At 30.2% G+C, this 57,671-nt stretch carries 61 protein-coding genes (2 of these 61 cut by a window edge); all 61 read right to left on the bottom strand.

The features are described from left to right. Positions 1 to 626, bottom strand: the 5' portion of a protein-coding gene (locus N4A55_RS13255; protein ID WP_293757183.1) for a GTP pyrophosphokinase. The gene continues 181 nt to the left of window position 1, outside the view; only the first 626 of its 807 coding nucleotides appear in the window; its start codon is at positions 624 to 626; its stop codon lies off the left edge, out of view. A 91-nt stretch (positions 627 to 717) separates the two neighbouring features. Then, the gene (locus tag N4A55_RS13250) at positions 718 to 1,563 is read right to left on the bottom strand and encodes a M23 family metallopeptidase (RefSeq protein WP_293757182.1); all 846 of its coding nucleotides are present in this window, start codon (positions 1,561 to 1,563) and stop codon (positions 718 to 720) included. 134 nt (positions 1,564 to 1,697) lie between these two features. Further along, a complete protein-coding gene (gene rnhA / locus N4A55_RS13245) occupies positions 1,698 to 2,174 on the bottom strand; it encodes a ribonuclease HI (RefSeq protein WP_293757180.1) in 477 nt (158 codons plus the stop codon). A 187-nt stretch (positions 2,175 to 2,361) separates the two neighbouring features. After that, on the bottom strand, positions 2,362 to 2,469 hold the full coding sequence (locus N4A55_RS17070; RefSeq protein WP_113675175.1) for a MetS family NSS transporter small subunit: 108 nt from the start codon (positions 2,467 to 2,469) through the stop codon (positions 2,362 to 2,364). After that, a complete protein-coding gene (locus tag N4A55_RS13240; protein ID WP_293757178.1) occupies positions 2,469 to 3,971 on the bottom strand; it encodes a sodium-dependent transporter in 1,503 nt (500 codons plus the stop codon). Before N4A55_RS13240 ends, N4A55_RS17070 begins: the two co-directional genes overlap by 1 nt. 81 nt (positions 3,972 to 4,052) lie before the next feature. Then, positions 4,053 to 8,387, bottom strand: coding sequence for a PolC-type DNA polymerase III (locus tag N4A55_RS13235; protein WP_293757176.1), 4,335 nt, complete (start codon positions 8,385 to 8,387; stop codon positions 4,053 to 4,055). Between the two features lie 21 nt (positions 8,388 to 8,408). Then, positions 8,409 to 9,467, bottom strand: coding sequence for a flavodoxin-dependent (E)-4-hydroxy-3-methylbut-2-enyl-diphosphate synthase (gene ispG, locus N4A55_RS13230; protein ID WP_293757174.1), 1,059 nt, complete (start codon positions 9,465 to 9,467; stop codon positions 8,409 to 8,411). A 102-nt stretch (positions 9,468 to 9,569) separates the two neighbouring features. Continuing rightward, complete coding sequence (rseP, locus tag N4A55_RS13225) at positions 9,570 to 10,595, bottom strand: RIP metalloprotease RseP (RefSeq protein WP_293757172.1); 1,026 nt, start codon at positions 10,593 to 10,595, stop codon at positions 9,570 to 9,572. A gap of 32 nt (positions 10,596 to 10,627) precedes the next feature. Continuing rightward, positions 10,628 to 11,770, bottom strand: coding sequence for a 1-deoxy-D-xylulose-5-phosphate reductoisomerase (locus N4A55_RS13220; protein WP_293757170.1), 1,143 nt, complete (start codon positions 11,768 to 11,770; stop codon positions 10,628 to 10,630). A gap of 122 nt (positions 11,771 to 11,892) precedes the next feature. Continuing rightward, on the bottom strand, positions 11,893 to 12,699 hold the full coding sequence (locus tag N4A55_RS13215) for a phosphatidate cytidylyltransferase (protein ID WP_293757168.1): 807 nt from the start codon (positions 12,697 to 12,699) through the stop codon (positions 11,893 to 11,895). 24 nt (positions 12,700 to 12,723) lie between these two features. Beyond that, on the bottom strand, positions 12,724 to 13,446 hold the full coding sequence (locus tag N4A55_RS13210; protein WP_293757166.1) for an isoprenyl transferase: 723 nt from the start codon (positions 13,444 to 13,446) through the stop codon (positions 12,724 to 12,726). Positions 13,447 to 13,562: 116 nt separating this feature from the next. Further along, the gene (frr, locus tag N4A55_RS13205; protein ID WP_293757164.1) at positions 13,563 to 14,117 is read right to left on the bottom strand and encodes a ribosome recycling factor; all 555 of its coding nucleotides are present in this window, start codon (positions 14,115 to 14,117) and stop codon (positions 13,563 to 13,565) included. 72 nt (positions 14,118 to 14,189) lie between these two features. After that, entirely contained in the window at positions 14,190 to 14,894 is a 705-nt protein-coding gene (pyrH, locus tag N4A55_RS13200; RefSeq protein WP_293757162.1) for a UMP kinase, read from the bottom strand. A 127-nt stretch (positions 14,895 to 15,021) separates the two neighbouring features. Next, complete coding sequence (gene tsf / locus N4A55_RS13195) at positions 15,022 to 15,942, bottom strand: translation elongation factor Ts (RefSeq protein ID WP_293757160.1); 921 nt, start codon at positions 15,940 to 15,942, stop codon at positions 15,022 to 15,024. 196 nt (positions 15,943 to 16,138) lie between these two features. Next, entirely contained in the window at positions 16,139 to 16,873 is a 735-nt protein-coding gene (gene rpsB / locus N4A55_RS13190) for a 30S ribosomal protein S2 (RefSeq protein ID WP_293757158.1), read from the bottom strand. A 136-nt stretch (positions 16,874 to 17,009) separates the two neighbouring features. Then, entirely contained in the window at positions 17,010 to 17,555 is a 546-nt protein-coding gene (locus N4A55_RS13185; protein WP_293757156.1) for a hypothetical protein, read from the bottom strand. A 19-nt stretch (positions 17,556 to 17,574) separates the two neighbouring features. Continuing rightward, complete coding sequence (locus tag N4A55_RS13180; RefSeq protein WP_293757154.1) at positions 17,575 to 18,114, bottom strand: DUF6115 domain-containing protein; 540 nt, start codon at positions 18,112 to 18,114, stop codon at positions 17,575 to 17,577. A gap of 46 nt (positions 18,115 to 18,160) precedes the next feature. Then, positions 18,161 to 18,478, bottom strand: a complete 318-nt coding sequence (locus N4A55_RS13175; RefSeq protein WP_293757152.1) for a hypothetical protein — start codon at positions 18,476 to 18,478, stop codon at positions 18,161 to 18,163. A gap of 29 nt (positions 18,479 to 18,507) precedes the next feature. Further along, positions 18,508 to 20,112 (bottom strand): DUF342 domain-containing protein, encoded by a 1,605-nt coding sequence (locus N4A55_RS13170; protein WP_293757150.1) that lies wholly within the window; start codon positions 20,110 to 20,112, stop codon positions 18,508 to 18,510. A 12-nt stretch (positions 20,113 to 20,124) separates the two neighbouring features. Continuing rightward, a complete protein-coding gene (locus tag N4A55_RS13165) occupies positions 20,125 to 20,892 on the bottom strand; it encodes a FliA/WhiG family RNA polymerase sigma factor (RefSeq protein WP_293757148.1) in 768 nt (255 codons plus the stop codon). Between the two features lie 20 nt (positions 20,893 to 20,912). Further along, entirely contained in the window at positions 20,913 to 21,221 is a 309-nt protein-coding gene (locus tag N4A55_RS13160) for a hypothetical protein (RefSeq protein ID WP_293757146.1), read from the bottom strand. A gap of 14 nt (positions 21,222 to 21,235) precedes the next feature. Next, entirely contained in the window at positions 21,236 to 21,721 is a 486-nt protein-coding gene (locus tag N4A55_RS13155) for a chemotaxis protein CheD (RefSeq protein WP_293757144.1), read from the bottom strand. A 3-nt stretch (positions 21,722 to 21,724) separates the two neighbouring features. Beyond that, entirely contained in the window at positions 21,725 to 22,348 is a 624-nt protein-coding gene (locus tag N4A55_RS13150) for a chemotaxis protein CheC (protein ID WP_293757142.1), read from the bottom strand. Between the two features lie 74 nt (positions 22,349 to 22,422). Further along, positions 22,423 to 22,869 (bottom strand): chemotaxis protein CheW, encoded by a 447-nt coding sequence (locus tag N4A55_RS13145; RefSeq protein WP_293757140.1) that lies wholly within the window; start codon positions 22,867 to 22,869, stop codon positions 22,423 to 22,425. 14 nt (positions 22,870 to 22,883) lie between these two features. Then, positions 22,884 to 24,938 carry a chemotaxis protein CheA gene (locus tag N4A55_RS13140; protein ID WP_293757138.1) on the bottom strand — a complete coding sequence of 685 codons (2,055 nt, stop codon included), beginning with the start codon at positions 24,936 to 24,938 and terminating at the stop codon, positions 22,884 to 22,886. A gap of 1 nt (position 24,939) precedes the next feature. After that, complete coding sequence (locus tag N4A55_RS13135) at positions 24,940 to 26,013, bottom strand: protein-glutamate methylesterase/protein-glutamine glutaminase (RefSeq protein ID WP_293757136.1); 1,074 nt, start codon at positions 26,011 to 26,013, stop codon at positions 24,940 to 24,942. Between the two features lie 14 nt (positions 26,014 to 26,027). Further along, positions 26,028 to 26,696 (bottom strand): flagellar brake protein, encoded by a 669-nt coding sequence (locus tag N4A55_RS13130; protein ID WP_293757134.1) that lies wholly within the window; start codon positions 26,694 to 26,696, stop codon positions 26,028 to 26,030. 10 nt (positions 26,697 to 26,706) lie between these two features. Next, positions 26,707 to 27,594, bottom strand: a complete 888-nt coding sequence (locus N4A55_RS13125; RefSeq protein WP_293757132.1) for a MinD/ParA family protein — start codon at positions 27,592 to 27,594, stop codon at positions 26,707 to 26,709. 2 nt (positions 27,595 to 27,596) lie between these two features. Then, positions 27,597 to 28,748: a flagellar biosynthesis protein FlhF gene (gene flhF, locus N4A55_RS13120; protein ID WP_293757130.1), complete on the bottom strand. Its 1,152-nt coding sequence runs from the start codon at positions 28,746 to 28,748 to the stop codon at positions 27,597 to 27,599. Next, positions 28,745 to 30,787, bottom strand: a complete 2,043-nt coding sequence (flhA, locus tag N4A55_RS13115; RefSeq protein WP_293757129.1) for a flagellar biosynthesis protein FlhA — start codon at positions 30,785 to 30,787, stop codon at positions 28,745 to 28,747. The genes flhF and flhA overlap by 4 nt, the downstream gene beginning before the upstream one ends. A 5-nt stretch (positions 30,788 to 30,792) precedes the next feature. Then, positions 30,793 to 31,923 carry a flagellar biosynthesis protein FlhB gene (gene flhB / locus N4A55_RS13110; protein WP_293757127.1) on the bottom strand — a complete coding sequence of 377 codons (1,131 nt, stop codon included), beginning with the start codon at positions 31,921 to 31,923 and terminating at the stop codon, positions 30,793 to 30,795. A gap of 4 nt (positions 31,924 to 31,927) precedes the next feature. Further along, positions 31,928 to 32,710, bottom strand: a complete 783-nt coding sequence (fliR, locus tag N4A55_RS13105) for a flagellar biosynthetic protein FliR (RefSeq protein ID WP_293757125.1) — start codon at positions 32,708 to 32,710, stop codon at positions 31,928 to 31,930. 11 nt (positions 32,711 to 32,721) lie between these two features. Further along, positions 32,722 to 32,994: a flagellar biosynthesis protein FliQ gene (gene fliQ / locus N4A55_RS13100; RefSeq protein ID WP_113675203.1), complete on the bottom strand. Its 273-nt coding sequence runs from the start codon at positions 32,992 to 32,994 to the stop codon at positions 32,722 to 32,724. A 39-nt stretch (positions 32,995 to 33,033) separates the two neighbouring features. Next, positions 33,034 to 33,828, bottom strand: coding sequence for a flagellar type III secretion system pore protein FliP (fliP, locus tag N4A55_RS13095; protein WP_293757122.1), 795 nt, complete (start codon positions 33,826 to 33,828; stop codon positions 33,034 to 33,036). Positions 33,829 to 33,852: 24 nt separating this feature from the next. Continuing rightward, the gene (fliO, locus tag N4A55_RS13090; RefSeq protein WP_293757120.1) at positions 33,853 to 34,218 is read right to left on the bottom strand and encodes a flagellar biosynthetic protein FliO; all 366 of its coding nucleotides are present in this window, start codon (positions 34,216 to 34,218) and stop codon (positions 33,853 to 33,855) included. Between the two features lie 4 nt (positions 34,219 to 34,222). After that, a complete protein-coding gene (locus N4A55_RS13085; RefSeq protein ID WP_293757118.1) occupies positions 34,223 to 34,585 on the bottom strand; it encodes a response regulator in 363 nt (120 codons plus the stop codon). A 23-nt stretch (positions 34,586 to 34,608) separates the two neighbouring features. Continuing rightward, positions 34,609 to 35,790 carry a flagellar motor switch phosphatase FliY gene (fliY, locus tag N4A55_RS13080; RefSeq protein ID WP_293757116.1) on the bottom strand — a complete coding sequence of 394 codons (1,182 nt, stop codon included), beginning with the start codon at positions 35,788 to 35,790 and terminating at the stop codon, positions 34,609 to 34,611. Positions 35,791 to 35,793: 3 nt separating this feature from the next. Continuing rightward, positions 35,794 to 36,777 (bottom strand): flagellar motor switch protein FliM, encoded by a 984-nt coding sequence (fliM, locus tag N4A55_RS13075; protein WP_293757114.1) that lies wholly within the window; start codon positions 36,775 to 36,777, stop codon positions 35,794 to 35,796. A gap of 30 nt (positions 36,778 to 36,807) precedes the next feature. After that, positions 36,808 to 37,314, bottom strand: coding sequence for a flagellar basal body-associated FliL family protein (locus N4A55_RS13070; RefSeq protein ID WP_293757112.1), 507 nt, complete (start codon positions 37,312 to 37,314; stop codon positions 36,808 to 36,810). 10 nt (positions 37,315 to 37,324) lie between these two features. Next, the gene (locus N4A55_RS13065; protein WP_293757110.1) at positions 37,325 to 38,140 is read right to left on the bottom strand and encodes a flagellar motor protein MotB; all 816 of its coding nucleotides are present in this window, start codon (positions 38,138 to 38,140) and stop codon (positions 37,325 to 37,327) included. After that, positions 38,133 to 38,939, bottom strand: coding sequence for a motility protein A (locus tag N4A55_RS13060; protein ID WP_443083835.1), 807 nt, complete (start codon positions 38,937 to 38,939; stop codon positions 38,133 to 38,135). The genes N4A55_RS13065 and N4A55_RS13060 overlap by 8 nt, the downstream gene beginning before the upstream one ends. Positions 38,940 to 39,091: 152 nt before the next feature. After that, positions 39,092 to 39,283, bottom strand: a complete 192-nt coding sequence (locus tag N4A55_RS13055) for a flagellar FlbD family protein (RefSeq protein WP_293757106.1) — start codon at positions 39,281 to 39,283, stop codon at positions 39,092 to 39,094. 76 nt (positions 39,284 to 39,359) lie between these two features. After that, on the bottom strand, positions 39,360 to 40,676 hold the full coding sequence (locus N4A55_RS13050) for a flagellar hook protein FlgE (protein ID WP_293757104.1): 1,317 nt from the start codon (positions 40,674 to 40,676) through the stop codon (positions 39,360 to 39,362). An 81-nt stretch (positions 40,677 to 40,757) separates the two neighbouring features. After that, entirely contained in the window at positions 40,758 to 41,150 is a 393-nt protein-coding gene (locus tag N4A55_RS13045; RefSeq protein WP_293757102.1) for a TIGR02530 family flagellar biosynthesis protein, read from the bottom strand. 19 nt (positions 41,151 to 41,169) lie between these two features. Next, positions 41,170 to 41,718 (bottom strand): flagellar hook capping FlgD N-terminal domain-containing protein, encoded by a 549-nt coding sequence (locus N4A55_RS13040; protein ID WP_293757100.1) that lies wholly within the window; start codon positions 41,716 to 41,718, stop codon positions 41,170 to 41,172. A 17-nt stretch (positions 41,719 to 41,735) separates the two neighbouring features. After that, on the bottom strand, positions 41,736 to 43,064 hold the full coding sequence (locus tag N4A55_RS13035; protein WP_293757098.1) for a flagellar hook-length control protein FliK: 1,329 nt from the start codon (positions 43,062 to 43,064) through the stop codon (positions 41,736 to 41,738). A gap of 50 nt (positions 43,065 to 43,114) precedes the next feature. Beyond that, complete coding sequence (locus N4A55_RS13030) at positions 43,115 to 43,873, bottom strand: hypothetical protein (RefSeq protein ID WP_293757096.1); 759 nt, start codon at positions 43,871 to 43,873, stop codon at positions 43,115 to 43,117. Positions 43,874 to 43,967: 94 nt separating this feature from the next. Further along, positions 43,968 to 44,405 carry a flagellar export protein FliJ gene (fliJ, locus tag N4A55_RS13025; protein WP_293757094.1) on the bottom strand — a complete coding sequence of 146 codons (438 nt, stop codon included), beginning with the start codon at positions 44,403 to 44,405 and terminating at the stop codon, positions 43,968 to 43,970. After that, entirely contained in the window at positions 44,405 to 45,730 is a 1,326-nt protein-coding gene (gene fliI / locus N4A55_RS13020; RefSeq protein WP_293757092.1) for a flagellar protein export ATPase FliI, read from the bottom strand. The genes fliJ and fliI overlap by 1 nt, the downstream gene beginning before the upstream one ends. A gap of 13 nt (positions 45,731 to 45,743) precedes the next feature. Beyond that, entirely contained in the window at positions 45,744 to 46,496 is a 753-nt protein-coding gene (locus N4A55_RS13015; protein WP_293757090.1) for a FliH/SctL family protein, read from the bottom strand. After that, the gene (fliG, locus tag N4A55_RS13010; protein ID WP_293757088.1) at positions 46,489 to 47,496 is read right to left on the bottom strand and encodes a flagellar motor switch protein FliG; all 1,008 of its coding nucleotides are present in this window, start codon (positions 47,494 to 47,496) and stop codon (positions 46,489 to 46,491) included. Before fliG ends, N4A55_RS13015 begins: the two co-directional genes overlap by 8 nt. A gap of 7 nt (positions 47,497 to 47,503) precedes the next feature. Next, positions 47,504 to 49,099, bottom strand: a complete 1,596-nt coding sequence (locus tag N4A55_RS13005) for a flagellar M-ring protein FliF C-terminal domain-containing protein (RefSeq protein ID WP_293757086.1) — start codon at positions 49,097 to 49,099, stop codon at positions 47,504 to 47,506. A 71-nt stretch (positions 49,100 to 49,170) separates the two neighbouring features. After that, on the bottom strand, positions 49,171 to 49,476 hold the full coding sequence (gene fliE / locus N4A55_RS13000; RefSeq protein WP_293757084.1) for a flagellar hook-basal body complex protein FliE: 306 nt from the start codon (positions 49,474 to 49,476) through the stop codon (positions 49,171 to 49,173). A 37-nt stretch (positions 49,477 to 49,513) separates the two neighbouring features. After that, on the bottom strand, positions 49,514 to 49,951 hold the full coding sequence (gene flgC / locus N4A55_RS12995) for a flagellar basal body rod protein FlgC (protein WP_293757082.1): 438 nt from the start codon (positions 49,949 to 49,951) through the stop codon (positions 49,514 to 49,516). A gap of 59 nt (positions 49,952 to 50,010) precedes the next feature. Next, a complete protein-coding gene (flgB, locus tag N4A55_RS12990; RefSeq protein ID WP_293757080.1) occupies positions 50,011 to 50,385 on the bottom strand; it encodes a flagellar basal body rod protein FlgB in 375 nt (124 codons plus the stop codon). A gap of 318 nt (positions 50,386 to 50,703) precedes the next feature. After that, the gene (gene codY, locus N4A55_RS12985) at positions 50,704 to 51,471 is read right to left on the bottom strand and encodes a GTP-sensing pleiotropic transcriptional regulator CodY (RefSeq protein ID WP_293757078.1); all 768 of its coding nucleotides are present in this window, start codon (positions 51,469 to 51,471) and stop codon (positions 50,704 to 50,706) included. Positions 51,472 to 51,671: 200 nt separating this feature from the next. Continuing rightward, positions 51,672 to 53,747 (bottom strand): type I DNA topoisomerase, encoded by a 2,076-nt coding sequence (gene topA, locus N4A55_RS12980; RefSeq protein ID WP_293757076.1) that lies wholly within the window; start codon positions 53,745 to 53,747, stop codon positions 51,672 to 51,674. A gap of 12 nt (positions 53,748 to 53,759) precedes the next feature. Further along, the gene (gene dprA, locus N4A55_RS12975) at positions 53,760 to 54,857 is read right to left on the bottom strand and encodes a DNA-processing protein DprA (protein ID WP_293757074.1); all 1,098 of its coding nucleotides are present in this window, start codon (positions 54,855 to 54,857) and stop codon (positions 53,760 to 53,762) included. 16 nt (positions 54,858 to 54,873) lie between these two features. Beyond that, positions 54,874 to 56,103: a lipid II:glycine glycyltransferase FemX gene (locus N4A55_RS12970; protein WP_293757072.1), complete on the bottom strand. Its 1,230-nt coding sequence runs from the start codon at positions 56,101 to 56,103 to the stop codon at positions 54,874 to 54,876. Continuing rightward, positions 56,103 to 57,206 (bottom strand): alanine racemase, encoded by a 1,104-nt coding sequence (alr, locus tag N4A55_RS12965; RefSeq protein WP_293757070.1) that lies wholly within the window; start codon positions 57,204 to 57,206, stop codon positions 56,103 to 56,105. The genes N4A55_RS12970 and alr overlap by 1 nt, the downstream gene beginning before the upstream one ends. Positions 57,207 to 57,449: 243 nt before the next feature. Beyond that, positions 57,450 to 57,671: the end of a YifB family Mg chelatase-like AAA ATPase gene (locus N4A55_RS12960; protein ID WP_293757068.1), read on the bottom strand. It continues 1,317 nt past the right edge of the window; only the last 222 of its 1,539 coding nucleotides appear in the window; its start codon lies beyond the right edge, outside the window; its stop codon occupies positions 57,450 to 57,452.

Here is a 57,671-nt window from a genome sequence, read left to right as displayed (position 1 = left end):
ATAACACTAGACTTAAGCTGGAACAGATTCTGTGCTTTTATTATCTCATTTCTAATTATAGACATTTCTTGGTCTAATTTAAACGCTGCTTCAGCAGCATTAGTTAATCTCTTTTGAATCTCCTCTGGAATGTTATGCTCATATTTGTACTGTAATGAATGCTCAATGGTAGCCCAGAAATTCATTGATAAGGTTCTTATCTGAATCTCCGCCTTTATCCTCTTAGCACCAAGTGCTGTATGAACATCATAATAGACTATAATATGATAGCTTCTATAACCACTTTTTTTGGTATTTGATATATAATCTATTTCGTCTTTGATTTCCATGTCTTTTCTGCTTCTTATTATGGCAACTACCTTATCAATATCTTCAACGAATTGACATAAGATTCTAATACCTGCTATATCTTCAATCTTTGCCTCTATCTCATTGATGGGTATGTTTTTTTTCTTAGCTTTTTCTAATATATTTGATATCTTCTTAACTCTACCAGTAACATATTCTATAGGTGAATATTGTCCTAATCTTCTATTTTCATGTACTATACTAGCAAATTTAACTTTTAATTCCTCTACTGCTTGCTGATATGGAATTAATATCTGCCTCCATAATTGAATTTCCAAGATACACCACTCCTTGTAAATATTTAAATTCACTCCATAAAAACCAGTACCAGTAATATTATAACATACTCAAATAAAAAAATAGACTTTATTAAAAAGTTTTCTTTATTTTATTATCTTCCATATATCTTAGTATCCAATAAGGGTTTATCCAAAATTCATCAGAAATATCTTTTATAGGTAAAGATATCCCTAAGTGAAGATGCACTTGAAATTTTCCACATGTACCTTTCACGCCATAACCACTATTACCCATATATCCAATAATATCACCTGCTTTTACTTTACTACCCTCATTTATACCTTTTTCATATTTATCAAGATGCGCATAATAAAAATATCCTCCATTGGGGGCTCTGATTCCTACTCGCCAACCTCCTAATTCCAGCCAACCGATTTTTTCTACATCTCCATCAGTCATACTGACAATGGGAAAATATCCTCTTTCATCTTTACTATCAATTATATCTGTACCATAATGCTTTCTTTCCCCACCATATGACCTATCTGCTTTCCATGAATTACAATACCAATAACTTCTTGAATCCTCTCTCTTATTTTCTGGTATAGGAAAATATTTTATATCAGATAAAACCATACTGTATAATTTTTCTACTGCTCTTATATCACCTACTTTTTCATAATATTTTTCATCATAATCATAAGTGACACTATCTACTTCATAATTATTATATTTCATGTAAGAAGAGAAAAATTCAATGAAATCTATGTTGTTATCTACACAGTAAGTCTTAATTTCTTTAATGGATTCGTCAGTTATATTGAATTCAGCTATCTTATCTGCTTCATCCAATGATTCAATTTCAATATGTTCTATTTTCTTATTATCTCTATTATATAATCTTTCTAATAACATTGAATTGAAAAAAGCAATAATAAAAATAAAAATCAAAAGTTTATATATAGTATTTTTCATATTCAAATCCTAGTTTTTATATAATATATGATTTGGCAAAGTTAAAATATAACTGATATGTTAAATAAGCTGTTTTATAATAACGTACTAATGTATTATAAAACAGCCCTATATACGAGTAACTACATTCTCTATTATCTTTCATCTTCAATTAGATTTGTTCCATCTGCTGCACTTGTGGCCAAACTATCACATCTTTCATTTTGGGGGTGTGAAGCATGTCCTTTAACCCAGTTAAATGTAACATCGTGATTATTTTTTGCCGATAATATTTTTTTCCATAAATCTACATTCTTGACATCTTCTTTCTTTTTTCCTCTCTTCCAATTATTCTTTATCCAATTATTTAACCAACCTTCATTAAACGCTTTTACAATATATTGAGAATCTGTATATAAATTAACCTTACATGGCTTTTTAAGTGCCTCTAATCCTCTTAGAACACCCATTAGTTCCATTCTATTATTTGTTGTTTTTTTATAACCACATGATAATTCTTTAACGTGTTTGTTGCCTTGTGAATCGAAATATTCTAAAAGAACTCCATAACCTCCAGGTCCATCTGGATTCCCTCTACAAGCACCATCAGTATAAATATTAACTTCTAACATAATTATCCTCCAAAATAGTATTCTATGTAATACTATCTAATTTTTATAACCTCATTTTAACATAATTTACTAAAAGTGTATATGAATTTATAATCTTATTAGAAAAAGTCTCCTATTATTCAAAAAACCCTCTAACAATAAGAGGGTTTTAAGGCATTATATCATTAATAGTTTAATCTGGTAAATTTTAACTGTCAAATTTATTATTCTTCAAAGCAATTCTTAGACAAAATCCAAAACCACCCCATAAGAACAATATACTGAATATGCAAAAAATAATTGAATCAACACCCATTACTTTTCACTCCTTTTCTTTAAAGATGATTCAAAGCTATTAGAGCCTCTAAATGAAAATATTATTAAACCAACGACAACTGTCATTATAATAACTCCAACTCCATATGTCATAAGAGCAGCAATAGAATAACCTGCATATGGTTTCTTAATATCTTCAATAATCTTGAATACTGTCATAATACCAAGAAGGAGTGGTGTAATAACCTTAATACTGACTTGCCACCAATTACCAACAGTAAAATCTGATATTGGATTAACGTATTCTCTAATACTCTTAAGATTAAAGAACCAACCTACTAATATAGTTTCTATCAAACCTGCTACAGCTACACCATAATTATTCAAGAAATGGTCTGCTATATCAAGAACATATAATCCAGCACCTGTGGCAAAGATAGTTGAAATCATGAAACCAAAACCACAAATGATTGCTAGTGATTTAATTCTTTTTATATCAAATTTATCTGAAACAGCAGATATTGTTGTTTCAATAATTGATATACTTGATGATACTCCTGCAAAGAATAATGAAACAAAAAATAATACACCAAATATTTGATTAAAATTAGGTAACCCGTTTATAGCAGCTGGGAAAACCACAAATGCAAGTCCAACGCCACCATCTGCAACATCTGCAACTGCTTGACCATTATTAAACGCCATATTTCCAAGAATACTAAATACTGCTATTCCTGATAAAAGACTGAAAGAACAGTTTCCAAATGCTGTAATGAATGCATTGTTGACAATATCTGATTTCTTAGGTAAATAACTGGAATATGCTAACATTATACCGAAACATATACTTAATGAATAAAATATCTGTCCATAAGCAGCTACCCATACACGTCCATCCAATATTTTACTAAAATCAGGCTTGAAGAAATAATTAAGTCCTTCAAAAGCACCTGGTAATGTAAGTCCTCTTATAGTAATGATAACAATTGAAATAAATAAAATTGGCATAAATACTTTATTAGCTTTTTCTATACCTTTTTTAACTCCTAGTGCCAATACAATGAAGTTAACAGCCCATATAGCTAATAATGGTACTAATAAGTCAATATGTAATCCTCCAAAATCAAATGGTAAATCAGATAAATGTAGAAAACTATAAAAGAATGATTTAGTATCTTCACCCCATGATAGATTGAATGAAAATAATACATATCTTAAAGTCCATGCAATAATAGCCATATAATAAACTGCTATGGCAAATGCAATCATAGTCTGCCACCAACCTAATTTTTGCCATTTAGCATTTAATCTTCCAAATACACCTGGAGCAGATGTTCTAAGCTTATGTCCTAAACCAAATTCTAGAATAAGTAGTGGTATACCTGCTGTAATTAATGCTATGAAATAAGGTATAAGAAATGCTCCTCCTCCATTTTCTGCAACTGTATAAGGAAATCTCCATATATTCCCTAATCCTATTGCTGAACCTATAGCAGCTAATATAAACCCTACCCTAGATCCCCATTCTTCTCTTTTTGCCATGTCATAATCTCCTTTTCTGTATATAACTAGTATCTTTATTGTATATTTATATTATGATAATATAAATAATTACTTTGATGATTAAAACAATCTTAATTGATTGGATTGTGGCATACCATCCAATATATGATTTTGTTTCATAATCTCAATAACTGTTTTACTAAGCTTAGTTCTTTGTCTAAGCTCATCAATAGATAGGAAAATACCATCTTTCCTAGCATTAACAATATTATCAGCCGCTTTTTCTCCAAGACCCTGAATAGCACTTAGTGATGGCATAATGCCTTCATCCAGTACCTGAAATAATTTTGACTTAACCTTATATAAATCTATTGGTACGAAATTAATCTTTCTTGCATACATCTCTTGGACAATTTTCATATCCTTTAATGTATCTTTTTCTTTTTTGGATAATTCGTTAAATCTTGATTTATAATCTTTTATGTATATATCTACTTTCTCTTTTCCATGACACATTAATTCATAATCAAAATCTGATGCTCTGATACTGAAATATGTTGCATAATAAGCCTCAGGATAATATACTTTGAAATAAGCAATTCTATATGCCATCATAACGTATGCAACAGCATGGGCTTTCGGGAACATGTATTTAATTTGTTTACATGACCATATATACCAATCTGGTACACCACTTGATGTCATAATTTCTTCCCATTCAGGCTTTAATCCTTTACCTTTTCTTACACTTTCCATTATAGTAAAAGATAATTCCTTATCTAATCCCATATTTATAAGATATACCATAATATCATCTCGAGATGATATTACTTCACCAATAGTAGCTTTTCCATCTCTGATTAATTCTTGGGCATTATTCAACCATACATCGGTTCCATGAGATAGAACGGATATTTTACATAGTTCTGAAAAAGTTGTAGGTTTTGTATCTAGCAACATCTGAATAACAAAGTCAGTTCCAAACTCTGGTATTCCAAGAGAACCAAGCGGACAACCATCTATATCTTCTGGTTTTATACCAAGAGCTTCAGTACTTGTAAATAGTGAAGCAACCTTAGGTTCATCTAGTCTAATTTTCTGAGCATCTAATCCAGTAATGTCTTCAAGCATTCTTATCATCGTAGGATCATCATGACCTAATATATCTAATTTTAATAAGTTATGGTCAATAGAGTGATAATCAAAATGAGTTGTTATCGTCTTAGTTGTCATATCATTAGCTGGTCTTTGAACTGGAGTGAATTTGTATATTTCTTCACTAGTTGGAACAACAATAATTCCACCTGGATGCTGTCCTGTTGTACGTCTTGCTCCTGTACAACCTGCAACAAGTCTATTAACTTCAGCATTTCTTATATTAATCCCTTTTTCATCAAAATACTTCTTTACAAAACCATAAGCAGTTTTTTCAGCCAAAGTTCCAATAGTTCCAGCTCTAAAAACATGACCTTTTCCAAAAATAACCTCTGTATAATCATGTGCCTTACTTTGATATTCTCCTGAAAAGTTTAGATCTATATCCGGTTCTTTATTACCTTTGAAACCTAAAAAAGTTTCAAAGGGTATGTCATGACCATCTTTTATAAGGTAAGCCCCACATATGGGACATTTTTTGTCTGGTAAATCACATCCTGAGTTACCAGCATTCTTCTTAACTATCTCAGAATCAAAATCACTATACTTACAATTAGGGCACACATAATGAGGCGATAAAGGATTTACTTCTGTTATACCTGCCATAGTAGCTGCAAATGATGAACCAACTGAGCCCCTAGAGCCAACTAAGTATCCATCCTCGTTAGACTTCCACACTAATTTTTGGGCTATTATGTACATAACCGCAAAACCATTAGATATTATTGAATTAAGTTCACGTTCAAGACGTTCTTCAACAATTTCTGGTAATGGGTCTCCATATATGGATTTAGCCTTAGTCTCACAGATGTTACGGAGATTTTCCTCTGAACCATCTATAACCGGTGGGTATTTATCTGGAGGTACAGGGTCAATTTTTTCTATCATATCTGATATTTTTTTAGTGTTATCAATGACTACTTCTCTCGCTTTTTCTTCACCTAGATAAGCAAATTCATTTAGCATTTCTTCAGTAGTTCTAAAATATAGTGGTGGCTGTTCATCAGCATCTTTAAATCCTTGACCAGTCATAATAATACGCCTATAGACTTCGTCACCAGGATTAAGAAAATGAACATCACAAGTAGCAACTACTAATTTATTATGCTCTTCACCAAGTTTAATAATCTTCTTATTGATTTCTATAAGTTCTTCTTTACCATTTACTCGTCCATTTCTTATCATAAACTCATTATTCATCAATGGTTGAATCTCTAGATAATCGTAAAAATTAACAAGTCTATCAATTTCTTCCTTTGGTCTATCATCAAGAACAGCTTTGTATAGTTCACCCGCTTCACAGGCAGAACCAATCAATAGTCCTTCTTTGAACTCTAAATATACACTCTTAGGAATTCTTGGTTTTCTGAAAAAATAATCTATATGGGATTTAGAAATCAACTCATAAAGATTTCTAAGTCCTACAAGATTCTTAGCTAGTATAATAGCATGATAATACTTCAACTTTTTGACATTTTTAGTTGCTTCATGAGAATATGTTTCCAATTCTTCTAAGTCATAGATATTCTTATTTTTAAGCATACTAATAAACTGTATAAAAATCTTTGCTGTTGCCATTGCATCATCTACTGCTCTATGATGATTATCAAGTTTTATACTTAATTTTTTAGTAATAGTATTAAGCTTGTAATTATTCAAATCAGGAAGAAGCACTCGTCCTAGTTCTAACGTGTCAAGTACTGTATTATCAACACTAATATTAATTTCCTTACAGAAATACCTAATAAAATTAATGTCAAAATCAGCATTATGGGCTACTAAGACTGAATCACCAATAAAATCCATAAACTTTGGTATTATTTCTTGATATTTCGGTGCCTTAGCCACCATATCATCGGTTATCCCTGTAAGCTTAACTACTTCCTTTGGAATCATCCTTTCTGGATTAACAAAGGTACTGAATTCATCAATAATCTCCCCATTTTTTACTTTTATTGCACCGATTTCAGTTATTCTATCTTTTCCAGGATAGAATCCAGTAGTCTCAAGGTCAAACACTACATACTCATCATCTAAACTTTGCTTATTAGAATTTTGTATGATAGATTTTAGGTCATCAACCAAATATGCTTCTACACCATATATTATCTTAATATCATTACCACTAGCAGTATGAAAAGCCTCAGGAAAAGCTTGGACAACTCCATGATCCGTTATTGCAATAGCATCATGGCCCCATGCTATAGCTTGTTTCACTAAAGCTGTTGCACTGACCACACTATCCATATCGCTCATTTGAGTATGAGCATGGAGTTCCACCCTTTTGTCTTTACTTAAGTCAAGACGTTTGATTCTAAAATCATTAATTTCCATGATAGCTCTTGCCATAACAGTCATTTCTTTTGAAAAAGTATCAAACTGTAAGTTGCCTTTAACTCTTACTGATTTTCCTTTTACTAGTCTATCACTTACCTGCTCTTCAAATTGATCTTTCTTAATAAAACATTTTGCAGTTATTGAATCTTTATCATTAGTTAAATCAAATGCTACTATGTACTTATCATTCTTTATTTCTCTACTCTCAACACTGATTATGATACCATCAAAAATCAAATCATCAATCTCATTGTCTATTTCCTCGATAGGAGTAATTTCTCCACCGAATTTTCTACCATATATCATTTTACTGTCTTCTACATTTTTCGATGATTGTAGTTTTTTATTACTTGTTGAATTACTATTTGAACTACTATTTGGAGAAGGAACATTACTTAGAATTTTAGTAACAAATTCTTTTTCTCTTTCTTCTCTCTTCTTAACGAATTTTATATTATTCTCTATCGCTTTTTCGTTAACCTTAAAAGAAACATAAGTATTAATGTTAAACCTACCGTTAATTATTTCTTGGATTCTTTTATCTACTTTTTTTTCTTTTAAATAATCTATAGTATTATTGGTTAGAGTAATAATTACATTATCACCTTGAACTTCAATATCAGCTTTTCTTAAAATACCAAAACAAATAGGACTGAATTGCTTTAGTTCATATAAAATACTATCCCTATACAGTAATAATAATTTATTCAAATCATATTTTACATTATACTCACATATAATTCTAACTGTTAAATCAGAGTTAGCGCATAAATTATTTTCGATTTGTTTTTCCACTTGTCGTATAAATTTTATATGAACTATGTTATTAAAAACTACGTAGATCTGTAATTCTTTTACTTTTGTGTCAATAACAACACGTTTAACCATAGCATTATCAAAATACATAGCTATACTATCATTAAGATGCATACTATCAAAAACTTCTACAAAACATTTGCTCATATAAAATCAACTCCTTACATGTTACTTGGTATACTTTTCAATTTCTATAGCAAGTTCATCAATTAATCTATCTTCAGGTACTTTTTTAATAATTTCACCTTTTTTAAAGATAAGACCAACCCCCTTACCACCAGCTATACCAAGGTCTGCCTCCTTTGCTTCCCCAGGACCATTAACTATACAGCCCATAACAGCAATTTTTAACTTAATATTAAGATTACCGAATCTTTTTTCAACCATGTTAGCTAGTTTAATAAGATCTATCCTTGTTCTTCCACAAGTTGGACATGACACTATTTCTATATGATTTTTCTCACGGAGCTCGAGTGTTTCTAGTACTTTTTTAGCTACTCTTACTTCCTCTACCGTATCACCTGTCAATGATACTCTTATTGTGTCACCTATACCACTAGCTAATATAACACTTAATCCAACTGCTGATTTGATAGTACCAGACCATATGGTACCAGCTTCTGTTATACCTACATGGACAGGATAGTTAACAGCTTCTGCAACAAGTTGATGAGCCTTAATTGCCATTGGCACATCTGAAGATTTTAACGATATGACTATATTATCATATCCCATATCTTCTATTATCTTTATATTGTTAACAGTACTTTCTACTAATCCTTCAGCGGTTACATGACCATATTTATCCAGGATATGTTTTTCAACTGACCCACTATTAATTCCAATTCTAATAGGAATATTATCAATCTTAGCTCTTTCAACTATTTTATTGACTCTTTCTAGATTACCTATGTTAGAAGGATTAATTCTTATTTTATCAGCACCATAGTCCATTGACATCATAGCTAATTTATAATCAAAATGAATATCTGTAACTAAAGGAATATGTATCCTTTTTTTGATTTCATAAACTGCTTTTGCGGCTTCAACATCTGGTACAGCAACTCTTATTATATCACAACCTTCTTCTTCTAAGGTAAGAATTTGTTTAACAGTAGCTTCTATATCATGGGTCTTGGTATTTGTCATAGATTGAATAAGTATGGGATTACCTCCACCAATGACCTTATTGCCTATTTTTACTACTTTTGTATTATCTCTATACATTATATCCCTCCTTATTAGACATAAAACACAAGGGCTTTCTCAATATATATTATATCAATATTATTAAGATAACCCCTGGATTAATTATATAGATTATTTTATTTAAAATACATTACTAAAGTCATTAAATAGCATAAATACCATCAATACCATTAATAATACAAATCCAATATAGTTGACATATGCTTCTTTTTCTCGATTAATAGGTTTTCTCCTTATTGCCTCTATTAGTAGAAACACAAATCTTCCTCCATCAAGGGCTGGTAGTGGTAATAAATTCATAACCCCAAGGTTAGCACTTAATAAAACAATATAAGATGATATAGTCATAAATACTTGTTTTATACCATATTTAACGCTTTCAGTATAACCTTTACTTATCTCGGAAATAATTCTTACAGGTCCACCAAAGTCCTGTCTAGTTACTTGCCCTCTAAAAATCATACCTAAGCTTATGAACACTGTTTTAATCCAAAAAATAACTTTAATAAATCCATATTTTATGATTTGGAAAATATTACCTTGATTCATTTTGGTAGGTGAAATACCAATTAAATGTCTACCATCTTGTTCAACGGGCTTTATATTAGCTACGTAAGTCTTTCCATCTCTTTTATATGTTATATCTAGAGCTTCACCTTTTTTTAGATTGATATATAAACCTATTTCATCATATGATACAATATTATGATTATCTATCTTAACTATCTTATCTCCTGATTTCATTCCTGCATCATATGCAGGTGAACCTTTAGTTACCTTATCAATAGTAGTAGTATAATCACCCATATTACCAACTATTATACAAGCGAAGATAAAAGCCAACAAAATGTTAAAAGCAGCACCAGCTACAATAACAACCATTCTTGCTCCAACTGATTTATTTGAAAAAGCCCTAGGATCATCTTCAACAGCTTCATCTTCACCAAGCATTTTACAATACCCACCAAAAGGTAACAACCTAATAGAGTATAGCGTATCTCCTCTTTTTATCCCTACTAGTTTAGGTCCCATACCAATAGCAAACTCTTCAACAAGTATGCCATTTTTTCTTGCCGCAAGAAAGTGTCCTAACTCATGTACAAGAACAAGTAACCCAAATATCAAAATTGCAACAACAATATTCATATAACCAATCATTCCTTTCCATTATTTACTCTCTATCCCCATTTACATTCAATAATCTCATAAGTTTCTTTTTCTGCTTCAAAAATATTTGTTAGTGATGGATTTTTTATATTACAATGTTTATCCATAGCATATTCAATTATTTCAGGAATCTCAAGAAATCTTACTTTGTTTTCTAAAAATTTTTTTACTGCTAATTCATTAGCTGCATTTAATACCGATAGTATAGAACCACCTTTTTCAAGTGCTTTATAAGCTAATTCAAGACATCTAAAGGTTTTGATATCAGGCTCTTCAAATGTCAAACTAGCTACTTTAAATAAATCAAGTTTCCTAATATTATTCTCTACCCGCTTCGGATAATTGAGAGCGTATTGTATTGGAATCCTCATATCTGGAACACCTAACTGCGCAATCACTGAACCATCATTATATTCTACCATTGAATGAATAATACTTTGTGGATGCACGACAACTTGAATCTGATTAGGTGCTACATCAAAAAGCCATTTTGCTTCTATAACTTCTAGTCCTTTATTCATAAGAGTAGCTGAATCAATTGTTATTTTAGGACCCATTGACCAATTAGGATGATTAAGTGCTTGAGCTTTAGTTATATCCTTTAATAGTTCTGTTTTTTTCCCTCTGAATGGTCCTCCTGAAGCTGTTAACAATATTTTGCTAACTTCTTCTTTATTCTCTCCTTTTAAGGATTGAAATATTGCAGAATGTTCACTATCCACTGGAAAAATGTTTACTTTATATTCATTTATCAAATCCATAATGATTTGACCAGCTGTAACTAATGTTTCTTTATTAGCTAAAGCTATATCTTTTGATGCTTTTATAGCTTCAACAGTGGGTCTGATGCCTATCATCCCTACTACAGCTGTAACAACTATATCAACCTTTTCTAAGGTTGCAACTCTAATAAGTCCATCCATTCCACTTAATACTTCTACTTTGCTTCCAATCTTTTTTTTAAGAATAGAAGCTTTATGTTCATCCATTACAGCTACTACTTGCGGTTTTACTAATTCAATCTGTTTCTCTAATAGATCTATGTTAGTATTTGCAGTTAAACCTAATATCTGTATGTCCTTCTGCTTGCAAACAATATCAATTGTCTGCTTACCAATTGAGCCAGTTGACCCTAGAATAGATATCTTTTTCAATTTATTCTCCTCTTCCAAATAAGCTACTATATTTGATTTATACATTAAATATATTTTTTTGTGTAATTAATTATTTCTTTTTAATCTAATAATATTATAAAAAATTGATTAGCATATATAAACTACATAATAAAAAATTTCATAATATAATATACAAATGGTGCAGTGAATATTATACTATCTAATCTATCCAATATACCTCCATGACCTGGCATTATAGTACCAAAATCTTTTATGTTATTTTGTCTTTTCATAGCTGATGCAGCTAAATCTCCTATCTGTGATAATACAGAACCAATTCCACCAATAAATACAAAAGGTATTAATTTCATAGGATCTGTTAATTCGCCTATATTAAGTAATATGATACCAAAAACAACTGAAAAAATCGTAGCCCCAACAATACCACCGATAGAACCTTCAACACTTTTTTTAGGACTCAGCTTTTCTGCTAACCTATGTTTACCAAAATTAACTCCAACAAAATAGGCCACCGTATCACTACCAAAAGCAACAATAAATATTAACCATATCAACCATGAACCATAAGCTTCATTGCTTCTTACTAATAAGATATATGATAATAGATAAACTACATAGAAAAATCCAATAAAAATAGTCATAATATCTTTTAGATTATATTTTGGATAAACAAATACATAGCTTATTAATAATATTAAGAAGAACATACCATAGAATTCACCGAAGTATTCACTTCTATTAAATATCAATAATAAATAATATACCACAGACGCTATATATCCAAATAGTTTAAGCCCTAAACAATCAATTTTATAAGCTCTATAAAATTCATAAAGACCTAGCAACGATGCTAAAAATAATAAAAGTATTAGTATTTTACCTCCATATATTAAAGGAATTAATAATATAGGTAACGCTATAATGGATGATATTATTCTCTTTTTCATTGTACCCATTCCCTTCTCTTTGTATTATTCTTTGACTTTGCCATACCTTCGTTCAATATTACTATAATATTCTATAGCATCTTTCAAATCTTCAATAGTAAAGTCTGGCCAATGTTTTTGAACAAAGTAAAACTCTGTATATGCTAATTGCCAAAGCAAGAAGTTACTTATTCTCATTTCACCACTTGTTCTTATTAGTAGATCTGGGTCAGGTATATCTTTTGTATCAAGATATCTCTCTATTGTTTTTTGATTAATGGTATTTATATTAATGTTATTATTTTCAAATTCAGAAACTATCTTTTTTGTCATTCTTACAATTTCATCACGTCCACCATAATTCAATGCAATCTGTAATTGTAATCCTGTGTTGTCTTTTGATCCCTCTTCTAATCTTTCAATACTAGTGATAATATCATTATCTAATCCAATTTTATTACCTATTACTCTCACTTTTATATTATCTCTGCTAGCATTTTTCAAACTGCTTTTTAAGTATTGTCTTAACAAATTCATCAAATTATCTATTTCTTCTTTCGGTCTTGACCAATTTTCAGTGGAAAAAGCATATACCGTTATATACTCTATACCTATGTCATAAGCTTGCTTACAAATAGTTTCTAATGTTTTAGAACCTTGTCTATGACCGTATTGTCTTTTTTTCCCTTTTGCCATTGCCCATCTACCATTACCATCCATTATAATTGCTACATGTCTTGGAACATTATAATTATTGTCAACTACCATAAACAACAATTCCTCTCATTCATAAGAATCTTTTTCTATATCATATACATAAAAAATAGGACTTTCCATTAGATTAAAAACAACCCCTCATATAGAGGGGTAAACCAAAACAGTCACTAAACTGTTAATATTTCTTTAGTCTTATTTTCTACATGTACATCTATATCTTTTACATATTTATCTGTTAATTTTTGCATATCAGTTTCGTAATCTTTCAAATCATCTTCTGTTATTTCATGATTCTTAAGCTGTTTTTTGAATTTGTCTAAAGCATCTCTTCTAATATTCCTAACAGCTACTTTAGCCTCTTCTCCTTTTTTCTTAACATCTTTAGTCAAAGATTTTCTTCTTTCTTCAGTAAGTTCTGGGAATACTAATCTGATAACTTTACCGTCATTGTTAGGAGTAATTCCTACATCAGATGCAAGTATTGCTTTTTCAATTTCTTTCATCATACTAGTATCCCATGGTTGAATTTGTATCATTCTAGGTTCTGGTACAGAAACATTACCTACTTGTTGAAGAGGTGTTGCTTGTCCATAATATTCAACAGTTATTTTATCAAGTACATGTGGGTTAGCTCTTCCAGCTCTAATTGAATTATACTCATTCTCCAATGCTTTAATAGTTTTTTGCATTTTTTCTTCGTATTTTTTAATTTCTTCTAACATTTTATCTCCTCCTATTATCTTCATTAGTTATACTATATAAATAGCAGGATATTGACTATTTATGTGTATAACTTATACTGTTATAAATGTACCTTTTATGTTATCTTTCATAGCATTCTTAATGCTGTCTTCTTCAGCTAAAGAAAATACAAGCATTGGAACATTTTGCTCCATACACATTATCGCAGCTGTCATATCAATGACATTCAATCCTTTTGAAACTACATCATTATAAGTTAATTTATCATATTTCTTAGCATTCGTATTCTCATTTGGGTCACAATCGTATACACCGTCAATATTTTTGGCAAGCAATATAACATCACATTCAGTTTCAATAGCTCGTAAGGCTGCTGCTGTATCTGTTGAGAAATATGGATGTCCCGTACCTCCTGCAAATAAAACAACCTCTTTGTTTGTTAAATGTTCTAGTGCTTTGTCTTTAGAAAATTCTTCAGTCACTGTTCCTACTTTAAAAGGTGTTTGTACAACGCTTTTCATACCTAGAGTTCTTAGTATTTCTGCCATATACAATGAATTCATAACTGTAGCCATCATCCCAATCTGGTCTGATTTAGTTCTATCCATATTCCTGCTGCTTCTACCTCTCCAGAAGTTACCTCCACCAATTACTATAGCCACTTGATTACCTTTATTTACTATATCTTTGATTTGGTTAGCTACCATTAATACTGTTTTTTCATCGAATCCTGTGCCTTTTCCACCTGAAAGAGCTTCTCCGCTTAATTTTAGTAACACTCTGTTATACTTTGACATATAAAAACACCTCTATCTATTAATTTATCACAAACTAGTAATTTTTACTAGTATAAAATATTCATTTCTTTAAAAAAAGGAAACACTAAGTGTTTCCTTTTATTTAACTTACATATGGAAATTCATATTATTGCATTTGCTTAGCTACTTCTTCAGCAAAATTTTCTTCTCTTTTTTCTAGACCTTCACCAGTTTGGAAACGAACATATCTCTTAATTGATAATTCTACTCCTGTTTCTTTTGCAACTGAAGCAATGTATTTAGAAACATTTAAGTCTCCATCTTTTACATATTGTTGATCTAATAAACAGATTTCTTTCATCATTTTATTAACACGGCCAATAATCATTTTTTCAATGATATTATCTGGCTTGTCAGGATTTTCGTTCTTAGCTTGTTGTTTTAAGATATCTTTTTCTTTTTCAATATACTCAGCATCTACTTGATCTCTAGAAATGTATTTTGGAGATACAGCAGCAATTTGCATTGCGATGTTTTTAGCACATTCTAAAGTAGCTTCATTAGCTTCTCCATTCATTTCTACTAGTACACCGATTTTTCCTCCTGCATGGATATAAGATGTAATAAAACTTCCATCAGCCATGTACTTTTCAAATCTTCTGATATTCATATTCTCGCCGATTACTGCTATTTGTTCTGTTAAAACATCTTTTACAGTTTTGCTTGCATCATTTAACCAAGCATCATTTAAGAATCCTTCAATATCTTTTGCTTCTGTGTTAGAAGCAGCAGTTGCAACATCTGCAACATAAGTTTTGAAAGTATCATTTTTAGCAACGAAGTCAGTTTCACTGTTAACTTCTACGATTGAAGCAACTTTATTATCATCTGATACATATGCTGCTACTAATCCTTCAGCTGCAATTCTTCCAGCTTTTTTAGCTGCTTTTGCTAATCCTTTTTCTCTTAGGAATTCAACAGCTTTTTCCATATCTTCATTATTTTCTACTAATGCTTTCTTACAATCCATCATTCCAGCACCAGTTCTTTCTCTTAACTCTTTTACCATACTAGCAGTTACTGCCATGTTTGCACCCTCCATATTCAATTTATTATATTCGTACTTTTATCTCATTTTATTAATACCATATATATTATAATTTCAATAATGCATTGTTTTTACTATTATAAATTATTAACATAATAGAGATACCCAATACATATTTTGAAATATACAATAAATGCTTCAACCATAGTAGCTGGTTGAAGCATATTATTAATTACTATTTTGCTTTTGCTTCTGCTTCTTTTGCAGCTTCTTCTATATTATTTTGTGCTCCTTGGTTAGCTTCAATAACAGCATCTGCCATCTTAGAAACAATTAACTTAACCGCTCTAATAGCATCATCATTACCAGGGATTACATAATCAACTTCTTCAGGATCACAGTTTGTATCTACTATTGATACAATAGGTATTCCTAATATATGGGCTTCTTGGATAGCAATTTTTTCTTTTCTTGGATCAACTATAAACATAATGTCAGGAATATCTTTCATTTCCTTGATACCACCAAGGTTCTTTTCAAGTTTTTCCATTTCATGTTTTAACTTAATAACTTCTTTTTTAGGTAATAAATCAAATGTACCATCTTCTTGCATTTTCTCTAAGTTCTTAAGTCTTCCAATTCTTGCTTGAATAGTTTTGAAGTTAGTTAACATTCCACCTAACCATCTTTGGTTAACATAGAACATTCCACAACGTTCTGATTCAACCTTAATTGCATCTTGAGCTTGTTTTTTAGTACCAACAAACAATACATTACCACCATCTGCTACTACTTCTTTAATAGCATTATATGCATCGTCTACTTTACCTACTGTTTTTTGTAAATCAATGATGTAAATTCCATTTCTCTCAGTATAAATATACTCAGCCATTTTAGGATTCCATCTTCTTGTTTGATGTCCGAAATGAACACCAGCTTCTAACAATTGTTTCATTGAAATAACGCTCATGTTATACCTCCATAATTTTGGTTTTTTCTTCCGCATTCTTCATCTTCTTAGAATACCTGTTAGGCACCTTTCTAAAAATCTGAATACGTGTTTTTTCACGATTGCTAGTATATCACAATACAAAAAATTAATCAAGCTAATTTGTAAAAATTTTCATTACTTCTTCATAAGTACTGTCTACTTTAAATTCATATGTACCTATCTTTATTCTATGAGCTAATTTATTTTGCATTAAAAATTTGTCAAACTCCATGTCATCATCTACAACCTTATTATCAAACAATAATTCAGCTACTTCATCTGAACCCATTCCATACTCTATTTTTATCTTAACAGTATCACTTTCTTGTGATTCTTCGTCATTCTCATTTTCTTTCTGAATTTCTTTTTCTATTTTTTCATTTATAACATTTTCTTCACTGTTGGCTTTATCAGTTTCTTCAAATACCATACCTAATTTAGTTGCTCTATCAATTATTTCTTTATCTGTCAATTTCTCTTTTTTAGTATCTATCTGTCCTTTATCTATCATACCTAGTTCTTTAGCTCTTAATATTATTTCCTCTTCAGTTATGACTTCTGTTGTTTTCTTAGTGATGTTTAATCCTATAAAGTAGAATATTGATGCAGTAATTATCAAAGTTATACCTACACCTCTAAAAAAATATTTATGTTTATTCATCTAAGCACCTCAAGTTAGTTTAGTTTTCTTTTGTTACACCCAATTCTAATATTAATTTCACTTCTCCTCTACCTAGTCCCATGACTTTTGCGATATCTGTTATCGAATATCCATTTCTATGTAGATTATGTATTTCTTCATTTTTATCTCTTATATCATTTGATATGTTTTTTGAATCTAATTGTTTTGGAGTATCTACAATAACTTCTTGATGTTTCTCTTCTTTTTTTATATTATTGATATTTGATAGTTTCTTCATGTTCTTTTCTTTTTCATTTATCAATTGGTATAAAAACAGTAATTCCTTATGTTTATCATTCAATTCTTGCTTAATAAAGCTAGAATAATCATTCAACTCTAGGATTTTATTACTTATTTCTTCCATAACTTGATCTTTGTTGAAGTCTATATTTTCTGCTTCTTCATCATTTGGTATGATGTTTTCAACTTTATCATCAATTATATTTTTTTCCTTTTTATCTTTAGGTATAAAACTCAATATTATAAATATGATTCCTATCATTATAAAAATTATCACAAGTATGTTTATGTTATCCATGTAGGTTTACCTCTTATTATTTTTTATATTACGTTTCATTTAATAATTATATTCTAATATCTATTTTTGTTCTTCCAACATAATTTTTCTTACCTTTATTAGAGCCTTCTTTTTTATTATCTTTTTTCTTCTTATTATTTTGGTACTTGTTATTACCTTTCTCCTTGGCATCTGATCTGGAGTATGCCTTTTCATTTTCATTAGATTTGACAACATTTTTAGTCTCATTCTCAACTTTACTATTCATGGAATGAGCTATATTATGTTGATTAATATTAGCTTTTTGCTGGTCAAGATGTTTAATATTTGCAATCTCTTGAGTCTTAGGTAACATGACTTGCATATCTAGAGGTCTTATTGACATAGTATTACCTCCCCTTATATCTTTCTTATTTAATTATAACTTGCAACTTTTATATCAGCACCATCTTGATACATAACACAATATTTAATATCTTTTCTTACATAATATTTTACATTGCCAATAGATACCCTAACTCCGGGATAAATATCACCTAATACTCTAACTTTACCTATATTTTTATTATTAATATTATCAGCCATCTCACCATATCTTTTCCTGCTGCTAGCTAATTTGTTACTTACAAATATTTTACTTCTAGTAGCTGATATTAACATCTCTTTTTTATCTTCATCAAGATCTCCGTTAATCCTTTTTTTCTTATTCAATAGATTTATTATTTGAGTCAACTTAAGTTCTTCTTTTGTTAATTGCTTTATATCTTTTTGTAATTCGTTAAATTCATCTATATATGTTGGATCAATACCTACATCTATCGTAGTTACGGTACCCATATGAGACCCAATTACTTTAGCACTAATTTCAACTCCTGATCTTAGTGTTCCACCTGATATTAATCCTTTTTTACCATCTACTAAAATATTCCCTTTACAAGAAACATCACTATGTAAAATAGCATCAGAGTGTATGCATCCACCTGCAGTTACTTTGGAATTTTCAATATATTTGGCCATAACGTTACCTTTTGCTTCAATAACTCCTCTATCCATGCCTTGTATCCCTCTATGGAGGACAATATTTCCATCTGCAACAATATGTGCCCCTTCAACAACACCACTAACTTCAACATCACCTTTAGCTTTTACAGTATATCCAGTAAGCACATTACCTCGTACGAGAACAGTACCAAAAAACTCAATGTCACCAGTAGAATTATCAACATTACCAGGAATTTCAAGATAATCTAGAACTAATACTTTTCCATCATCAAGTTTTACTTGTCCATCTTTAATTGCATATAGTGTATTATCCCTTACTTTTGTATTCTTACCAAAATATAATTTTTTAGCTTTTACTTTTGGTGGTTGTATTTCATCTCCGTATACATTTTTACCAATTGTCCCCTCTTCTTCTGGTATTAACCTTGCCAATTCATCACCACTATTTACGTTAGTTATGAGATTAAGCTTATGGTAATCTACAGTACCATCTTTATTCATATGAGGTTTTAATTTTTTCTCTGTATCAAACAGGTATTCTATTCTACCATCTTTTCCTTCTATAGGCTTTAATCCTTTTGCTATTAATATATCTTGATTATATTTTTTATTTTTCCTAGCTAATTCGATTTTTTCATGATCTATTCCGAATACAATATTTTTCTCTTTCAATTTCCTAGTTATGTCTTCACTTGATAGAGTTTTCCCCTCTCCGATAGGAGGATAAAATCTAATATATACACTTAATTTATCCATAGAAACATTTATATCCATAGTCTCATTAATTATTTCTATGATAGAATCGGATATTCTAAATTCTTTTATTTCTTTTAATGTATTTAATTCTTTGATTAATAGATCTTTTTTGAAGTTAATAATATTCTTGTTCTCCAATGTAGTAACTATGTCGTCTAGTTCTATGTTTTTTCCATTATTTTTGCTTGGAAACAACTTAATATATAAACCATCTTCTTTATTTAATAAATTATAATATCCATCATAAATATTGGTATCCATATTATCACTCCCCTAGAAACCTGCTAAAAGTTCCATATTATTACCTAACTTTATTTTTAATTTTTTTAGTGCTTTAGTATGTATCTGAGATACCCTTGACTCAGATACTTCTAAAATCTGACTTATTTCTTTTAACGTTAGTTCTTCAAAATAGTATAAAACTATAACCCGCTTTTCGTTTTCCAATAAATTATCAATAACCTCAGCTAGAATTTCCTTAAGCTCATTTTTCTCAACAACTCTTTCAGGCTGCGTATACCTAGATTTGTTCATAGGCTCAATTCTAATTTCGCTTCCTTGCTCAATATATTCTTCAAGTGATGTTAACGTTAATAACTTCGTTTGATTTAACCACTTTTTATATTCCTTTAGAGTTATATCAAGTTCACAAGCTATTTCTTCATCAGTAGCTAATCGCTCTAGAGCATTTTCCAATTTAGAATTAGCATTGTCTATTAATTTTTGTTTTTTCCTAAGTGATCTTGGAATCCAGTCCATACGTCTTATATTGTCTAATATTGCACCTCTAATTCTAAGTGATGCATAAGTCTCGAACTTAACTCCCTTTTCAAAATTAAATTTATCTATTGCATCAATTAGACCAAAAACACCATAACCTACAAGATCTTCGTATTCAACATTATTACCTAGATACATATTTAACCTACCAGCTACAACTTTAACCAATTGTGCATATTCTATAATCAATTTTTCTTTTATATCAAATGATTTTTCTTTTGAATACTTTTTCCATAATATTACCCTACTCTTCTCATCCATTTTAGCCTCCGTTAAAGTTTTTAGTCTATTTTATCATCTTCTACGGGTTCATTATTTTCTTCTATTTCTTCATTATCGTCATCAATATTATTGATTTTGTCCAAGTTTTTATTCAGCTCATTAATCTTCTTTTCTTTTTCTCTCTTATCTACCTGTGCATATAACCTATTCATTATTTTTTGTATAATAGTACCTAAGATGAAAAATATAGCTAAAACGATAATCATTGTAATAGTTAGTGTTTTGATATCATATTTATTCATTAAACCTAGTATACAAACAATAATACCTGCCATAAGCATTATTATGATACGTAAATTTCTAACCATATTACTTACCATCCTTATATGATTTTTATGTCTTTACCAATTGTTTTAATTAATAAGTCTCCATTTTCTGTATAAAATTCTATTGTTCTACCATAGTTTTCACCTGTATCCTGTGAAAGGATCTTTATTCCTAACTTTTTTAACATCTTAACTGATGCCTCAACATTTCTGTCCCCAATTCTCATTAAATCATTACTACTTTTAAATGAGAACATCTGTGCTCCTCCTGCCAACTTTGCTACAAGTCGATTTTTGTTAGCACCTATCTTAGTCATATCATTAATTAATTTATTTATACCAGTGTCTGCAAATTTTGCCAAATTGCTATTGTTTTTTATCTGAGTACTATCGGGTAGCATAATATGTGCAAGTCCTCCAACCTTCTTAAATGGGTCATATAGCACAATACCTACACATGAACCTAGTCCAAGGGTTGTCAGTATACTTGGGGAAGCACAGACATTAAGGTCTGCCATCCCAACCTTTATTTTCTCTTCCATATATTATTCTGTTATCCCTAGAGATTTTAATATTGTCCCATAGGATTTAACATCAGGAATTAATATAAAGTTACCGAATACTTTATCCTCACCTTCGCCAAATTCTGTTTGTATTAATAATGCTTTGTCCCCAATTTTACCAAATTCAATAGCAGGTACACTCAGTATTGCTCCAGCCATGTCGATAGCCATATATGGTATAGATGATATGATTTTTAAATTAGTTAATGATGATAATGAATTTAAATATGCACCAGTAATAATATTTCCTATTTCTTTTAAAGCGGATAAGTCTATCTCAGTAAAATCTTCAAAAGTATTTAGTTCTTTTGCCATAAGAATATTAACTAAATTATGTGCTGATACCTTCTCAAGTACAAACATCATCATACCATTGATTTCACCTTCAACATTAAGAAGTATTCCAACAACTTGATTTTCAGCACCACCTAATACCTCTGATAGCTCTTTGAATTCAGATATATTAACCTTAGGTACTCCCATATCAATTTTTTTGTTAATCATTTGAGAGAGGGCAGTTGTAGCATTTCCTGCCCCAATATTACCAATTTCTCTTAAAACATCTAGCTGTATATTATCTAAAGTATCAATATTAATATTATTCATTAAAACATCCAATCCCTTCACATAAGACATGAAACATTTATTTTTAGTCTATTATAACTAGTCAGTTTAGTCGTTTAATCATTAGTATTTATTAAGCCATCAATATTAAGTAGCGTTACTAATTCATTTCCTATCTTACCAACACCTTGAATATAATTAGCTTTCTCATCATTAGAATCTTTTGATATTTTTTCAATATCTTCTTCAGTCAAGTTCATGACTTCTTTTACTTCATCAACAATCAGTCCCATTGAATTACCATCTATTTTTACTATAATAATTCTTGTGTTATTGGTATACTCGTCTAGTTCTAGCCCAAATTTCAACCTTAAACTCATTACGGGAATTATATCTCCTCTTAGATTAATAACACCTTTTATATAGTATGGTGCTTTTGGAACCCTAGTAATTTTTAACATTCTTTCAATATTATGTACAAATTGTATATTAACTCCATATTGTTCATGACCAATTTTTGCCACTATAAATTGTATTAAATCTTGATTTTTATTTTCTTCCATTTTAGGCCCTCCTATTATACTAATGAATTGACATCCAAAATTAATGCAACCTCACCATCACCAAGTATAGTAGCTCCTGCAATCAATTTGATATTAGTTAAATATTTCCCTAGTGTTTTAATTACTATCTCTTGTTGTCCAATTAGAGAATCAACTACTATTCCTGCTTGTTTTTCTCCTTTATTTACAATAACTACTGTTAAAGAATCTTTCTCTGCATCAACACTTGGAATATCTAACTTATCATGTAGCCTTATAATTGGTATTACATGACCTCTAAGATTAATAACTTCTTGGTTTTGAATATATTTGATATCAGAAATTAATACATCCTCTATATTCTGAATAGTGTTTAGAGGTATTGCATATTTTTCTTCACCAAGATTAACCATTAGAGCTTGTATAATAGCAAGTGTAAGAGGAAGTCTAATAATAAACTTACTGCCCTTATTAAGTTCTGTTTTAACTTCAATATCACCACCAAGAGCCTCTATTTTAGTCTTAACTACGTCTAGACCTACACCCCTGCCAGATACATCTGATATTTTTTCTGCAGTACTGAAGCTTGGTCTGAATAATAATTCAATGATCTCTTGATCACTCATACTATCCGCTTGCTCTGCTGATAGAACACCATTACTTATAGCTTTATTTTTGATCTTATTTACATCAATACCATTACCATCATCGTTAACTTCAATGATTACATTATTTCCATCTTGATAAGCCCTAAGGTCAATGTTACCTACTGGGTCTTTACCAGCTTTCACCCTTATATCTGGAGTCTCTAATCCATGATCACCGGCATTTCTTAATAAATGAACTAAAGGATCTCCTATCTCATCTATAACTGTTCTATCAAGTTCAGTTTCTTCACCAGACATATGTAATTCAATCTTTTTATTAAGTTTTCTAGATAAGTCACGAATCAATCTTGGGAAACGATTAAATACACGTTCTATTGGAACCATCCTAACTTTCATAACAGCATCATGTAAATTAGTGGTTATCCTTTCAAGATATTCTATTTGTTCATTAAAATTCTGGCTAGTATTTTTTAATTCTATAGTTTCTAAACCGTTTTTTATAATAATAAGCTCACTTACCAAATTCATAAGAGTATCTAGTCTTTCTATATCTACTCTTACAGTTCTGTTTGTTTTTGGCTTAGACAAATTAGTTTTATTAGAAGTGTTATTCTCTTTAGTAGTTTTTCTATCATTACCTACTATGTTAGTTTGTTGTTCTACAACCTCTTGTTTTTGTTCGCTAATAATATTTATTTCATCTGTTAACACTTCTGTTACTTCAGCAATAGAACTTAATTCTTTTATTATATTAGAAGAATTCTCTTTAGTTACTATAAAAGTAGAAAAATTATTATCAAATTTTTCATCTTCAATATCTTGAACCACGGGATATGATTTTATTACTTGTCCTAATTTTTCTAGTGTTCTAAATACAATAAAAGCTCTAGCTGATTTTAAAACACAACTTTCACTTATATAGATAGTTATTCCATAGACCTTAAAATCTTCTTCATATGCTTTACTGATTGCATTTTTTTCAAAATCAGTAAAGTTAATATTAATATGTTTTCTTTTTTCTGAATCTGATATTAATTCTTCTTTTACAGATGTATCATTAGTACTCTCTGCATTATTATTAGTATCAGACTCTTGAACGTCATTATTTAATATCATGTTAAGCTTATCAATAATATTTTGATTATCATTGTCTCCTTCTGAACCCGATTCAACAATTAAATCAACATATTGTTCTAATGCATCTAAACATTGAAACAGTACGTCTAGTAGATTAGCTTCTACTTTAATACTTCCGTTCCTAATTTCAGATAACACATTTTCCATATCATGTGTTAACTTCTGCATTCGTTTATACCCCATTGTAGCAGCCATACCTTTTAAAGTATGAGCAACTCTAAAAACTTCATTAATTAATTCTACGTTATCCGTGTTTTTTTCAAGTTCCAATAAGGATTCATTTAAACTTTGTAAGTGTTCCTTTGATTCTTCGATAAATATTTCTAAATATTGGCTTATATCCAAATTAAAGCACCCCCACTTTCTTAAGTATTGAGTTTGATATTGATTCTAATGATACTATTTCATCAGCAATACCCTTAGCAACAACCGCTTTGGGCATTCCATATACAACACAAGTTTCTTCATTTTGAGCGATTATATGAATTTTATGGCTTTTTTTAAGATTATTAAGACCTTCAGTTCCATCACTTCCCATACCTGTCATGATTACACCTGTAAGATCTTTAATATTAATATCTACCAAAGAATTCATCATTACATCTACAGCTGGCCTATGTCCTCTAAAAGGTTCATCTTTTGATAATCTTATAATCATCTTACAATTACTATCTTGAATTATCTTCATATGGTAATTACCTGGTGCAATATATGCTGTACCATTTTCAATCACATCACCATCTTCAGCCTCTTTAACATGTATATCACTTAATTGGTTAAGTCGGTCAGCTAGAGACTTCGTAAATCCTGCTGGCATATGTTGTACAATAACAATCCCTGCATCTAGATTACTAGGTAAATACGGTAAGACATATTGAAGAGCCCTTGGTCCACCAGTAGAACAACCAATAGCAACTATTTTATTTTTACATAAACAGTCTTTTTTACTAGTTTGAATGAACGTTTTTGTTCTTTTTTCCATTGTTTTAATAGGTTCTAATTGTGATATTCCTGAATTATTAACATTAACTGCCATTAATAATTTTTCAATTAACCTATTTTTCATTTCCTCTGTATTGACTTTAAATATGTTTTGAGGTTTAGTTACAAAATCAATTGCTCCAAGTTCAAGTGCTTTAATTGTCTCTTGTCTACCTTCAATAGCTAAAGTACTCATTACTATTACTGGAACTTTTAGTTTAAGAACTTTTAGTTGCTCTAGCATCTGTAAACCATTCATAATTGGCATTTCAATATCAAGGGTTACAACGTCTGGATTTAACTCTTTTATCTTTGTAATCCCTTCTTTTCCATTTCTTGCAGTTCCTATTACCTCACACCTAGAATCACTTTTAATTATATCAGATATAACTCTTCTCATGAATGCAGAGTCATCAATAACAAGTATTTTTTTCTTCATAATGCCCATAATCATCACAGTCCTTTTTTTCGCTTTCGTCTCTTACGCTCTTCTTCGAAGATAAATTTAATTATCTTTTCTCTGTACTCGTTTGAAATATTAAACTTAATTCTTGTTTCATATTTCGTTGCTTCAAAGTCTACTATATCAGATAAAATTACTTTACCTTTAAGTTCTATAGTATCTACTTCATCATTACTATTTAGTTTTATTTTACACTTTAATATAGTATTGGCATCCATCTTCCGTTTAGAAGTAAATCTTAATCCTCCACCACTTATATCTACAATTAGTCCTTCACTCCATGTATCTTCATTAATATCTGCAAAAAGAATAGGAAGAATACATTCCAACCTATAATATTGTCTTCTTTGGCTTTTCTCCATTGGAGATTTAACTTCCAATGTAATCATGTGCAGCTCTTTTTTCTTATACCTATTCTTAACTGTGGATTTGCATTTATATAATCCACTATTAGTATATATAGATAATACATAAGATGCTCCTACCTCTAGCGGAATAATTTTTCCATTTTTAACTGGAGCAGATATTATTATTTCATCGTCATTAATATCTTGTATTATACTAACATATACTTTTTCATTCTTATAAGTGTCATTTGTATTAAATTTTAATCTTGATACTTCAACCTTATCTCCTAATGCTACTGCTTTGTTTTTCATATTTATCACCTTATTTGTTCTTTTTAGATTTCATTAAATTATAAAAAACACTTCTAAGTCCAGCATCTTGTTTAGCTTTATAAGTGCTATGGTTCAATAAGTTGTTAGCTATAACTTCAAAAGCTTTTGATACTTTTGAACTAGGATATAATATAGATACAGGCTTTTGTTTGATAACTGCTTTTGTTAAGTAACTATCTTGTGGCAAAAACCCTATATTATTTAATCCTATACCTAAAAATTTATTGGTAACCTTATTAAGTTTGTTATATATCTCTAATCCTTCAGATTCATTGGATACTCTATTAACTAATAAGTTAATATCTATAGATTTGTAATCCTCTCTTTTTCTATTTTTCAACGCTTTTAATACAGCATAAGCATCAGTTATTGAAGTTGGTTCTGGTGTAGTTACCAAAATAACTTCATTAGAAGAAACGATAAAGTCTAATACTGAATCTGATATACCTGCACCTGTATCAATTATAATGATATCTGCTAAATGATCTAGTTCTAGTAATTTTTCGTTCAAGAAATTTAATTGGTCTTTGGATAAATTAATTAACTCTTGCACCCCTGACCCACCTGATATGAATTCTATTCCAAGGGGGCCTGAAGTTAAAACCTCTTCTATTTTCATACCATTATAGATTAAATCAAAAAGATTATATTTAGGTATAATACCGAATATTACTTCAATGTTAGCAAGTCCAAAATCCGCATCAAATATAACCACTCTTTTACCCTTTTTTTTAAAATTAATGGCTAGATTAACTGATACATTGGATTTGCCTACCCCACCTTTTCCACTTGTTACAGTTATTACTTTAGAAGAACTTTTATTACTAAATGATTGCTTTTTTCTCATCATCTTCCTTAAGTTAATAGCTTGATCCATAGTTATCCTTGGCCCCCTAATAAACTTTTTGCAATGTTATGTGGATTAACTTCTATTATATCATCAGGTACATTTTGTCCAAATGTCACATAGGATAACTTCACTCCTAACTTATACCTAAAATTAAGTATGTTACCTACACATATTGACTCATCTAATTTAGTAAAGATAACTTTAAAATCTGTTATATTCATATAACTCTCAGCAATACTTATTAAATCTTTATATTTAGTTGTAACACTTAAGACTAAGTATACTTCATTCCTAGGAATAAGACTCAATAGTTCCTCCATATCGTCTAATTTTTCACTATTTTTATGAGATCTGCCTGCTGTATCAATAATTATTAAATCTTTATCCTCAAATCTTTTAATGGACGATTTTATATCTTCATTATTATAAACCACTTCAACAGGTATATTTAAAATTTTTGCAAAAGTTCTTAATTGTTCAACAGCAGCAATTCTATACGTATCAGCAGTAATCAATCCAACACTTTTATCATTATTCAGTGCAAAGTAAGATGCAAGTTTTGCTATTGTTGTTGTTTTACCAACTCCTGTAGGACCAATAAAAGTAATAATCTTAGGTCCTGTACCACTAAAATCAACCGTTTCAATATCGCCTAATTCATTTATTATCCTTTTATATATTATTGAAACCAAATCATTCATCTTTATATTACCTTTTGATAAAGACTCATTCAGTCCAAACATTATTTTGTTTGCCACTTTTTCATTAACTTCATTCTTAATTAATTGACTATATATTAGGTTTATTAACGGTATGTTTTTTTCAGATATTTGATCTTTTTCAATGATTAGATTATTATCTTTTTCGCCATTTCTAATAATCTGTTCAAGTTTATTAAGTTTATCTTCAATGTTTTCTACCACTTTGGAATTATATATATTATCATATTTTTCTTCTGTTTCTAGTACTTTTTTTTCAATAATTTGGTTTTCATTTACTACAGCAGCTTCTTTATCTTCGAGTGCTGCTGTAACTTGAACACATGGATGTTTAAATAATTTAAAAATCCCTCTTGGCTTAATATTTTTTACGCTTACTATTAAAGCCTCTTTGCCAAATTCTTCTTTGACCTGTAACATAGCTTCTTTTTCTGTAGTTGCTTCAAATTGCTTTATTTTCAATCAATACTCACCATCCCTACTGATTGTATTTCTGCATTAGCATCCAATTCATTATAAGATAATATAATCAAATCTGGATACCCTTCTTCTGTAAGGCGTCTAAAATAAATTCTTACAATAGGTGAAGTTAATAATATGGGGGTACGACCTATTGAACTTAATTTATTAGTTTCTTGCTCAACAGAATTAAATATCTTAGCAGTAATTTCTGGATCTAATGCCAAATATGTACCTTGTTCTGTATTCTTTACACTATCCATTATCTTTTGTTCTAAACCTGGGTCCAAAGTAATTACACTATTACTTTCGCTTTCATCAAAAAATGTGGATGATATGGCCCGTTTTAGACTTTGCCTAACATATTCAGTTAATATATCAGTATCTCTGTTGGTAATAGCATTATCAGCTAATGTCTCAAAGATAGTAACTAAATCCCTTATTGAAATTCCTTCATTCAATAGATTCATAAGAACTTTTTGTACTTCACCTACGCTAAGTAATTTTGGTACCAATTCTTCAACTAATGTAGGGTTACTTTCTTTGACATTATTTATTAGAGTCTGTACATCTTGTCTTGTCATAAGTTCATCAAGATGTTTTTTAATTACTTCAGTAAGATGAGTAGCAATAATTGATGGTGGATCAACTACTGTATACCCAATAGTTTCTGCTCTTTCTCTTTGGTTTTCAGTTATCCATAAGGCTGGTAGATTAAATGCAGGTTCTACTGTTTCTATTCCGTCTAATTCTTCTTCAACAAAACCTGGATTCATTGCCATATAGTGATCAAAAATAATTTCTCCTTCAGCAACTTTAATTCCTTTTATTTTAATTATATATTGGTTAGGGTTTAACTGTATATTATCTCTTAGTCTTATAATAGGAACAATGGTTCCAAGTTCAAGAGCTATCTGACGTCTAATCATTACCACTCTATCTAATAAATCTCCACCTTGATTAACATCAGCTAGTGGGATAATACCATAACCAAATTCAAGCTCTATAGGGTCAACTTGTAATAAAGAAACAACATTCTCTGGTTTTCTAATCTCTTCAGCTTCAATATCCTCCGTAGATATTTCTTGATCAACTGCCTGAATTTGCATATTGTTCTGCATTCTCCAAGCAGATGCTATTGCTAGAATACCTGCTACAGAAACTATGAAAAAAGGTAGTGGAGTAAAAATACCTAAAAATACTAATACACCTCCACTAAAATATAATACTTTTGGAAGTGAGAATAGTTGTTGCATTAACTGGTCTCCAACTTCTGCATCTTTGGAAACTTTTGTAACTAATATACCTGTCGCTAAAGATATTAACAAGGCCGGAATCTGACTTACAAGTCCATCTCCAATTGTAAGAATTGTATATTTTTGGAAGGCTTCATTTATACTAAGACCTCCTCTGGTACTACCAATAACTAAACCCCCTATAATATTAATAAATGTAATAATTAACCCTGTTATTGCATCACCTTTTACATATTTACTTGCACCATCCATTGCACCATAAAATGATGCTTCATCCTGAATCTTTGCTCTTCTTTCCTTAGCCTGCATTTCATCTATTAGTCCAGAGTTTAGATCTGCATCTATAGCCATCTGTTTACCAGGCATAGCATCCAAAGTAAATCTTGCGGATACTTCTGATACTCTCTCTGAACCTTTAGTTATAACAAGAAATTGAACAATAATTAATATAATAAACATAACTATTCCTACAACAATATCATCTCCACCAACAAATGTACCAAATGTCTCAATAACATCACCAGCTTCACCACTAGTAAGTATTGACCTTGTAGAAGAAAGGTTTAACGATAGACGATAGATAGTAATAAAAAGTAATAATGTTGGAAAAGAAGACATATTCAATGCTTCTTGTGCAAATAAAGCATTAAATAAAATAATTAATGCTAATGTAATATTAAGTGTGATTAATATATCTAGTAGGAGAGTGTTCATTGGCACTATCATTATAACAATAGCAAGAATAACAAATAGTCCTAATGCAATGTCCCCGACTTTTATCTTCATAATGCCTAGCCCTCCTTATTCTTTTTAAGATTGTATACAAATGCTAATACCTCTGCTACAGTTTGATATAACTCTGAAGGTATTTCGTTACCTATATCAACCGTATAATACAAAGTCCTAGCTAAAGGTTTATTCTCAACAATTTCTATATCATTATCAATAGCTACACTTTTAATCTTTGCTGCTAATATATCAACACCCTTTGCTATTACCACAGGGGCTAATGACTTTTCATTATCATATTTTATAGCAACAGCAAAATGTGTTGGATTCGTAATAATTACATCTGCATTAGGTAAATCTTGCATCATTCTCTTCATTGAAGCCTCTCGCATTTTCTGACGAATTTTTGATTTGATTTCTGGATTACCTTCTGTTTCTTTATACTCTTGTTTAACTTCTTGTTTTGTCATCTTTAATTGTTTTTCCAAAGAATATCTTTGATATATGTAGTCAACAACAGCAACAATAATATAAAATGCTCCTACTTTAATACCAATATCAAGAGCTAAGTCAGTCATCAATTTTAATCCATCAAGCAATGATAAATCATATACTAATAGTATAAGATCTTCTTTCCCTTTGATACTGAAGTAAACAATAACTATAATTATACTTATTTTAAGCAATGCCTTAAACAATTCCATTAATGAACGTAATGAAAAGAGTCTTTTAAAACCTTGTAAAGGACTTAATTTATTGAATTTCGGCTTCATTGTTTTTGCTGATGGTTTCCATCCAACTTGAAGAAAATTACCAACCAAACCAATTGTTACTACAATAGCAAAAAAAGGAAGTAATATTTCTAATATACCAGTAAGAGTATATCTAACTATTTCTACAGTAAAATTTATAGTTAACTCATCAGTTGCTAGTTTAAATTTTGAGTATATATGTTTATACATATTCTGTAGTTTTTCATATATATAAGGAGTAAATAACTTAATCGCAGAAAACATTATTACTAACATTAGCGCAGTTGTTACTTCCATGCTTTTTGCAACTTGTCCTTCTTCTCTGGCTTTTGTCCTTTTACGTTCTGTAGGTTTTTCAGTTTTTTCTCCACCATCATTACTTCCAGCAAAAAATTGAAGATTATAATCTATAACAATTTTTTTTTCCAGAAAATAGACCATCTTATTAACTCATTCCTTTTATAATCAGATCAACAAAACTTAACATTCTATCAAATATCCACTTACTTACATTTGGAAATACGGATAATGTAAGTAATAGAACAACTAATCCTACCATTAGCTTAAGTGGAAGTCCCACAACAAACATATTCATTTGTGGAGTAGCCCTAGCTAGTATACCTAGTACTACGTTTATTAGAAGCATAACACCAATCATGGGAGCAGCTATTTTTAGAGCTATGACAAAGTACTCTGTAAAAAATGATAGAACAGATGTATATAAGCTAGGTCTAAATACTGCTTTTCCAAGTGGTATCCATTTAAAACTTTCTGTTAAAGCTTTTATGAGAAAAAAATGGGTATTTGTTGCTAACATCATCAATAATAATAAGTAGTAATATAGATTACCTGTAATTGTTAACTGAATTTGGCTTAATGGGTCAAAAACATTAACCATTGTAAATCCAATTTGATAGTCTATTAATTGTCCAGTTAAGGTTATAATAGAAAAAGCCAAATAAGCTCCAAAGCCAATAAGCCATCCTACTATAAATTCTTTAATGACTAGTAGTGCATAAGGTAAAACACTAGCACTTGTAACATCTATCTCCATAGGATTTAGATTTATAATAATAATAGCCATGAAAAATGCCATAGCTATCTTGGCTGTCTTAGGAATGGTTCTAATACCAAACAAAGGTACCGATATAAAAAAGCTAATCATTCTAACAAATATAAGTAAAAATATATCTAAATATGTAAAAGGATTGTTTAATAGTAACTCCATAGCAAAATCTCCTAATTAATTATAAATGAACCAAACTTAGAGTATAAACTTGTAATTAGTGTTAAAAGTTTATTAAGCATCCAAGGTCCAAATAAAACCAATCCAAGAAATACAGCTAATATTTTAGGTACAAAAGCTAAAGTAGGCTCTTGTATAGATGTAACCGTTTGAAATATACTTACTAATAATCCCACTGTTAAAGCCAATAATAACAATGGACCTGCTACACTTATAACTGTTAATAAAGCTTCCCTAGCTACATCTATAATCATATCTTGGTTCATACTACAACCATCCTTTCGATATTATGCCAAAAACATTCATCATAGTCTAATGGTTTTAACTAATTCACCAATAATTAAATTCCACCCATCTGCAAGTATAAAGAGTAATAATTTAAAAGGTAATGAAATCATAACTGGTGGAAGCATCATCATACCCATTGACATCAGTGTAGATGCTACAACCATATCTATAACTATAAATGGTATATATATTAAAAATCCAATAATAAAAGCAGCTCTTAGTTCACTAATAATAAAAGCAGGAATTAGAACGCTTGTTGGAATATCTTCGATTTTAGTAACACTTCTACTCTCTGCAATATCTAAAAACAGCGCTAAATCCTTATCATTTACTTGATTTAACATAAATTTTCTTATAGGCTCCAATCCTTTTTTAATGGCTTCATCTTGGGAGATTTCTCCCGCCGAATAAGGTTGTAATGCTGTTTCATTAACATCGGATATTACTGGTGCCATAACAAACATGGTAATAAATAATGCTAACCCTACTAGTACTTGATTAGGTGGTGTTTGTTGAGTAGCAAGTGCCGATCGTACAAAGTGTAACACAACTATTATTCTAGTAAACGATGTCATCATCACTAAAATAGAAGGTGCTAATGCAATTAAAGTTAATATAAATAAAATTTGTAAACTGCTAACCACATCTTTTCCGTTCTCTGCTGCACTAACATTAAGATCAATAGAAAAAGGAATTGGACTATCAGCAGTAGCAAATACTTTAGTATTGTTAAATGAAGTTACAATATAGATAATACTTACTAATAAAATAATTCTCATTATTCGTTTTATGTTTAATTTAATATGCCTCATTAAATCTACTCCATTATGTACATTTTATTTCTTACCTAGAAATTTCTCAAGTTGCTTATTAAATGGAGTAACTTGAGCAATCTTCTCTTTATTGTATTTACTTAAATCAATATCATTTTTATCTATCTCTTTAAGAAATGTAATCTTATCTTTAGTAATACCTATCAAGATATATTCATCACCAATTTTTATTAATTGAATGAATTTTTGAGGCCCAACTGAAATAGACTCAAGCTGATGTATATTTTGGCTAGACCCTTTTTTAATCTGAAATCTTCCAAATAACCTTGTTACATAATAAGCTCCAACTAATACTAAAATAAATAATACCAATAAAACTATAACTTGCCACCATTCACTTTGTCCTGTATATAGATAACATGTAGTCATATGATTATCCTATAACTTTTGAAACAGCTTCAATAACACGCTCCGCTTGGAAAGGCTTAACAATAAAATCTTTTGCTCCGGCTTGTATAGATTCAATAACCATAGCTTGCTGTCCCATTGCAGAACACATTATTATTACCGCATTACTATCATTTCCTTTGATAGTTTTAACAGCTTCAATACCATCCATCTCAGGCATTGTGATATCCATAATTACTAAATCAGGTTTAAATTCATTATATTTTTCAACAGCTTTCATTCCATTTTCTGCTTCTCCAACAACATTATATCCATTTTTGATTAAAATGTCCTTTATCATCATTCTCATAAAAGCAGCATCATCAACGATTAAAATATTCTTTCCCATAGAAATCTCTCCTCTTAATAATATTAATTAATTAGGCTTTGGTGGTTGTTTTTAATGATATCGGTAATCCTAATACCAAAATTTTCATCAATAACAACTACTTCACCTTTTGCAACATTTTTTCCATTGACTAATACATCAATTGGTTCGCCGGCTAGTTTTTTAAGCTCAATTATTGTACCAGGTGCAAATTCTAGTATTTCTTTAATTGGTTTACTAGTTCTTCCTAGCTCAACTGTAACTTCTAATGGTACATCCATTATTAAATCAATATTTTCTTTTTGTTGCATTACAGCATTAATATCAAAATCCTGGAATTGAGCCTGTTGCACATCAATATTTCTAAATTGATTTTCCGAACCTTGATTAAACATATTGCTATAACCACTCGTTTGGTTAGGCATTTGCATTCTTTGATTAGACATCTGCTTGTTAGGAGTAGGTTCAACAGGTTTTTTTTCTGGTATTTGTTTTTCTTTTGGTATTTGTTCTTCTGTTGCTTCTTTCGTCTCTTCTTCTACCTCAGCTACTTCTTGACAAGCCATAAAATTCTCATATATATCTTTTGCAAATTCCATTGGGTATAACTGCATCATTTCACTATCAACCAAATCACCTATTTGCATCTTAAAAGATACCTTTAGGAATTCTTTGTTAAGAAATTCAGCAAATTCTTCTGATTCTTCTACATTAAAATCCACAATATTTGATGAAGGAGGATTAATATCAATTTTCTTAGCAAACATAGAAGACATGGAAGTTGCTGCTGAACCTATCATTTGATTCATAGCTTCACTTATTGCGCTAAGATGAAGATCTGATAATGGTGCACTAGTACTTATACCTTCACCACCCATCATTAAATCTGCAATAATTTTTACATCATCTTCGTGAAGTATTAATAAATTAGTTCCTTCCAAACCTTCTTTATATACAATTTGAATAGCAACACATGGCTTAACAAAATCCTTAGATAGATCTTTCCAGTTAGAAACTGAAACTGTTGGTGTTGTAATTACAACTTTTTGATTTACTAAAGAAAATAATGTTGTTGCAGCAGTTCCCATACTTATATTTGATATTTCACCAATTGCATCTTTCTCAGTATCATCTAATTTATACTCTGATCCTTCACTACTGCTACTTGTGTCATCTAATCCCTCTAAAAGGGCATTTATTTCCTCTTGAGATAGCATTTCATCCATTGCTTATTCCTCCTCCCTAATAATAGAAGTTATTTTTATAGCATTTTTATGATTAAAAATACCAGGTTTTCCTTTGAACTTTTTGATGTTCCCTACGTAGACTTCCATTTCAGAATCTACTTTATTGTTAAGTTTAATAATATCTCCTTTTTGAAGATTAACAAAATCATTTACTGATATACTAGATTTGCCAAGAACTGCTTTTATTGGTATTTTAACATTATCTATTTGATGTTCAATGATTTCTTTATATAATTCTTCATTGGTCTTTTGTATTGTTGAGAACCAATATTTCGTATTTAACTTATCCATAATTGGTTCTAAACATAAATATGGTATACAAAAATTCATTAAACCTTCTACTGGCCCTATTTTAATACTTAATGTAATAAGGGCAACTACATCAGTTGGAGATATTACTTGAGCAAATTGGGAATTAGTTTCTATCTTCTCTAATCTAGGAGATAGTTCCACAACATTTTTCCAAGGCTCTCTCATATTTTGTATACAAATAACTAATATTTTTTCTATCAATAGAACTTCTATCTCTGAAAAATCTCTCTCTCTATCAAGTGGTTCTCCCTTTCCACCAAGCAATCTATCAATAATAGCATACCCTATATTTACTGATAAATCAACAACAAATGACCCCTTTAACGGCGAAAAATCAACAACTCCTAATAATATAGGATTTGATAATGCATTTGCAAACTCAGAATACGAAATTGCTTCAGAATTTACAACATCCACTTGCGTCGCAGTTCTTAAGTATGCAGGTAAAGTCGTAGAAATTAATCTTGCATAATGTTCAAAAATTATTTCTAATGTTCTTAGCTGTTCTTTTGAAAATTTTGATGGTCTAGCAAAATCATAATCTTTAATTTGTTTTTCATTAGCATTAGAACGATATTCATCTACGTCTAATTCACCAGTATTTAATGCATTCAACAAATCATCAATTTCGTGTTGTGATAAGACTTCACCCATATCCTCACCTCCTACAGTAAGTGTATTAATTTATCTATATAGGAAATCTCTAATATATACTTCTACAAGAGCATCTGTATCTAACATTTCAATCATCATATTAAATATCTCATCAGCTAGCACTTGTTGATTGTCTTTTATATCTTCTGAATAATTATCACTTAACAATACTGAAATTCTAGATTTTATTAAGCCTTTACTTTCTTCTAGTAAAGTAATTGTATCTTTTAGTTCTTTGCTCTTCTTATCTAGTACGAATCCTACATAAAAAGTAAAACTAGTACGTTTTTCAGGATTATCTTTGGAAGGTAAGATAACTATAATATTATCTGTTTCATAACTTTCTTTCTGACTTAGAGGTATCTTATCTGGATCTTTTACTTGTTCTACTTCATCTGAGTTTCCTGTAGGTTTCAAAATAAATACTGATATACCTAATAGAATTACAGAACAAACAATCATAATTACTCCAATCATTAATACTAATTTTCCATTATCTTTTTCACTTTTCGTTTTGACTTTTTTTTCCTTTGCCATTAGTTCACCTCTATTCTTCTACTTCGTTAAGCTCATCAATATTTTTATACTCCTCACTAACAAGCTTAATCTCTACTCGCCTATTTATAGCACGCCCTTCGGGTGTACTGTTGTCTATTAATGGACGATATTCTCCGTAACCCGTAGCGGCAATTTTAGAAGGGTCAATATTATGTTCTTTTATCAATCTATATCCAACCGCTATGGCTCTAGCTTGGGATAGTTCCCAGTTACTAGGATATCTAACGGTATTGATTGGTCTATTATCTGTATGACCTTCTATCTGTATTGTTTTATCTGCTAATAATTCCTTTACTTTTACAGATATAACATCAACTAATTTAACAGCATCAGGAGTTAATTCAGCATGTCCACTCTCAAATAATATCTCGCCTTCAATAGTAAGCTTAATAATATTTGAATTGTACTCTACTTCAACTTCGTTTTCGTATCCTTCTTTTTTTAAGTACTCGTTAATTTCTTCTGCATCTTTTTTAGCTTCTTTTAGTTTACTCTTAGTTATATCAGCATCTTCTTCACCTTCTTCTTCTAATGGTACTTTATTATCAAATATAGTCTTAAGACCATTTATCTGACTTATGCCATTAGATATTAATTCATTATCTGTAAGTGAAGTACCTCCAGGCATAATATCTATTTGGTTCTTAAAAGAGCTCATAGCAGCTTTGAATTTCGCAACATCAATACTTGACATTGAAAAAAGCAAAACAAAAAAACAAAGTAATAGGGTAACTAAATCTCCATATGTACTCATCCAAGCTGGTGAACCAGATTTACCTTCATCTGTCTTTCTCTTTCTACCCATTTATCTCACCCTCTTCACCATCTTGGTTTTTACTTATTTCATTTCTTAAGCTAGGAGCTAAGAAAGCTTTTAATTTTTCTTCAATTACTCGAGGGTTTTCTCCTGCTTGAATAGAAAGTAATCCTTCTATTGAAACTTCTTTTAAAAGTATTTCAGATTCACTTATAACTTTCATTTTATTTGCAAATGGTAATGCAATAAAATTGGCTAGTAGAGAACCGTACAATGTAGTTATCAAAGCAACTGACATATTACCACCAATTGTACTTGGATCATTCATTGTTTTTAACATGGCGATAAGTCCAATTAATGTACCTATCATACCCCAAGCAGGACCAAATTCTCCAACTTTTTCCCAAAAGCTTTGAACATTTTTATGTCTGCCTTCGATAAATACTAATTCTGTTTCAAGTATGTTCCTTACTAATTCAGGGTCAGTACCATCTACAATTAGTAGAATACCTTTTTTCATAAATTCATCATCAATAGATTCTGCAGCTTCTTCTAATGCAAGTAATCCTTCTTTTCTAGCAATATTAGATAATTCTATTATTTTTTTGATTATGTCTCCTTCATTAAGCTGTTTACTCTTAAATACTAATGATGCAGCTTTGATGGATTTAATAAAATCAGAAAGAGAATAAGATATTAAAGTCGCTGCGAATGCTCCACCAATGGTAATCATTACAGAAGCTGCATCAGTGAAACTTGATAAAGACCCTTTCATAAGTATTGAACTGATAATAAAGAAAATACCCGCGACCAAACCTCCAATAGTAGCTAAATCCAACGTTTTCACCTCACTTTAATAATTCTTGTTAATAGGCAATCTTTTTTACCCATTTAATACAGAAACTTAATTGCCTATTTATTCTATACTAAGTAAGGTTATAGATTAGTTTAATATATAATAACCTACTAAAGTAACAATAAGCATCTATGAATAATTGGTTATTGAATTTCTATACCAATTTTTCTTTTATATGTAATAACCTTATCTATAATCTCTTTAGTTGAATCCTTTGTTATGATTTTTTTACCAGTTGTCAAAGTTATTATAGTATTAGGTGTTTCCTCTATGACTTCTATCAAGTCCGAATTAATGACTATTTCCTCATTATTAAGCTTTGTAACATATATCATACAATCACCTTTTAATTTTTTATTAGTGGCTAGTGCAAAACTAGCCACTAATATATCAATTATTTATTAAATGTTATTATCGTTTAAGATTAACAAGTTCTTGAAGCATTTCATCTGAAGCAGTAATTATTCTTGAGTTAGCTTGGAATCCTCTTTGGGTAGTAATCATATCAGTAAATTCCCTTGATAAGTCTACGTTAGACATTTCAAGAACTCCACCATTGAGACTACCGCCATCCTCATTAACTGCCTTACCAATACCATCAAACTCTCCTGAGTTAGATGTAACTTGAAATAAGTTATTACCCACTTTTTGGAGACCAGCAGGATTTTGGAATTTCGCTACTGCGATTTGTCCCAATGTTTTAGTTTTACTATTAGAATATTTTGCAAGAATTTTCCCATCCGTTCCAATTTCAAAAGATGTTAATTTCCCAGCTGGTGAACCAGCTTCTAACTTATCTAAATCACCAGCTTTACCTTCAACGGTAGTTTTCCCTCCGATTTGAGTAAGGTTACTTAAATCGATTTTTATATCATCAAAATCAGCTGCAACTTTTTTATTAGTACTATCAATATTTTTAAGTGTAAGTTCGGCAGGATTCGGCGTATGAATTTTACCATTTTCATCAAATTCAATAGTAGTGTTAGGATCGTCACAAGATATATTATTACCATTTTCATCTTTTATTCCAGAACCAGGATCTACTGAAATTGAATATTTATCAGGATCTCCTGCGTTAGCTTTTACTACTGGTTTTATCCTAGCATTAACAGTATATTTATATCCCATACTATCGTATATGCTAAATGATACAAGAATTCCTTCAGGTTTTTTCAAATTAGGATCATTTTTATTAATATTTCCTGAAAAATTAGCTTTACTAGTTTTAGTAGGTTCAGAATACATGTTTTCTGGTGATAAAATCTTAATTGACTTAACCTTATCCTTTACTACATTTCCTGTTTTAGGATCAATTCCCCATCCCATTACATTTAAGCCTTCAGGATTACATAAATTACCTGAATTATCTAATCTAAAAGCACCAGCTCTACTAAATTTGAATCCTCCTCCATCTTTCACTATAAAGAATCCATCACCCTCAATTTTCATGTCAAGTGGATTATCAGTTCTCTGTGCAGCACCTTCAGTCATTAGTGTATCAATAGATGAAATATTAGCACCAAGTCCTACCTGCATAGGATTTCGACCACCTATAGAATCATTAGCCCCACTTGCACCTTGTAGAGTTTGACTAAATATTTCATTAAAAGTTACTCTTCCTGACTTAAAACCTGTAGTATTAACATTTGCAATATTGTTACCTATAACATCCATTCTAGTTTGGTGTATTCTTAATCCTGAAACACCAGAGTACATAGAACGCATCATAATAATAACCTCCCTTTATTCGTGCAGTCATATAATCTCATCTGTCAGTCAGAGATTAAAACCCCCTCTATGAGGTCCAGTTTATATAATGACAGCACCATCAATATTAGTAATAATTTTATTATCTTGTTCCGATTTTTCCATTGCTGTAACAACAGTCTTATTCTTAATATTAACAACTAATGCTACATCATCAATAAGAACTAACGAATCTTTAATTCCTTTTTCCTTTGCTTGATCTATGCCTTCATTAATTCTCTTTAACTGTTCGTCTGAAAATATAATTTTCCTTGAATTAAGACGCATATTAGCATGTTTTGAAAAATTCAGCTCATTAGCTTTATTTAATTTTTCTTGTAAAACCTTACTAAAACCATCAACTTTGGAATTATAATTACTATTAGTCTTAATTAGTTCTTTATTTATTTTTATCTTATTAGTTGAAACACTATACATAGAAGGATTAATCTTCATATTATTCACCTATTAGTATCTACTTACTTTTTTTAGTTTTTTCAGCATCGTCTTTATCTGAATCATCATCTTTTTTTTCTGGAGCATATTTCTGTTGTATTTTAGTAATATCTTTACTTATCTTTTCTAATTTTTTATTTAATTCTAGTAAATCTATAGGAGCTAAGACGCCTTCAACCTTTTCAAGTGGAACATCTACCTTGCCAACTTTTAGAAATACCTTACCGTTTTGCATAAATACTCCCCTAACTGTTCCTGCCACAGGAGTTACTTGCAACGTAACAGGGTTAACAACATTAGCAAAGATATCTTTATTCATTAATTCATATGCCCTAGATATTGAAGCACTTTTGTTTAAATTGTTCATCTGCTCTAAAGCTGAGAATTGTGCCATTTGTGCCAAGAAATCTTTATCTTGTGTAGGATTAAGTGGATCTTGGTATCTCATTTGAGTTACTAATAAATTAAGAAAAGCATCTTTATCTAAGTTATTATTGTTTTTATTTGTTTTCAAAGTATCAATACCATATTTTTCCATGATACCTTTAATAGCATTACCATCTGCCATAGTATATCCCTCCTTCCTTATACTGAATAATCAATAGAATTATTATCTTTTTCTACACTAGATGATATATTCTCATTATCTTCCACGACATCGTCATCCAAGCCATTATTAATTTTCATCATCTTAGCAGCTCTTCTTTTCTTATTATTATTTTCATTAAATTGCTTAGGATTATTGTTTTCATTAAACATATTATTATCAGTTACTACTACTTCTAGCTTGTCTACAATAATGCCTTGTTCTTGCAGTGACATTTTAAGATTTGCTAAGTTAGCTTCTATTAACTCTTTTACAGCTAGATTTTCAGCCATGAAATTAGCAGTAACAACACCTTCTTGGGTTTTTAGTGAAAAAGCAAGTTTTCCTAGATGTTCAGGTCTAAGTTGAATAAACATCTTATTTACATCATCAGTTAGATTCACTTTAAAACTAGATACAATTTGGTCAATTACTTCTTCAGTATTAATGTTATATGTAAGTATGTGTTTCTCACCACTTTGGTCAACAACTTCTACTTTTTGTACATTTTGATTGATTGTTATATTTTGTACATTGTTAGGAATCTCTTTACTACTATTACTTTCTACTTTTGTTTCGTCTTTTGCCATATCATTTTTTTCAGTTCTATTATCTGTTATCTCTATCTCTGTTATTTTTGTTGTTTGATTCTTAGCATTAGTTGATTCTTGTTCTGCTGAAGCAACTTGTTCCTTAGAAATATTTGTATCATTTGTTTCTGTTAATTGACTATTAGTGTTTTTTGTATTATTTGTTTCTTGCCTATTATTTGTTTTTTTATCACTTTCTTGATTCATTTCTGCAATAATCTTTTTTATGTCTTCTGTTTCTAAATTGCATTTTTCACTTAGAGTACCAAGCTCTGTTTTCAATTCTTTTACATTATCTGATACATCAGGTAACATTAATAGCTCTAGTGAATCTTCTACATTATACATTTCCATTAGAAAAGTATTAAGTTTGTCAGGCAAAAGCAAATCAAAAATAGTCATATTAAGCTGTGCTAACATTTCGTTTAATTGTTCTTCTGTAATATTCAACTTTTCAGTCACTTGTTCAACAATATCTGCTGCTAATTCCTCTAAATCGACTTTACTTTCAAGTTCATCTTCCACTGGCTTTTCAATATTTTTTATCTTATGTTGATTATTATTTGTGGGTTTAACCTTAGTACCAGGTTTCCCACCATTGTCCTGTTTTATTTTATTGTTTGTTTGTTGATTAAGTATTTTATTGAAATTACTGTCAGTATTTTTTTCATTGTTAGTTTTAACATTACTTTTAACTCCAACTGCTAAATCCATTTTATTGGCAACCATTGTAACCATTCTTTTCGCCTCCTTCCATATAACTTGAGAATACTAATTGATATCTCTTATTATTTTTTGGGAAACATATATTCAGTGATTTTTGCCGCTGTCTTTGTGTCCATAGCACCGAGTATAGCTCCCCGCTGTTCACTATCTATATTATTAAGGATTTGAACAACCATTTTCATTTTTGAAGATGTAGTTGTCATCTTCGCTAATATAGCAGCTGCATTAGCAGCTTTCATCTGTCCATATGATGATGCTATATCTAGAATTTCTTTGTCATATTTCTCAATTTGAATAGCTTCTGCATATATTTTTGCAGCATTCTCTGGTTTCATCTCTTCGTAAAAACTAATAAAATGACTGATATCTGGAACGCCTTCGCCAAATACTACTAATTCATCGAATTCTTTTTTCTTTTCGTCAAAATTTGCTTGATTCTCTTCAAAAACTTTTAACCTTACATTTTCGTCTTGTAATAATTTTATTTCTTCTGAGAGTTTTTCTATTTCAATTTCTTTATCTTTCAAAAGAGTTTCTGTAACCTTTAATCTTTCTATAGCTTCGTCAATATTTTCAAATGCATAGTTATCATCAGTTGTCACATCTTCACTCAATGTTTCTTCAATCACATTTGGTAAAATTTTATTTAATATTGGTATGTTTTTTAAAACTGGATGAGCATACTTGCTTCCAACATTACCTATATCTAGCTTAATAACAGCGCAGATACCACCTATTAATATGATTAATACAATTATTACTGCAATAATTTTACCAAAAGCTGATTTACTTTCTTTAAATTCAATACTTTCGTTTTCCATGAACGTACATTCCTTTCAGTCCACTAAAACTATAATGGCTTTATTAACGTATGTTACTTTGAAACAGCGAAAATATCACTGTTTTTTAGTCAATTTATTTTCTATATTTATAACTTACTATTTCATCCAAATGCTTTTGTTCTTCTTTACATTCTTCTTTGTAATACTCTTCATAAGCATTTTCTTTCAACTTTTCATACATCTTTTTTTCAATTAGAGCTTCTTTCAATTCATCTCTAATTAATTCAACTCTATTATTTGCCTTAGTAACAGTAATATTTTGTTCTAAGACTACATTGGTGTAATATTTATTTCTTTCTCCAAAATCTCTAATATCTTTTACTGCGACTCTATTACTAACCATTTTTTTATATAGGTTATTATTATTATCTCTTAGAGTAATAAACTGTGTTAATCTTTTTTCTTCTATTTCAAGTAATTGATTAGCATTGCTTAATTCCATACGCTTTTGTTCTTCAAATTTCTCTTTTATACTTAAGATATTTTGTAACCTGAATTGAAATTTAGCCATTACTTATCACTACTTTCTAAAAATATCTCTTCCATTTTATCTATCTCTTCATCAAAATTAAACTTTTCTTCTGTTTTTTGTTTCAAGTAATTGTTAACAAGTTTAATCTTGTCAATTGCATAATCAATATCTTCATTACTACCTCTAGAATATGCACCAATATTTATTAGATCTTCTACGTCTTTATAAGTTGCTAAAACAGTTTTCATATTGTTTGCCATATCTTTATGTCTATCATCTGCAACTTCTGACATAACTCTTGAAACACTTTGTAGAATATCAATGGCTGGATAATGATTTTTGTAGGCTAATTTCCTAGATAGCACAATGTGTCCATCAAGAATACCTCTCGCAGTATCAGTTATTGGTTCATTCATGTCATCACCATCAACCAGTACTGTATAAAGCCCTGTAATAGACCCTACTTCTGCATTTCCAGCTCTTTCTAACAGCTTCGGCATTACAGCAAATACAGATGGCGTATATCCTCTACTAACAGGAGGTTCCCCTATAGCTAATCCAATTTCTCTCTGAGCCATAGAAAATCTAGTTAAGGAATCCATCATCAGTAGAACATCTTTTCCTCTATCTCTAAAATACTCAGCTATCGCAGTAGCTGTACTAGCAGCCTTTTGCCTAACTAAAGCAGGTTTATCAGAAGTAGCAACTACTACTACTGACCTTTTTAACCCCTCTTCCCCTAAATCTCTCTCAATAAACTCTTTTACTTCTCTTCCTCTTTCTCCAATTAGTGCAATGACATTAATGTCAGCACTTGTATTTCTTGCAATCATACCTAACAATGTACTTTTTCCAACACCGCTTCCTGCAAAGATACCTACTCTTTGCCCCTTACCAATAGTCAATAAACCATCCACAGCTTTTACACCAATAGGTAATACTTCTTTAATTCTTTTTCTTTTAAGAGGTTCTGGAGGTTCATTATGTATACTGTAATTTGTATCAGTATAGATCATTTCTTTATCATCAATAGGATTACCTAATCCATCTAACACTCTACCTAATAGTTTATCACCAACAGCTACCGTAAGGGTTTGTCCAAGAGCCTCAACAGTACTTCCTAATCCAACACCTTCTAAATCCCCTAAGGGCATAAGCAATATTCTATTTTCCTTAAATCCAACAACCTCTGCTAAAACGTGTCCTTTATCAATACCTGAATGAATAAGACATAATCCTCCCATTCGAACCTTTGGACCTAATGACTCAATAGTCAATCCTACTACTCTTGTAACCCTTCCTAGATGTCTAATATAAGAATTACTTATAAGTGTCTCATATTTGTTAAAATCAATACTTTCCATAAGTTTCATCCTCTTAAGAATTTAAACTATTTGCTATAAGCTTCAAATCCGATGTTAAGCCACTTAGTCTAGTGTTAAAGCTACAATCTAGATTTCCTAACTTAGTTTCTATAAAACATTCATTAGACTCTAATGTATTATCTTTAATAATCTCAACATTAACAGTTTGACTTATTTCTTCGCATAACTTATCATTATTATCGTTAACATAATCAAAATCATCGGGTGATATATGAACAATCAGATCATCTAATGTCTCAATTTCCGAAAAACCTTTTTTAATTAGATAAATAATTATTTCCTCTTTTTCAATTACATAATCAGTTAGGTTTTTAACTAGTTCAATTAAGATGTTAACCATCTTAGGTTCTATATCACTAATTATTTCTTCTTTTTTGTCATATGCTTGTTGTAATATTTGGTCAGCTTCATTTTTTAAACGTATTGCTTCTTGTTCACCCTTATTAATACCATCTTTATATCCGTCCTCTAGTGCCTTCTTGTAAGCTTCTTCAGTAATATCTATTGCACTTCTCTTAGCTTCTTCAACTATACTCTGAGCATCTCCCATTGCTTTATTTATAATATCATTTGCAACTTGCTCAGCTTGTTTCTTTTGTTTTTCAATAGATTTATTAATCTTAGCTACACTAGTATGTATATCTTCTTCATTATTATCATTGATGTTATTTTTATTATTTTCACCAATAATCTTTTTATTATTAGAGGCATAATTTATAAATGGTGATTTGATAATACTAGACAATTATCTCGTCACCTCCACCTCTAGAGATAACAATTTCGCCAGCATCTTCTAATTTTCTAATTATACTAACAATCTTTTGCTGTGCTTCTTCTACATCTTTAAGTCTAACAGGTCCCATATATTCCATATCTTCTTTTATCATCGTTGCTAAACGCTTAGATAAATTATTAAATATAGTATTTTGTACTTCTTCTCCTGCACCTTTTAATGCTGTTGCTAACTCATTATTATCCACATCACGAAGTATAGTCTGAATTGATCTACTATCAAGTGATAAGATATCTTCAAATACAAACATTTTCTTCCTTATTTCTTCAGCAAGTTCTGTATTCTCGATTTCTAATGTTTCCATAATATTCTTTTCTGTAGATCTATCAACAGAATTTAATATCTGAACAATAGAATCAACACCACCGACAACTGTATAATCTTGAGTAACCAATGAAGATAGTTTTCTCTCTAATACATTTTCTACATCCTTTATAACATCTGGTGATGTTCTATCCATTTCAGCTATTCTCCTTGCAACATCCGCTTGTTTTTCCTGGGGTAACGAAGCAAGTATCATTGCTGATTGAGATGGACTTAAATACGATAAGATAAGTGCAATTGTCTGATTATGCTCATCTTGAATAAAGTTAAGAAGTTGACTAGGTTCTGTCTTTCTAACAAATTCAAAAGGTCTAACTTGTAATGATGCAGTAAGTCTTCCAATAACCTGTTTTGCTTTATCAGAACCAAGAGCATGTTCAAGAAGCTCTTTGGCATATCCTATTCCACCTTCTGCTATATATTGTTGAGCTAAACACACCTCATAAAAATCTTGTAATACAGCCTCTTTGTCTTTTGGAGAAACACTTCTCGTATTTGCTATTTCAAGAGTTAATTGTTCGATTTCCTCTTCTTTTAGATGTTTAAATACTTTTGATGATTTCTCAGGACCTAAAGCAATTAGCAATATAGCCGCTTTTTGTATTCCTTTTAAATCTCTATTAGCCATATCATTATCACTCCCAATCTTCATTCAGCCAATTTCTAAGCAACTGTGCTACTGCATCAGGTTTCTCATCAACGAATTTTTCTATTTGGATTCTTGTATCTGATTTATCATCAAATTCAATCTCTTCTAGATCTTGTTGTTCTCTGGTACTTGCTAACATATCTTCAACAGATAATTCAGGTTGTATCTCAGTAACTTCCACTGGTTCAGTACCTTTATAAACTGCGTATCCAAGCAATGCTATCATAATTACAATAATAGCGATAAAGATATAATCTGTAATAGGCTTCTTCTTAACTGAAATAGGAATAAATGTAGGAACTTCATAACCTATTATCTCAACCTTTGAACCATTAGTAGCATTCTTGATAAGAGATATAAGGTCACCATCAATAGTAATTTTCTTCGATTCGCTATTCATTGCCTTATATTCTTCCCATGATATGTTATCTAAAACACCCTGCTTTTTCAAAAGTGCTTGATCATATATTTTATATTTTTTAGCTGATATTGATACAGATGATTCATTATATTTTATATTTCCTATATGTTTAGTTTCATTTGTAACAGTTTTACTCACATCATAATCTACTTTATCTATTTTGGTACTGCTATCAGAATTACTATTGTTTGGCACAAGGTAATCGGTAGTACCATTATTAGAGTCTGTTCCAGGTATACCAGATGGTGTCTGATTAGAACCTTCTGATATATAATGATACTCAGATGAAGGTATCCCCTTTGATTGTCCTTCTGGAGTAGCATATTCTTCTTTTATGGAAGACTGAGCATCAAAATCAATAATTAGATCTGCTGTAACTACAGCATCATCAAACTCTCCTAATAAAATAGACAAAACATCTTTTTCTATTTTATTTTCCATTGTTACTTCATAATTAATTTTCTTATTCAGACTTGATCCATTAGCATCAATATCTTCACCGTAGTATAACATTTCACCAGAATTATTAAGTATTCTTACATTTTTAAGAGCTAAATTTTCTACAGAAGATGCTAAAAAGTTAGCAATACCAACTACTTGCTCATCTGTAAGTTCATGTGACGTAGTAAGTATAGCAGATGCTTTAGCTTCTTTCACATCATCAAATATTGTTCTATCTTGATCTGGTGTAACTAATTTAACTACAGCTGATTCAACATCTTCAATAACAGATATTTTATCTCCTAGTTCATTTTCAAATGCTAATTTGTGTTTTGCTCTTTTTTCTGCTTCAGTAGTACTAAGACTAGAATTAAAAGCCTCTTTATATGTCATACCAGTATTTGATATGATACCCATACTATCTAATGCCATCTGAGCATCTTGCTTTCTCTTTTTATCAACATATACTGAAGAAGCATTGTCTCGAACTTCATATTTTATACCTTGTTCTTGTAATAAAGTTTTTACTTGGTTAGTAGTTTTTGGTTCCAATCCTGAAACAAAGGGAACCATTCTTGTTTTATTAAGTGCTATTGTCAATATACTCAATGCAATAACCGTTACTACCACAGCTGCAATTATTTGCAACTTCTGTTTTTTGTCAAACTTGTTCCAGAACCCGGTTATTTGGTCTGAAATTTTACTTATAAAACCAGGCATATGTACACCCCTTTAACATAAATCACACATCCATTTTCTAACTTAGTTTAGGTTTGACATCTAAATATTATTTAGACTTGCATACGCATTATTTCATTATATGCATCAAGTAATTTATCTCTTAATTTTACTGTATATTGTAATGCTACTGAAGCTTTTTCTGATGCGATTAGAACATCAACAAAATTATCAGTTTTTCCTGCAGCAAAATCTGTAGTTACTTGCTCGGATTTCTTCTGCAATTGATTAGTATCATCTATTAATCCAATTGCTGCTTTGTAGATATCCTCAAATAATTGTCCAGATTCTTTTTCTCTCTTATTTCCATTGGATATAAGATTATTAATGCTGCTAATATCCCCAATCTGAATTCCCATTTTGCATCTCTCCAATCATCTCATTTATGTTAATCTCTTATTTGCCAATTTCTAAAGATTTCATTGCCATTGATTTAGTTGCATTCATTGCAGTCACATTAGCTTCATAGGAACGATTGGCCGAAATCATATTAACCATTTCTTCGACTGTATTAACATTAGGCATTAATACATATCCATCCTTGTCAGCTTCTGGATGATTAGGGTTATACACTCTTTTAAGCGGTTTGGTATCTTCTATGATCTTGGATACCTTAACTCCTGAAGCTGTATAATTGTCAATTGAATCATTAAGTATGGAACTGAAATTATTACTTTTTTGTTCTTCAAAAAGTAAAACTTTTCTCTTATATGGTCCACCATCTTTAGTTTTAGTAGTATTAATATTAGCAATGTTTTGGGAAATAATGTCCATCCTTAGCCTTTGGGCTGTTAAGCCTGTTGCACTAACATTCATTGAATTAAAAAAAGACATATTCTTTTACCTCCAATCATAATTAATATTTATATAACATATACACCTTTTATTCGTAATTAACGACTTAAAACTGATTTAATTCTACTAAAATCATTTGATACTTGATCAACTAAAACGTTGAATCTAATTTGATTTTTTGTAAGTTCTGTCATTTCTGTGTCGATATTTACATTATTTCCATCTAATCTATAACTTAGATTTGATTTATCGACAACTACTTGTGGTGTTAATGCATTAATATCTATATCTGATAGCTTATTATTAGATAGTAATGCCTCTTGTAATAAGCCTTCAAATTTAACATCTTTCCTTTTATAACCTGGTGTATCTTCATTAGCAATATTTTCTGAAATTACATTGTGCCTCATCAAACTCGCATTTAAAGATTTACTTAGAATATTAATTCCATTATACATATTATTACTTATCATAATTCCACCTGCCTTTTTTATCCATTAATATTAATTATAATTTATATGTCGAAAATTGCAAGGCTTTTGTAATGAGCAATTAGACTTAATTAATACTAATCTAATAAATAAGACTTAATAATTAATTTAAGTTATTAAATACTCAATTATCTCTTCCAAAAAAATACTTTTATCCTATATATTGTATCAGTTTATGTCATAATATACAATATATACTTAACAATTTTTGAAAATATTACCTAGAATTTACAGTAATAGTTTTTTCTGTAACCAAAAAAAGAAAGCTCTTATCAAGCTTTCTTTCCTTATTAAAAAATCTTATAGTTTCTTGAGTTCATCAATCAATACGTTATTAAGAACCTTAATATAAGTTCCTTTCATACCTAGTGAACGAGATTCAATAACTCCTGCACTCTCGAATTTTCGAAGTGCATTAACAATTACAGATCTAGTAATTCCAACTCTATCAGCTATTTTACTTGCAACTAATATGCCCTCACTACCATTCAATTCTTCAAAAATATGAGTAATTGCTTCTTGTTCTGAGAATGATAATGTACCAATTGCAGATTTAACAATAGTAGTTTTTCTAATTTCTTCTGTGTTTTCTTCGTTAATTGATCTCATGATTTCTAGTCCTACAACAGTAGCACCATATTCACTTAATATTATGTCCTCAATGTCATAGGAAGCATTATTCTTATATAGGAATAAAGTTCCAAGTCTTTCTCCCGCAATATCTATTGGAATAATAATTCCAATATAATTGTTTGTGTTTACGTTTGAAGAGAACCCTAATGTTTCAAGATTAACATTTTCTTTAGTTGATAAAACATTTAATAGTCTCTCGTTTAAATTTTCATCAATACATGCTCCTAGTTTATCTTGTAACAACTCTTCAATAATACCAATCTCTTCTCTGTTATGAAGTCCTAGTAATTTGCCCTTTTTACTAATAACTAATGCATTAGAATATAAAATATCACTAAGCACTTCACATATGTCGGTAAATATTACCCTTTGTGTACCTGTTCTTTGCAATAATCTGTTGATCTTTCTTGTTTTATCCAGTAGTTGTACACTCATTAAATTTTTCCCTCCTAAATTATTATGCTATTAAGCTAAAGCATCAACCAAGCTGCATATTTTATTATATTACGAAGCTTCTAAATATTCAAGTATATATTTATAATTGACGCTATTACTTAGCTTTTTTCAACTCCAAAGTAACTGCCCTAGAATTTTATTTCTAATTACTTTGACAATTTTTATGAATAACAAAATTATTATTCATGTTCTTCCTTTTCTTTTAGAACGCTATAATTACATTCTTCGTTGTTACATTTTAGATATTTGCCCTTTTCAACCATAATAGTTCCACACTTAGGACATATTTCCTTAGTAGGTCTATTCCAAGTCATAAAATCACATTCTGGGTTATTTTCACACCCATAATATCTTCTGCCCTTTTTAGTCTTTTTGATAAAGATCTCGCCACTACATTTAGGGCATGATACACCTTCAACTTTTTCATATAAAGGTTTAGCATTTCTGCATTCTGGAAAACCAGGACACGCTAAAAACTTACCGTATCTACCAATTTTGATTACCATGTTTCTACCACATTTATCACACAGAACATCAGAAACTTCATCCTTTATTTCAATTTTGCCTATTTTTTCTTCAGCATATTCAATTGTTTCATAAAAACTTGGATAAAATTTTCGAAGTACTTCTTTCCATTGTATATTTCCAGTCTCAACTTCATCTAGTTCTTTTTCCAGTGCTGCTGTAAATTTAACATTTACTATATCTTTAAAATATTTTCCCATTATGTCATTAACTATTTCTCCTAGCTCTGTAGGGAAGATATTTTTCTTCTCTTTTGAAACGTAGCCTCTTTTTTGAATGGTAGATATAGTTGGTGCATAGGTACTTGGTCGCCCAACACCATTTTCTTCTAATGTCTTTACTAAGGATGCTTCTGTATATCTAGGTGCTGGTTGAGTAAAATGCTGTTTTTTGCTCAACTCTATTATATTTAAATTAGAATCTTTATTAATATTACCAATTTTTTGGTTGTCTTCTTTATCATCTGAGATATTATATACTTTTAAAAATCCATCGAAGATTAAAACAGAACCAGAAGCATTGAATCTGTAATCTCCTCCATTAATTTTAATTGATTTTGTAGCATATTTTGCAGGTTTCATTCTACTTGCAATAAATCTGTTGTAAATCAACTTATATAATCTCAATTGATCCCTTGATAATGATTCTTTTATATCGTCAGGATAAATCTCAACATAAGTTGGCCTTATAGCTTCATGGGCATCTTGAACATTATTCTTTTTATTGCTCGAGATTTTATTATTATTTACATACTCTTCTCCAAAACTACTTGAAATATATTCTTTTACAGCTTTATCTGCATCATCAGATATACGAGTTGAATCAGTACGAAGATAAGTAATAAGTCCTACAGTACCTTTTCCCTTTACATCTATACCTTCATATAGCTGTTGAGCTATTCTCATTGATTTTGAAGTTGTAAAATTAAGTTTTTTAGCAGCTTCTTGTTGAAGAGTACTCGTAATAAACGGTAGAAGTGGTTTTTTTAGTCTTTCACTTTCTTTAACATCACTTACAATATATTCTTTGTCCTTAAGGTATTCAATTATTTCATCAACCTGTTCTTTAGAAGATATCTTCATTTTTTTACTTTTTCCATAGAATGTTGCAGTAAATTCGTCTTTTGACTTCGTATCTTGCAACTTGGCGTCTAATGACCAATATTCTTCTGGTATAAAACTGTTAATTTCTTCTTCCCTATCACAAATCAGTTTTAGAGCAGTTGACTGGACCCTTCCTGCACTGAGTCCTTTTTTTATCTTTTTCCATAGTAGTGGGCTAATCTTATAACCGACTATTCTGTCGAGTATCCTTCTAGCCTGTTGAGCATCAACCAAATCCATGTTAATTTCTCTAGCCTGTTTTATAGAATTTTTAACTGCATTTTTTGTTATTTCATTAAAAGTTATTCTGTAAAATTTTTTGTTTTCTAACTTTAGAGAAAATAATAAGTGCCATGATATCGCTTCACCTTCACGGTCAGGGTCAGTAGCGAGAAAAACTTTGTTAGCCTTTTTTACTTCTTTTCTAAGATGTTTTAGGAGCTCTCCTTTACCTCTTATAGTAATATATTTCGGTTCAAAATCATTTTCTACGTCTACCCCTAACTGACTTTTGGGCAAATCTCTTACATGTCCCATTGAAGCTTCAACTTTATAATTACTACCTAAAAATTTTTTTATAGTTTTTGCTTTTGCAGGCGATTCAACTATTACTAAATTCTTTGCCATTTTTACCCTCCACTACAATTTTTTAATAAAATATTTGTTTGGCAGTTGTTTTATTACGCCCTTAAGTTCCAGCTTTGTTAATATCAACCCAAGTTCATCAATTGGTATATTTGACTTAATATGTATATCGTCAATAAATAAAGGTTCTAAACTTAAACAAGAATACACTATTTTTTCAATTTCTGCAAGTCCCAAAGTAATATTTTCTGAATTTTTTTGTTTTTCCTTGGTGAAAATCACAGAAATTTCATCTAAAATATCATCAATATTGGTTACCAATTTAGCACCCATTTTTATTAAATTATTAGTACCTTCACTTAGCTTATCTGTTATCCTGCCAGGAATACTATAGACATCTTTTCCTTGATCTAGTGCTTGGTCTGCTGTTATTAGAGAACCGCTTTTTCCTGCAGCTTCAATAACTAATACCCCATCACTTATTCCACTTATAATTCTATTTCTTAGCGGAAAATTACCTGGTTTTGGAATTTGATTAACTGGAAATTCAGATATTAGAGCGCCTTTATGACAAATGTCATCCATTAATTTATAATTTTCCTTTGGATAACATATATTAACACCTGACCCAAGTACAGCATATGTTTTGCCCCCGCCTTCCAACGCACCTTTATGAGCAGCAGTATCAATGCCTCTTGCCATTCCACTTATAATTATAATTCCCATTTTCGCTAATTCTCTTCCAAAAAGTTTTGCAACTTCTCTACCATATTCAGTACACCTTCTAGCGCCAACTATAGCCAAGATTGGAGAATCATCTTTTATATCTCCTTTTACATAAATACCATAGGGATAATCATAAATATTTTTTAATTTTTCTGGGTATAAATCATCATCAATAGAATAAAAATTAATGTTACTCTTTTTTATTCTGTTATAATATTCTATTATCTTTTCTTTATTTCTAGACTGGATAATAGCCTTTCTGTCTATTTCTCTTAGGCCTTTTACTTCGTTCAGTTCATCAGTTGCTTCCCAAATATACTTTGGTTCATCAAAGTAATTTAATAGATATTTTATTTTTTTCAGCCCAATACCTTTTATGTTATTTAACCATAACCAATAGTGTTCCTTTTCCATAACACTCCCCATACGCATCATCCTTTAGTTATTTTTTCCTAAGTTTTCTAATTAATTTTTTTAATTTTGGTACCCAAAATTCCCATAGGTTATAATAAAATTTGCTAACCACTAAATCAAACTCACCTATATACTCAACAAAATCACCATTAAATCCCTTTTTAAACCTGTATAAACCATATAGGTGATGATTTGGGTCAAGATTGCCGGAAATCCCCCTAAAATCATATAATGTGCAGCCACAATCCATAGAATATGATATCATATGCCATTGCAATAAGTAATTAGGCATTAGATTTCTATATAAGTTATCACTTGCTCCATATAGATACCATGCTTTTTTCCCATTCAATAATACTATTGCCCCAGAAACAATAATTCCATCTGGATTTTTATCCACCAACTCTGTCATCTCTGGAATTTCTCTTTGCAGTTTATTAATTCTATCTTCGTTAGGTTTTTTTGAGTTTTCTTCTTTTTCCAAGTCACTGATAGCTTTATCTAGTGCTTTCTTAACGTTATATTTAGCCATGAACAACTTCATTTTACCTTGTTTTTCCATAGTACTATACATATCTTTAAAATACTCTAGAGGTCTTGTAATGAAACCATCTCTAGCACCTGTAACTCGCATAATTCTTTCAAATTCTTCTAGGTCATCTATACTACCTTCATATATTTCAATTCCTTTTTTTTCTGCGAGTCTAATATTATATCGTGTTTTATGATGAAAACTTTTGAATAATGTATCTTTATCCTTATCAACATCTAACTTAAATACAAATCTAGGCTGAATCCCTTCAAAATCAAGATTTGTTCCTTTGTGTGCATACCCCATATTTTTCAATGATTCTATAAGCTTAGTGTTATTTATACCATCATCTTTTATGTCTCCATCTATAGTTCTTTCCTTATATATTATACATGGGTCAATTTTCACAAAAATTGCTTTTGTCTTTCTAGCATATTGCTTTAATTCTTTTGTGAATTCTTTAACTAAGTCAATATTTTCATAATCAAGAACATATCCTCTTGGAGCATATAAAATATATCTTGATAATCCAGGTAATTTTCTTCTAAGTAGCATAGCAGATGCTTGCAAATTACCACTACCATCTTCTAAACCAACTAATTCCTTCGTCCACTCTCCAATACACTTTAGGTTTCCCCATTCTATAGATTGTAGAGCATGTCCGTTAGGATGGTTTTCATTAAATAAAGTATAATTTTTTTCATCTATGCGTGTAACAAATTTCATTAACTCTTTACCTCCGAAATGTATGTCCTTTTTATATTCTCTTTTACAAAAATAGGTGAGATTTTTATTTCAACCATAATTTTATCAGAATCATCAATACCTGTAAGATCAACAATAGTATACTGCATATTTGGTCTTCCTAATATTTCCAAAGGTTTTCCTTTATAAAATATTACTGTTTTATTCCTGAATAAATATCTATATATTTCTTTTAGATAATATATAATAACCGAGCCTAATTTGGAACCTACAGGTTTCTTAATTAATCCCATTCCACAATAAAATCCCATTGGAACTATTCCTATAGTTTTATCTTGTTTTGATTTATAACTATTGCCATAACCTATATGTTCTCCTGCTTTAACATTTTTAGAATATATGATTTTGGCTCTAATATCAGCTATTTTTTTGAGTCCTATTCTTTTTTTACTATTACAGGGACCATATAAAGCATTACCTAATCTTACCATATTATAATGAGCTTCTTCATAGTCTATTGTATTTTCGCTATTGCATATATGATAAATCAAGCCATTGTAATGCTGATTAAAGAAAGTTATATATTTATCAAACTTTTCTTTTTGTCCTAATACATAAGACCTATTGTTTTTATATGTTGTTGCAAAATGAGAATATATCCCTTCTAGTATGGCACAAGTAGCTTTTTCACACAGCGACTTAACTTCTTCCAATTGGTCATATTTAATACCAAATCTATTCATTCCTGTTTCTACTTTTAAGTGAAACTTAATTGTCTTTTTATTATTTTCTGTCCAATCTATCAGTTTTTTTAATTGATTCAACGAACAGATACTCATAGTAATATTATTCTCATAAACTATATCAAACTCTTCAGTGGGTCCCATTAGAAAAATAGATTGTTCTAAACCATTTTTTCTAAGTTCAACACCTTCGTCTAATAATCCTACTCCAAAACAATTCACATCACCACTTAATGCTTTTGCAATTTCTACACTTCCATGTCCATAAGCATTACCTTTTACAACTGCCATAATCATAGTGTCACTATTTAATTGTTCTTTTATTTTGGATAGGTTATAATAAAGGTTATGAAGATTAACTTCCAAATAGATATCAGACAATTGTCTTCCTCCTCAAATCATTCTATTAATTTCCCTAAGTTAACATTATAAACAGTTTATGGAATAATATCAAGTTACTATCTTAACTTTCCCACTTCAATATTCTATGCAGGTAAGCTAATTAAAAGGCTTTGCAGAATAAAAATATAGGTATCTCTTCTATCTTTTTATTCTCCAAACCAAACATATACCCCTTAATTTTCCTGCATTAAATTAAAGGTGGGAAAGTTTAGCTATTATTTATTAATCAAAGTAGTTACGGTCAAGAGATCTATATTGAATTGCTTCTGCTAGATGTTTTTCTTCTATGTCATTTTTACCATTTAGATCGGCTATTGTTCTTGCAACTTTTAATATTCTATGATATGCTCTTGCACTCAAATCTAGCTTATGGAAGGCTAACTTCATCATTTCACTAGACTTATCATCTAACTGACAGTATTTTTCAATCTGAGTAGCACTTAA

The organism is Vallitalea sp. (genome assembly GCF_025211055.1).
In the GTDB taxonomy this organism is placed as follows: domain Bacteria; phylum Bacillota; class Clostridia; order Lachnospirales; family Vallitaleaceae; genus Vallitalea.
This window is presented reverse-complemented; position numbering and strand designations above follow the sequence as displayed.

Excerpts from the sequence above, each read along its gene's own strand:
- N4A55_RS13250 (WP_293757182.1), bottom strand. The coding sequence starts at position 1,563 with ATGAAAAATACTATATATAAACTTTTGATTTTTATTTTTATTATTGCT.
- rnhA (WP_293757180.1), bottom strand. The coding sequence starts at position 2,174 with ATGTTAGAAGTTAATATTTATACTGATGGTGCTTGTAGAGGGAATCCA.
- N4A55_RS17070 (WP_113675175.1), bottom strand. The coding sequence starts at position 2,469 with ATGGGTGTTGATTCAATTATTTTTTGCATATTCAGTATATTGTTCTTA.
- N4A55_RS13240 (WP_293757178.1), bottom strand. The coding sequence starts at position 3,971 with ATGGCAAAAAGAGAAGAATGGGGATCTAGGGTAGGGTTTATATTAGCT.
- N4A55_RS13235 (WP_293757176.1), bottom strand. The coding sequence starts at position 8,387 with ATGAGCAAATGTTTTGTAGAAGTTTTTGATAGTATGCATCTTAATGAT.
- ispG (WP_293757174.1), bottom strand. The coding sequence starts at position 9,467 with ATGTATAGAGATAATACAAAAGTAGTAAAAATAGGCAATAAGGTCATT.
- rseP (WP_293757172.1), bottom strand. The coding sequence starts at position 10,595 with ATGAATATTGTTGTTGCAATTTTGATATTTGGGTTACTTGTTCTTGTA.
- N4A55_RS13215 (WP_293757168.1), bottom strand. The coding sequence starts at position 12,699 with ATGAAAAAGAGAATAATATCATCCATTATAGCGTTACCTATATTATTA.
- N4A55_RS13210 (WP_293757166.1), bottom strand. The coding sequence starts at position 13,446 with ATGGTAGTTGACAATAATTATAATGTTCCAAGACATGTAGCAATTATA.
- frr (WP_293757164.1), bottom strand. The coding sequence starts at position 14,117 with ATGTTAGAAGAAATTAAAAAATACGAAGAAAAAATGCAAAAAACTATT.
- pyrH (WP_293757162.1), bottom strand. The coding sequence starts at position 14,894 with ATGTCAAAGTATAACAGAGTGTTACTAAAATTAAGCGGAGAAGCTCTT.
- tsf (WP_293757160.1), bottom strand. The coding sequence starts at position 15,942 with ATGGCAGTAACTGCTAGTATGGTAAAAGAGTTAAGAGAAAGAACTGGT.
- rpsB (WP_293757158.1), bottom strand. The coding sequence starts at position 16,873 with ATGAGCGTTATTTCAATGAAACAATTGTTAGAAGCTGGTGTTCATTTC.
- N4A55_RS13185 (WP_293757156.1), bottom strand. The coding sequence starts at position 17,555 with ATGAATAAACATAAATATTTTTTTAGAGGTGTAGGTATAACTTTGATA.
- N4A55_RS13180 (WP_293757154.1), bottom strand. The coding sequence starts at position 18,114 with ATGGATAACATAAACATACTTGTGATAATTTTTATAATGATAGGAATC.
- N4A55_RS13175 (WP_293757152.1), bottom strand. The coding sequence starts at position 18,478 with ATGTCAATAAGACCTCTAGATATGCAAGTCATGTTACCTAAGACTCAA.
- N4A55_RS13170 (WP_293757150.1), bottom strand. The coding sequence starts at position 20,112 with ATGGATACCAATATTTATGATGGATATTATAATTTATTAAATAAAGAA.
- N4A55_RS13165 (WP_293757148.1), bottom strand. The coding sequence starts at position 20,892 with ATGGATGAGAAGAGTAGGGTAATATTATGGAAAAAGTATTCAAAAGAA.
- N4A55_RS13160 (WP_293757146.1), bottom strand. The coding sequence starts at position 21,221 with ATGGTTAGAAATTTACGTATCATAATAATGCTTATGGCAGGTATTATT.
- N4A55_RS13155 (WP_293757144.1), bottom strand. The coding sequence starts at position 21,721 with ATGGAAGAGAAAATAAAGGTTGGGATGGCAGACCTTAATGTCTGTGCT.
- N4A55_RS13150 (WP_293757142.1), bottom strand. The coding sequence starts at position 22,348 with ATGAATAATATTAATATTGATACTTTAGATAATATACAGCTAGATGTT.
- N4A55_RS13145 (WP_293757140.1), bottom strand. The coding sequence starts at position 22,869 with ATGGAAGAAAATAAAAATCAAGATTTAATACAATTTATAGTGGCAAAA.
- N4A55_RS13135 (WP_293757136.1), bottom strand. The coding sequence starts at position 26,013 with ATGAAGAAAAAAATACTTGTTATTGATGACTCTGCATTCATGAGAAGA.
- N4A55_RS13130 (WP_293757134.1), bottom strand. The coding sequence starts at position 26,696 with ATGAAAAACAAAGCAGTAGCATTAGGAGATAAGGTTGAAGTATCAAGA.
- N4A55_RS13125 (WP_293757132.1), bottom strand. The coding sequence starts at position 27,594 with ATGGATCAAGCTATTAACTTAAGGAAGATGATGAGAAAAAAGCAATCA.
- flhA (WP_293757129.1), bottom strand. The coding sequence starts at position 30,787 with ATGAAGATAAAAGTCGGGGACATTGCATTAGGACTATTTGTTATTCTT.
- flhB (WP_293757127.1), bottom strand. The coding sequence starts at position 31,923 with ATGGTCTATTTTCTGGAAAAAAAAATTGTTATAGATTATAATCTTCAA.
- fliR (WP_293757125.1), bottom strand. The coding sequence starts at position 32,710 with ATGGAGTTACTATTAAACAATCCTTTTACATATTTAGATATATTTTTA.
- fliQ (WP_113675203.1), bottom strand. The coding sequence starts at position 32,994 with ATGAACCAAGATATGATTATAGATGTAGCTAGGGAAGCTTTATTAACA.
- fliP (WP_293757122.1), bottom strand. The coding sequence starts at position 33,828 with ATGAGGCATATTAAATTAAACATAAAACGAATAATGAGAATTATTTTA.
- fliO (WP_293757120.1), bottom strand. The coding sequence starts at position 34,218 with ATGACTACATGTTATCTATATACAGGACAAAGTGAATGGTGGCAAGTT.
- N4A55_RS13085 (WP_293757118.1), bottom strand. The coding sequence starts at position 34,585 with ATGGGAAAGAATATTTTAATCGTTGATGATGCTGCTTTTATGAGAATG.
- fliY (WP_293757116.1), bottom strand. The coding sequence starts at position 35,790 with ATGGATGAAATGCTATCTCAAGAGGAAATAAATGCCCTTTTAGAGGGA.
- fliM (WP_293757114.1), bottom strand. The coding sequence starts at position 36,777 with ATGGGTGAAGTCTTATCACAACACGAAATTGATGATTTGTTGAATGCA.
- N4A55_RS13070 (WP_293757112.1), bottom strand. The coding sequence starts at position 37,314 with ATGGCAAAGGAAAAAAAAGTCAAAACGAAAAGTGAAAAAGATAATGGA.
- N4A55_RS13065 (WP_293757110.1), bottom strand. The coding sequence starts at position 38,140 with ATGGGTAGAAAGAGAAAGACAGATGAAGGTAAATCTGGTTCACCAGCT.
- N4A55_RS13055 (WP_293757106.1), bottom strand. The coding sequence starts at position 39,283 with ATGATATATGTTACAAAGCTTAATAATGAGGAAATAGTCATTAATTCG.
- N4A55_RS13050 (WP_293757104.1), bottom strand. The coding sequence starts at position 40,676 with ATGATGCGTTCTATGTACTCTGGTGTTTCAGGATTAAGAATACACCAA.
- N4A55_RS13045 (WP_293757102.1), bottom strand. The coding sequence starts at position 41,150 with ATGAAGATTAATCCTTCTATGTATAGTGTTTCAACTAATAAGATAAAA.
- N4A55_RS13040 (WP_293757100.1), bottom strand. The coding sequence starts at position 41,718 with ATGGCAGATGGTAATGCTATTAAAGGTATCATGGAAAAATATGGTATT.
- N4A55_RS13035 (WP_293757098.1), bottom strand. The coding sequence starts at position 43,064 with ATGGTTACAATGGTTGCCAATAAAATGGATTTAGCAGTTGGAGTTAAA.
- N4A55_RS13030 (WP_293757096.1), bottom strand. The coding sequence starts at position 43,873 with ATGGAAAACGAAAGTATTGAATTTAAAGAAAGTAAATCAGCTTTTGGT.
- fliJ (WP_293757094.1), bottom strand. The coding sequence starts at position 44,405 with ATGGCTAAATTTCAATTCAGGTTACAAAATATCTTAAGTATAAAAGAG.
- fliI (WP_293757092.1), bottom strand. The coding sequence starts at position 45,730 with ATGGAAAGTATTGATTTTAACAAATATGAGACACTTATAAGTAATTCT.
- fliG (WP_293757088.1), bottom strand. The coding sequence starts at position 47,496 with ATGGCTAATAGAGATTTAAAAGGAATACAAAAAGCGGCTATATTGCTA.
- N4A55_RS13005 (WP_293757086.1), bottom strand. The coding sequence starts at position 49,099 with ATGCCTGGTTTTATAAGTAAAATTTCAGACCAAATAACCGGGTTCTGG.
- fliE (WP_293757084.1), bottom strand. The coding sequence starts at position 49,476 with ATGGGAATTCAGATTGGGGATATTAGCAGCATTAATAATCTTATATCC.
- flgC (WP_293757082.1), bottom strand. The coding sequence starts at position 49,951 with ATGTCTTTTTTTAATTCAATGAATGTTAGTGCAACAGGCTTAACAGCC.
- flgB (WP_293757080.1), bottom strand. The coding sequence starts at position 50,385 with ATGATAAGTAATAATATGTATAATGGAATTAATATTCTAAGTAAATCT.
- codY (WP_293757078.1), bottom strand. The coding sequence starts at position 51,471 with ATGAGTGTACAACTACTGGATAAAACAAGAAAGATCAACAGATTATTG.
- topA (WP_293757076.1), bottom strand. The coding sequence starts at position 53,747 with ATGGCAAAGAATTTAGTAATAGTTGAATCGCCTGCAAAAGCAAAAACT.
- dprA (WP_293757074.1), bottom strand. The coding sequence starts at position 54,857 with ATGGGGAGTGTTATGGAAAAGGAACACTATTGGTTATGGTTAAATAAC.
- N4A55_RS12970 (WP_293757072.1), bottom strand. The coding sequence starts at position 56,103 with ATGAAATTTGTTACACGCATAGATGAAAAAAATTATACTTTATTTAAT.